Annotated in this window: 27 protein-coding genes; 18 read left to right on the top strand and 9 right to left on the bottom strand. The window is 71.5% G+C overall.

Going from position 1 to position 44,451, the window contains the following annotated elements:
• Nucleotides 1-122: 122 nt before the first annotated feature.
• The 4 genes from D7V80_RS17355 to D7V80_RS17340 form a co-directional block, all read right to left on the bottom strand.
• Nucleotides 123-572, bottom strand: a complete 450-nt coding sequence (locus tag D7V80_RS17355) for a DUF3293 domain-containing protein (RefSeq protein WP_120589220.1) — start codon at nucleotides 570-572, stop codon at nucleotides 123-125.
• On the bottom strand, nucleotides 565-2,109 hold the full coding sequence (locus D7V80_RS17350; protein ID WP_304987782.1) for an MBL fold metallo-hydrolase: 1,545 nt from the start codon (nucleotides 2,107-2,109) through the stop codon (nucleotides 565-567). The genes D7V80_RS17355 and D7V80_RS17350 overlap by 8 nt, the downstream gene beginning before the upstream one ends.
• 136 nt (nucleotides 2,110-2,245) lie before the next feature.
• Nucleotides 2,246-2,761, bottom strand: a complete 516-nt coding sequence (locus D7V80_RS17345; protein WP_120589219.1) for an ester cyclase — start codon at nucleotides 2,759-2,761, stop codon at nucleotides 2,246-2,248.
• Nucleotides 2,758-5,172: an acyl-CoA dehydrogenase gene (locus D7V80_RS17340; protein ID WP_120589218.1), complete on the bottom strand. Its 2,415-nt coding sequence runs from the start codon at nucleotides 5,170-5,172 to the stop codon at nucleotides 2,758-2,760. The genes D7V80_RS17345 and D7V80_RS17340 overlap by 4 nt, the downstream gene beginning before the upstream one ends.
• A 152-nt stretch (nucleotides 5,173-5,324) precedes the next feature.
• Here D7V80_RS17340 and D7V80_RS17335 point away from each other — a divergent pair, with 152 nt between their 5' ends.
• Nucleotides 5,325-6,593 carry a phosphatidylserine/phosphatidylglycerophosphate/cardiolipin synthase family protein gene (locus tag D7V80_RS17335; RefSeq protein ID WP_120589217.1) on the top strand — a complete coding sequence of 423 codons (1,269 nt, stop codon included), beginning with the start codon at nucleotides 5,325-5,327 and terminating at the stop codon, nucleotides 6,591-6,593.
• 3 nt (nucleotides 6,594-6,596) lie between these two features.
• Here D7V80_RS17335 and nth read toward each other — a convergent pair whose 3' ends face one another.
• Nucleotides 6,597-7,361: an endonuclease III gene (gene nth / locus D7V80_RS17330; protein WP_233585437.1), complete on the bottom strand. Its 765-nt coding sequence runs from the start codon at nucleotides 7,359-7,361 to the stop codon at nucleotides 6,597-6,599.
• A gap of 126 nt (nucleotides 7,362-7,487) precedes the next feature.
• Between nth and D7V80_RS42800 the strand changes: the two genes are divergently transcribed.
• On the top strand, nucleotides 7,488-7,925 hold the full coding sequence (locus D7V80_RS42800) for a hypothetical protein (RefSeq protein ID WP_233585435.1): 438 nt from the start codon (nucleotides 7,488-7,490) through the stop codon (nucleotides 7,923-7,925).
• A 3-nt stretch (nucleotides 7,926-7,928) separates the two neighbouring features.
• Here the strand turns inward: D7V80_RS42800 and D7V80_RS17320 are convergent, their stop codons facing one another.
• Nucleotides 7,929-8,429, bottom strand: coding sequence for a GNAT family N-acetyltransferase (locus tag D7V80_RS17320; protein ID WP_120589221.1), 501 nt, complete (start codon nucleotides 8,427-8,429; stop codon nucleotides 7,929-7,931).
• Between the two features lie 166 nt (nucleotides 8,430-8,595).
• Here D7V80_RS17320 and D7V80_RS17315 point away from each other — a divergent pair, with 166 nt between their 5' ends.
• The 3 genes from D7V80_RS17315 (at nucleotide 8,596) to D7V80_RS17305 (ending at nucleotide 15,678) form a co-directional block, all read left to right on the top strand.
• Nucleotides 8,596-14,253, top strand: coding sequence for a hypothetical protein (locus D7V80_RS17315; RefSeq protein WP_120589216.1), 5,658 nt, complete (start codon nucleotides 8,596-8,598; stop codon nucleotides 14,251-14,253).
• Nucleotides 14,254-14,286: 33 nt separating this feature from the next.
• Nucleotides 14,287-15,210: a CHAP domain-containing protein gene (locus D7V80_RS17310; protein WP_233585432.1), complete on the top strand. Its 924-nt coding sequence runs from the start codon at nucleotides 14,287-14,289 to the stop codon at nucleotides 15,208-15,210.
• A gap of 72 nt (nucleotides 15,211-15,282) precedes the next feature.
• Complete coding sequence (locus D7V80_RS17305; RefSeq protein WP_199738702.1) at nucleotides 15,283-15,678, top strand: hypothetical protein; 396 nt, start codon at nucleotides 15,283-15,285, stop codon at nucleotides 15,676-15,678.
• Nucleotides 15,679-15,692: 14 nt separating this feature from the next.
• Here the strand turns inward: D7V80_RS17305 and bla are convergent, their stop codons facing one another.
• Nucleotides 15,693-16,442 carry a subclass B1 metallo-beta-lactamase gene (gene bla, locus D7V80_RS17300; RefSeq protein ID WP_120589213.1) on the bottom strand — a complete coding sequence of 250 codons (750 nt, stop codon included), beginning with the start codon at nucleotides 16,440-16,442 and terminating at the stop codon, nucleotides 15,693-15,695.
• A 114-nt stretch (nucleotides 16,443-16,556) separates the two neighbouring features.
• On the bottom strand, nucleotides 16,557-18,989 hold the full coding sequence (locus tag D7V80_RS17295) for a protein kinase (RefSeq protein WP_370452507.1): 2,433 nt from the start codon (nucleotides 18,987-18,989) through the stop codon (nucleotides 16,557-16,559).
• Between the two features lie 186 nt (nucleotides 18,990-19,175).
• Between D7V80_RS17295 and D7V80_RS17290 the strand changes: the two genes are divergently transcribed.
• The 13 genes from D7V80_RS17290 (at nucleotide 19,176) to D7V80_RS17225 (ending at nucleotide 43,725) form a co-directional block, all read left to right on the top strand.
• Nucleotides 19,176-28,715: a flagellar hook-length control protein FliK gene (locus tag D7V80_RS17290; protein WP_120589211.1), complete on the top strand. Its 9,540-nt coding sequence runs from the start codon at nucleotides 19,176-19,178 to the stop codon at nucleotides 28,713-28,715.
• A gap of 13 nt (nucleotides 28,716-28,728) precedes the next feature.
• A complete protein-coding gene (locus tag D7V80_RS17285) occupies nucleotides 28,729-29,337 on the top strand; it encodes a hypothetical protein (RefSeq protein ID WP_120589210.1) in 609 nt (202 codons plus the stop codon).
• Between the two features lie 57 nt (nucleotides 29,338-29,394).
• Nucleotides 29,395-30,090, top strand: coding sequence for a 7-cyano-7-deazaguanine synthase QueC (queC, locus tag D7V80_RS17280; protein ID WP_120589209.1), 696 nt, complete (start codon nucleotides 29,395-29,397; stop codon nucleotides 30,088-30,090).
• Complete coding sequence (gene ddpX / locus D7V80_RS17275; protein WP_120589208.1) at nucleotides 30,090-30,695, top strand: D-alanyl-D-alanine dipeptidase; 606 nt, start codon at nucleotides 30,090-30,092, stop codon at nucleotides 30,693-30,695. Before queC ends, ddpX begins: the two co-directional genes overlap by 1 nt.
• 2,909 nt (nucleotides 30,696-33,604) lie before the next feature.
• Nucleotides 33,605-34,843: a serine/threonine-protein kinase gene (locus tag D7V80_RS17265; RefSeq protein WP_120589206.1), complete on the top strand. Its 1,239-nt coding sequence runs from the start codon at nucleotides 33,605-33,607 to the stop codon at nucleotides 34,841-34,843.
• Between the two features lie 44 nt (nucleotides 34,844-34,887).
• On the top strand, nucleotides 34,888-35,700 hold the full coding sequence (locus tag D7V80_RS17260) for an alpha/beta hydrolase (RefSeq protein WP_120589205.1): 813 nt from the start codon (nucleotides 34,888-34,890) through the stop codon (nucleotides 35,698-35,700).
• Nucleotides 35,701-35,833: 133 nt separating this feature from the next.
• On the top strand, nucleotides 35,834-36,463 hold the full coding sequence (locus D7V80_RS17255) for a methylthioribulose 1-phosphate dehydratase (RefSeq protein ID WP_120589204.1): 630 nt from the start codon (nucleotides 35,834-35,836) through the stop codon (nucleotides 36,461-36,463).
• Entirely contained in the window at nucleotides 36,460-37,005 is a 546-nt protein-coding gene (locus D7V80_RS17250) for an acireductone dioxygenase (RefSeq protein WP_120589203.1), read from the top strand. The genes D7V80_RS17255 and D7V80_RS17250 overlap by 4 nt, the downstream gene beginning before the upstream one ends.
• Nucleotides 37,002-37,703, top strand: coding sequence for an acireductone synthase (gene mtnC / locus D7V80_RS17245; RefSeq protein ID WP_120589202.1), 702 nt, complete (start codon nucleotides 37,002-37,004; stop codon nucleotides 37,701-37,703). Before D7V80_RS17250 ends, mtnC begins: the two co-directional genes overlap by 4 nt.
• Before the next feature lie 34 nt (nucleotides 37,704-37,737).
• Nucleotides 37,738-38,622: an S-methyl-5'-thioadenosine phosphorylase gene (locus D7V80_RS17240; RefSeq protein ID WP_120589201.1), complete on the top strand. Its 885-nt coding sequence runs from the start codon at nucleotides 37,738-37,740 to the stop codon at nucleotides 38,620-38,622.
• 25 nt (nucleotides 38,623-38,647) lie between these two features.
• Nucleotides 38,648-39,763, top strand: a complete 1,116-nt coding sequence (gene mtnA / locus D7V80_RS17235; RefSeq protein WP_120589200.1) for an S-methyl-5-thioribose-1-phosphate isomerase — start codon at nucleotides 38,648-38,650, stop codon at nucleotides 39,761-39,763.
• Nucleotides 39,760-40,404 (top strand): class II aldolase/adducin family protein, encoded by a 645-nt coding sequence (locus D7V80_RS17230; RefSeq protein WP_370452506.1) that lies wholly within the window; start codon nucleotides 39,760-39,762, stop codon nucleotides 40,402-40,404. Before mtnA ends, D7V80_RS17230 begins: the two co-directional genes overlap by 4 nt.
• 105 nt (nucleotides 40,405-40,509) lie before the next feature.
• Nucleotides 40,510-43,725, top strand: a complete 3,216-nt coding sequence (locus D7V80_RS17225) for a tetratricopeptide repeat protein (protein WP_120589198.1) — start codon at nucleotides 40,510-40,512, stop codon at nucleotides 43,723-43,725.
• On the opposite strand, the gene D7V80_RS41825 is transcribed toward D7V80_RS17225, so the two are convergent.
• Nucleotides 43,707-44,451 (bottom strand): hypothetical protein (locus D7V80_RS41825; RefSeq protein ID WP_199738697.1); only part of this gene is annotated, 745 nt, incomplete at its 5' end. The genes D7V80_RS17225 and D7V80_RS41825 overlap by 19 nt on opposite strands.

Genomic DNA, 44,451 nt, shown 5'->3' with positions numbered 1-44,451 from the left:
GCTCCTGGGGCGGGGTGGGTCCGGCGAGGCGGGGGACCCTGGCATCGTCTCGTGGCGCGGACGTGAGGGCCGGGTTCCGAATGCGTGTCGTCCCGGCGGATGTGACGTGGCCGACACCGGGCTCAGGAGCGCGCGGGCTCCCGGCACATCACCAGCTCCGCGGCCCCGCCCACGGCACCCCAGAGCACGGCCTCCTGGTCGAACAGGCGGCCCATGCGCAGGGCTTCGTCACGGGACAGGCCGGGGACGAAGAGGCTCTCCTCGAACCAGCGGCGGTCCTCCGCCACGCCCACGGCGGACACGCTCGGGTGGCCTTGGGCTTCCAGCAGCGTGAGCAGTCGTTGCTGGAGGCGCGCGTTGGTGCGGAGCGGGCGCGAGTGCGCGCGCGGGTTCCACGCGGTGAGGAAGGCCCACGTGGTGAAGCCGTGAGCAGCGAGCGCGGCGTCGAGCTCCGGATGCAAGGCGTCCGCGCGCAGCACGTGCTTGCGTCCGCCAACGAGCGGATGCGGGCGCACGACATAGCCCGTGGCCTTGAAGGCCCCGTGCAGCGCGGCCCGCCGTGCGTCACTCATGCGGAATCGCGACCGCGGCTCCCGTGCCCTGTGGACTGGGGACAGGAGTGACCACCGTCGCTGGGACGGCGGGCTTCGTCCCCGCGCCTTGCGGATCCGGCGACGGAGGCGTCGCGTTCGGCGGAGCGGCTGGCGGAGTCGCGGCGGTCGGGCCCGTGCCCTGCTGAGCCGCGGGCGGCGCGGGAGGATTCGCGCTCGGTGCCGTGGCTTGTGGCTTCGGGGTCACCGGCTTTGCTGTCTGCGGACTCACGGCCGCGGGCACAGGCAGCAGCGGCAGCGCCGGGTGCCCTTCCCGCAGCTTGGGCGGAATCTGGCTGGCCACGATGGGCGCTTCCTCCGCGGTCTTCCACGGACGGTCGGGCCACCAGCGCTCCACGGGCGGCGGCGTCAGCGCGAGGAAGTCCTGCCCGGGCCGGGGCGCGGTGATGCCCACGCCGTCATGCTTCGCGGCCACCAGCGAGCGCTCAATCGGCTCCGTCCACCCGTGGTACGCCAGCGTCACCAGCCCCCAGTGCACCGGCAGCATCAACCGGCCCTGCACCAGCCGGTGGGCCAGCACCGCCTGCTCCGGCCCCAGGTGCCAGTCCGGCCAGCCCGCGCCGTACTGACCCGTTTCAATCATCGTCAAATCGAACGGCCCCAGCTTCGTGCCAATCTCCTCCATCGCGGGGAACAGGCCCGTGTCGCCGGAGTAGTAGACGCGGTGCTTGGGCCCCACCAGCGCCCAGCCCGCCCACAGCGTCTTGTTCTGCTGGAGGAACCGGCCCGACGCGTGCCGCGCGGGCGTGCACACGATGTCCAGCCCCTTCACCTTCGTGCGCTCCCACCAGTCCAGCTCCACGATGCGGTTGGCCGGCACGCCCCAGTATTCCAGGTGCTCGCCCACGCCCAGCGGCACCACGAACGTGGTGTCCCAGTCCTTCATCGCGTCGATGGTGGCGAAGTCCAGGTGGTCGTAGTGGTCGTGCGAAATCACCACCGCGTCGATGGGCGGCAGCGCGTCCAGCGCGATGGGCGCGGGGAACCAGCGCTTCGGGCCAATCCACCCCAGCGGCGACGTGCGCTCGCCCCACACGGGGTCGGTGAGCACGCGGTGCCCGTCCACCTCCACCAGCGTGGACGAGTGCCCCATCCAGGTGACGCGCAGCCCGTCCTCGGGCGGCGTCGCGAAGCGCTTCGGGTCGATGCGGTCCACCACCACCGGCATCCGGGGCGTGCTCTCCTCGCTGGAGCTGAACAGGTCCGACAGCGTCCGCTCCCAGTTGTTGAGGATGGGCTGCGGGTTCTCGAACCCTCCGTCCAGCCACTGCGGCGAGCGCGTCATCCGCTCCAGCCGAGCCCCTTCCGGCACCTTGCCGAACGCACGCCAGCCGTCGATGACGACGACCAGCAGGAACGCACCCAGCAGGAGCAGGCCCCATCCGAACAGGCGCAACAACCTGCCGCCCCAGGACGGCCGCTGGCCGTAGGAGGGAAAGGCCGTGCGGAAGGCCTTCTGTCGGGCCTTGTCCGCGGCCCGCATGGGTCCCGCGTTCATCCTCATCCCCGGACCCTGATGGGTCCGGTGCATAGGTGTCAATGGGGAGACATCCCGCTACGCCCCGGTTTTTCCTGACTCCGGCGGCGTCGAGCCCGACCCGTGGCCGTTCAGCGTGCTCCCGGGTCAGGACCCTTCAGAACTCGGGCGGGACGACCTTGAATCCGCGCTGGAGCAGCGGATCCAGCCGGTCCGTGAGGTCCCACGACTCCACCAGCCGGCCGTCGCGCAGGCGGTACAGCGAGTCCCCATGGAACGTGAGCGGGCGGGACTTGCCGTCCGCGGTGGGCGGACCCTGGGTGTCCGTGCCCGTCGCGCGCCAGCGCACCATCACCCAGTCGTCCTCCGCCATCACATGGAGCAGCTCGAACTTCAGGTCCGGGAAGAGGGTGAACCCCGCCTCCGCCTGGGTGCGCACCACCTCCGGGCCGCGCAGGTCCTGCGGGGCGCCCTCGGAGCGGTCCACGTAGTCGGCCGCGATGTACTCCGGCAGGCGCTCCAGGCGCTTCTGGTTGTAGATCTCCTCGGTGAACAGGCGGGCGCGCTCCTTGTTGGATTCGCCCACCTGCCGGGCCCGTTCCGCGGGGGACACCGTCGCGCAACCGGTGAGCCCCACGAGCCCCAACATCACCCACGACACACAGGTCCTCATGACGCGCGGGAATCTGCCGGGCCCGCACGGGCGCTGTCAGCCGCCGTGTCGTCGAACCGTTCACCGCCGGGCGCCAGCCGCCCCAGGCCGATGGGCGCCGCAAGGCAGGTGTCGGGAATCCCGAATGCGTCCACCAGCCCCACGGCATCCGGCCGCAGCTCCTCGCACAGCTTCACGCGCTCCTTGCGGATGGCCTGGGCCTTGGGGGCCGTGAGCCAGCCGTGCTCCAGGAACCAGCCGCTGGCGGACTCCAGGCAGGACAGGCCGAAGAGGTCCGCCATGCGCCCCAGCACCGGCTTGAGCGCTTCGTCCTTCACCTCCGCCACGCCGCGCAGGAACTGCTCCAGCACGATGCGCTCCACGCTCGCGTGCGCCAGGGCCAGGAGGTGCGCCTGCACCTGGTTGAAGGCTTCAAAAGCCTCCACGCCCGCGGTGAGCCGCTTGCGGATGCGCTTGGACACGGACGCGAGCAGGGCCTCCTCGCGGAAGCGCAGGGCGCGCAGCTGGAAGTCGCTGTCGCGCAGGTGGTCCGTGTCCGTGCGCCGGCCGGCGATGGGGTTTCGGTCCGTGAACACCGTGGCGGCCTGGTCCACGATGAGGCGCAGCACCGCGAAGACGCGGTCGTCCTCGAAGCGCTGGCGGTAGCCCGTGAGCAGGCCCTTGGCGACCAGCTGCATGAGCACGGTGTTGTCGCCCTCGAACGTCGTGAACACGTCCGTGTCCGCCTTGAGCGACGCGAACCGGTTCGCGGTGAGATAGCCCTGGCCGCCGCACGCCTCGCGGCACTCCTGGATGGTGGCGGTGGCGTTCCACGACGCGTAGGCCTTGAGGCCCGCGGCGAGCGCCTCGATTTCGCGCGCGTCGTCCTCCGTGCGGTGGACGTAGCGGTCCACCAGGTACTCCAGCGCGAAGTCCACCGCGTACGCCTTGGCCACGAGCGGCAGGAGCCGCAGCTGGTGTACCTGGTGGTCCAGCAGGCGCACTTCCGGAGCGCCCTGGGGGCCGAACTGGCGGCGCAGGTCGCCGTAGCGCACGGCGATGGTCAGCGCGCTCTTGGCCGCGGACAGGGACGCGCAGGCCACGCTCACGCGGCCCGCCACCAGCGCGCCCAGCATGGTGAAGAAGCGCTTGGAGTCGCCGGTGATGGAGGAGGTGTACTCGCCTCCTTCCGTCACCTGGCCGTAGCGGTCGAGCAGGTTGTCGCGCGGGACGCGCACGTGGTCGAACCACAGCCGGCCATTGTCCACGCCGTTGAGGCCCATCTTCTCGCCGCAGTCCTCGATGCGGATGCCCGGCAGGACCTTGCCCTTCTCATCGCGCAGCGGGACGAGCAGCGCGTGCACGCCCAGGCGTTCCCCGTCCACCTCCAGTTGCGCGAACACGGTGGCGATGCGCGCGTGGCGGGCGGCGTTGCCAATCCATTCCTTGCGCGCGGTCTCCGACGGCGTGTGGAGGACGAACTCGCCCGTGGCCGCGTCGTAGCGGGCCACCGTCTCGCAGTCGCGCACGTTGGAGCCGTGGCCCAGCTCGCTCATCGCGAAGCAGCCGGGCAGCTCCAGCGAGGCGACCCGGGGCAGGTACTGCTGGTGGTGCCGCTTCGTGCCCAGGAACAGGATGCTGGAGCCGAACAGGCCGAAGTGCACACCCGCCTTGATGACGAGGCTCAGGTCGAAGAAGGCCATCGTCTCGAACGCGGCGATGAACGCGCCGAGGTCGCCGCCGCCCTCGCGGCCCTTGGGGAAGGCGAGCTGGCCCAGACCGTCATTGGCCAGGTGCTTGAGCCAGTCGAAGACCTGGTCGCGGTAGGCGGTGGTGGTGAGCCCTTCCTTGTAGCGGAAGTCCGCGTCCTCCAGCCAACCGCGCACCCGCTGGCGCACGTCCGAGTAGGTGCGCTCCAGCACGGCCGTCATCGCCACGGGGTCGAAGGACGCCGCGTGCGAGCGGGGCTCCGCCTTCGGGACGCGGGACGCCTTGGGCACCAGGGAGCGCACCGCCTCCTTGCCGTCCACGCCCAGGGTGGCCTCGATGGCGGCCAGGGCCTTGGCCAGCTCCGCGGGCGGGATGTTCAGGGGCGCTTCGCCCGCGAGCGCCTGGGCCAGCTGCACGCCCAGCTCCGCCAGGTTCTGCTGCTGGCTGGTGGCCAGCTTCTCCGCGGTGGCGCGGATGTGCTCGCGCACGAGGGCCAGCTCACGGGGCGGGGGCGGACGCAGCGGATCCACCCAGAGGGCCAGGATGGAGCTGGACTTGAGGTCCAGCCAGGGCTGGGAGCGGGCGGCGGCGCCCAGCGCGCGAAGCTCGTCGCCCGTCAGCTCGCCGTCCGTCCAGGCGACGTACAGCATGGGGACCAGCGGGGCGAGGCTGGACAGGGACAGCAGCTCCCGGGCGGAGGGGCGAGATGGGGCGTCGAGCATGCGGACTCTCCAGGCGAGGGAACTGAAAGAAGGCCAGTGTCGCCACGGTGAAAGGCTCCGGCAACGATGGAATGGGTTCCTGTTCACCGGCTGGAGCGGGAGGCGGGCGGTGACTCCCGGGGGAGGGCAGGCGTCCCTACGTTGCCGGGACCATGAGCGAGCTTACGGACGAGTTGCTGCCCCAGCCGGGGGCGCATGGGTTCGACGGCGGCGACGAGACGCGCAAGCACGAGATGCAGGGCCCGTTCGAGCTGCCACCGGGACCCGAGGGCTTCTCGTTCGCGCTCTATCAGGCCACGGGCGTGGGGCTGTCACCGGGGCACCGGATGCACCTGCTGGAGAACAGCCAGGTCTTCGACCGGATGTTGGAGGACATCCGCGCGGCGAAGCACAGCGTGCACATGCTCGTCTACATCTGGCGGCCGTGCGAGCTGTCGGACCGGTTCGTGGAGGCGCTGATTGAGCGCTCGCGCGCGGGCGTGCAGTGCCGCGTGGTGGTGGATCCGGTGGGCAGTGAGGAGACGACCGGGGACAAGGACTTCGATCAGCAGATTGAGAAGCGCCTGACGGACGCGGGCGTGGAGGTGCACTACTACCGGCTGCTGGCGGGCAAGGTGCTGGGGCGGCTGTTGAGCCGGTCGCACCAGAAGATCGTCGTGGTGGACGGGCGCGTCGCGTACACGGGCGGCTTCGGCATCTGGAAGGTGTGGGAGGGGGACGGCCTCAATCCGGACAACTGGCGCGACACGCACATCCGCGTGGAGGGACCGGAGGTGCGGCGCATCCAGGTGACGTTCTCCAAGCACTGGCTGGAGTCCGGCGGAGGGTTCCTGCCGCGCGAGTGCTTCCCGGAGCTGAAGGAGGAGGGGGGCGGTTGCGCGGCGTTCATCGACAGCGCCGGGCGGCTGGGCATCACCGAGGCGGAGCGGATGGTGCGGTTGGTGGTGGCCGCGGCGACGAAGCGGCTGTGGATCGCCAACGCGTACTTCACGCCGCCCAACGACATCCTGGATCAGCTGGAGGTGAAGGTCCGGCAGGGCGTGGACGTGCGGGTGATGGGCCCGGGGCCTCAGCATGATGTGCCGGTGGTGCGCGCGTCGCAGCGGTCGACGTATGAGCGGCTGTTGGCGGCGGGGGTGCGCATCTGGGAGTACCAGCCGGCGATGCTGCACTCGAAGACGATGCTGGTGGATGACTGGCTGTGCGTCGTGGGCTCCACGAACCTGGATTCGCTGTCGCTCAACAAGTTGAGCGAGGGCTCGCTGGTGTTCGAGGACCGGGAGATTGCTTTGAAGTTGGAGGAGTGCTGGGAGAAGGACGTGCGGCACTCGAAGGAGATTTCCCTGGAGAACGGCGGCCGGACGAACCCGTGGCGGAGGTTCGCGAGGCGGGCCACGCAGTGGGCGGGGCACGACCGGTAGGTGTCAGCGGTGGGAGGTGACGCCCTCCTGCCGGCAGTAGGGGAGCACGGGGCAGGTGGAGCACTTCGGGCGGGAGCCGGTGCACACGTGTTTGCCAAAGGGGACGAGGAGCCGGTTGAGCTCCACCCAGTAGGGACGGGGGAGCACGGCTTCGAGCGCGGCGAGGGTGCGCTCCGGAGTGGAGGCCTTCACGTAGCCCCAGCGATTGGTGACGCGGTGGACATGGATGTCCACGCTGATGACCTCATGGCCGCAGGCGATGCCGAGCGCCAGGTGCGCGCACTTGGGGCCCACGCCCTTGAACGACTGGAGCACGTCCGGATCCGCGGGGAGCTGGCCGTTGAATTCGTCACGCGTACGCACGGCGATGGCGTGGACCTGGTGGGCCTTGCCTTCGTGGAAGGTGACGGGGCGGATGAGGGCGTCAATCTCCGCGGGGGTGAGGCGCGCGAGGGCTTCGGGCGTGTGCGCGCGGCCGAGGAGCCGGAGGGACGCGGGGAGGCTGACTTCATCGAGCGTGCGGATGGAGAGGATGCACGCGATGAGCTGTTCGAAGAGGGAGCCGTGGCCTTTCGCGGCGAGCTCGAACATGGCGGCGTCCGCGAAGGAGCGGACCTCGTGGCGCACGCGGCGGAGGACCTCTTCGATGTCGAAGGGGAGCTTCTCCGTGTCTGACGGGGCTGCGTGCACGGCGCGGGCGCTCTGGGAGCGCGGCGCCCGCCGTGGACCTGTCATCAGCGTGGACCGGGACTGCTTCTTGACCGCCATGCGGGCCTCCTGACCTGGGAAGTTGGGTCCGGAGGATGTGACTGGCCGGGCATACTTGCCGGGCCGGTGGGCGGGCGGTCAGGCTGGCGGGGTGATGCGGCAACGTCCCTACCCACGAGGTGCCTCTTGCTGAAGCCTCATCACGTCCTGCTGCTGGTGTCGCTTGTGGCGGATGGTGGAAGCACGCCCTCTCGGCCTGACTCAGGGGTTCCTGCGAAGCCGGATGGGGGCGTCGAGGCCGGAGCTTCGGACGCAGGCATCCAGTGGCCCACGGATTTACGCCCGCTCGCGACGCTGGATGGGCCTGCGGTCCTGGCAGCCCATGCCGCGCTCCAACGCGTCCTCTCCAGCTTTCCCAAGCAGGACGCGGGGGCTTGTGAATCGTCCGCCCGGTCGCTGGACGTGGTGGTGGGCCTGGAGGGCGGCGTCTACTTCGTCCGGGTCGACCGGCGGCTCGACCGTTGCGGATGGCCCGCCGGAAGCCAGCTGGAGTTCGACTGGTTCGAGCTGTACGCGGTGTCGCCCGAGGGCAAGGTCCTGGGGCGACGCGCGGTCATGCCGTAGCGCTCACGTCCCCTGGGTCAGGTTCATCGCGTACCAGCGGTCGCAGCCGAAGTGGCCCGTGCGGCCCATGGGGGCGCAGAGCGGTTCGAAGCCGACCTTGCGGTAGAGCTTCTGGGCTTGATCCATGCCCGCCAGCGTCTCCAGGTAGCACTGCTTGAAGCCGGCGCTTCGCGCGAACTCCAGACAGTGTCTCAAGAGGCGCTCGCCCATGCCGTGGCCCCGGGCCGTGGGCAGGAAGTACATCTTTCGCAGCTCGCAGACGTCCGGCGCTCCTCCGTCCAGCGGCGCGATGCCCGCACCTCCCACCACCTGGCCCCCATGCTCCACCACGAAATACACATGCCGGGGACGGCTGTAGGCCGCGGTCATCGCATTCACCTCCGGGTCGTGGATCGCGAACCCCGGACCGTCGGCTCCGAACTCCGGCATCACCGCGCGGATGACCGCCGCCATCGCCGCGTCGTCCCGGGCCTCGATGGGCCTCAACGTCAGTTCCGTGCTCATGACCTCCACGGTCCCATGACTCACGGCCTCCGGCCAGCGGCGCCCGGTGTGCACGTGTGCAGCGCCCTGCACAACCGCCACTCGCCCGACGCACCCCAGTGGATTTCAATCCCGTGCCATTCCAGGGCATTCTCCGTGGCACGGTCGTTGTAGAGGGGGAAGTTCCATGTACTGTCCTGCCTGCCGACAAGAACGCCTGGGAAGCGCGTCCCAGTGCGTCGTCTGTGGCAATCGTCTCGCCGCCCGCGCCCGCTCCGCCATCGAGGCCGAGCTCGCGCATGTCCACTTCCTCCTGGACGAGGTGCGCCGCTGGGACGTCCACGACGTGCCGCCCAACGTCGCCCGCCGCCTCACCGAGCGCTACGAGCGCCAGGCCCGCGTCCTCCTCTCCGTCCTCACCGAGACGCCCATCGACGCGCTGCCGTCCGCGCCCGTTGAGCTTCGCAACGAGGCCGTGACGCCTCCGACGATGGGGGAGGGCGCCGTCGCCCTTGGCCCCGTGACGCTTCCCACCGTGGATGCGGCCGCCGATGTGGCTTCCGTCGAGCAGGTCGCCGCGAAGGTCATCGCGGATGCCCCCGCCTCCGCTGATCACGCGGCTGTCGTCGACTCCCCCGTCGCCCACGTTGCCGCTGCCGATACTGCTGACGCCACCACCGCTCCGGACGCTTCCGCCGCTGTCCCCGAGGCCCCCGCGACTCCTGGCTCCACGGGCGCTTCCTTCCACTTCAACTCGCTCGACCTCATCGCGTGCCTGGGCATCGCCTCGCTGTCGGATGGCTCCGCGGCTCGCCGGTTGAACGCGGGCCGTGTCTCCGCTGAGCCCCGTGCGCGGGCCGTCAACGAACAGCGGACTGCTCGCCAGCTGCCTCCGAACCCGGCCGAACCGTTCGTGGAGCCTCCCGCTCCCAACAGCCGCACCGCCCGCATCGTCGAGCAGACCTCGACGTGGAGCCGCGTGTGGCGGCCGTTCCTCTACGAGAGCATCGCGTGGTTCATCGGCGCGTTCCTCATCCTCTCCGGCACGCTCTACTTCGTCTTCGAGTCCTGGGACGGGATGACGTCCGTCACCCGCTCGCTCACCGTCTTCCTCATGACCGTGGGCTACTCCGTCGGCTTCTCCGTGTGGGGCGGCTACCTCGCCCGCCGCGAGTCCCTGCGCAAGCCGGGCCACATCCTCGGCCTCATCGGCTCCGCCGTGGCCCCGCTCGGCGGCGTCGCGCTGGGGCCCCTGGGCTTTGGTGAAGCGCTGCATCTCGACGGCGTGCGCCCCTTGCTGCTCGTGCCGCTCCTCTTCGTCTGGTCCGGCGTCGCCGCGTGGCTCGCCCGCAAGCCCGTGGATTCCTTCGACGCGCCCTCGCGCCCGTTCATCCAGCTGGGCCTCGTCGGCGTCACGCTCATCATGGGCCTGGCCCCCGTGGCCGCGCGCGTGGGCGTCCCGGCGGTGTGGCTCAACACCCTGCCGTGCATCCTCTTCTTCCTGCTGTCGAGCAAGGCCACCGAGACCCCTCGGAAGGGCGGTGCGCTCACCTTCGCGCTCGCCGCGCCCCTGTTCCTCACCGCGATGTTCGCCATCCGGTTGCACCTGGCCCTGGGCGCCGCCGGAACCTCCGTTCCTCCTGGCACCTACGCGCCCTTCGCGGCGTTCCTGCTCGCCACCTGCCTGCGCTTCCGCACGCTCGATGAGAAGCGCGCCGCGGATCCGCTCGCGGTCGCCACCATCGCGCTCCAGGTGGCCTGCCTCGCGGGCGCCATCGTCGGCACCAGGCCCGCCTTCTTCTTCACCGCCGCCATCTTCACCGGCACGCTCGTGTCGCTGTCGCGCGGCCCCCTGAACCGCCTGCCGTGGCTCTACCCGGCGTACGCGGGCGCCTACTTCAGCTATGCGTCCAGCGCGCAGTTGATCCCGCACGCCCTCACGCTCCTCCTCAATGCCATCAAGACGCGCATGGGCTACCCGCCCTCTGCGCCGTTGCCCCTCCAGTACGGCGCGCTGACGGCCGTCCCGTTCGTGCTCGCGGGCCTGGTGCTCGCGTTCTTCGCCCAGAAGCGCGGCGAGCGCACCGGTGACGCTCGCTCCCTGGGGCTCGCGGACGTGCTGCTGCGCTGCACCACCTGGGCCGCGCCCGCGTTCGTCATCTACTCCCACCTGGGGCCCGACTCGCGGCCCTCCTTCTTCGCCACGCTCGCCCTGGCCGCGATGTCCCTGGGCTCGGGCCTGCTGTTCAAGCGCTTCCCGCTGTCCGCCGTGGGCTCGGTGCTCTTCGGCCTGCTGCCCTTCAGCGCCTTCCGCGTCTACGGCGTGGAGCCCGCGGCCGTCGTGTCCGGCGTCACCGCCCTGGGCCTCGCGGGCCTCACGTGGCGGCTCACGGACGAGCGCACGCGGCGCTTCATCTCCGCCGTGGCCGGCGTCATCGCGACGTGCGGATTCGCCCTCGCGCTCGGCACGTCTTCCGTCGCCGCGCCTGTCGTGGGCATGACGCTGGGGGCCGCGGGTGTCCTGCTGGCCGCGTACCGGCTGCGCGACGAGAACTACCTGGCCTATGGCGCCCTCCTCGCGGGCGCCATCCTGCCGAAGCTCGCGGCGGCCCACTCCACGCAGGCGCTGGTCGCGGCGATGGTGGGCGGCTCGCTGGTGCTGGCGCTCCTGGGCGAGCGCGGCGGCCTGCTCAAGCGGTTCGGCGTGCCGGGCCTCCTGTACGCGGGGCTCGCGGTGCCGTGGGGGCTGGTCAGCATGACCTTCATGGGCCCCGTGCTCGTCACCGCCGCCGCGACGGTGGCGGTCGCCTCCCGCTCCTTCCCTGGTGTGCGGCCGTTCGCGGTCGTGCTCGTGGGCTTCGCGCTCCTGCCGGACGTGCCGCACGTCTACACGGTGTGGGGGCTGTCGCCGGGGCTGTCGCTGGTGCTGCTCGTCACCGGATCGCTCGTGGGCTCCATCGTCGCCGCGCGCAAGGGCAAGAGCGCGAGCACCACCACCGCGGGCATCCTCGCGCTCATCCTGCCGCTGTTGCCGGTGGCCCTGGCCCGCTCCAGCGACCAGACCCTGTTCCTGATGGGCGCGGCGCTGGCGGCGCTCTTCACCGCCCGCGCGCTGCCCGTGACGCTGGGCCTGATGCTGGGCTCCATCGAGGCCGTCTTCGCGCTGCACGCGTCCGGCCCGCTGGCCCTCTTGGGGCTCGCCACGTTCCTCAGCGTCCTGGCCCTGCTGGAGGACGTGCCCGCGGTGCGGCGCATCGCCGCGGGTGGCGAGTCCTTCCGCATCGTCGCCACGCTGGGCGCGATGGTGGTGCTGGCGGACGCCTCTCTGTCGTGGGACGGGCACGCGCTGTCGGAGATTCGCGGCGCCACGCAGCTCGCGCTCATCGGTCCGGCGCTGCTGCCGCTGTTGTGGACGCGCTCGCTGCACCGGCCCTTCGCCGCGGCGCTGATGGTGCCCTACGGCGTGGTGACCCTGATGGCCTGGTACCCTCCCTTCGGGTGGACCGCGCTGCTGCCGCTGTTCCCGCTGCTGGTGGTGCGCGTCGTGGAGCACGTGCCGGCCGCCGCCTCGCTGCTCCTGCGCTCGCGGGAGGAGGGCCCACGCCACGCGCTGTCGACGAGCATGCAGGTGGCGCTCGCGTGCCTGGGCGGACTGGCGCTGCTGGTCCCGGAGCAGGCGCTGAGCCAGCGCACGGCCCTCTTCTGCGCCATCGCGCTGGTGCCCATGACGGGCCCGCTGCCTTCCGTCCGAGTCATCGCCGCGTCCGGAATCCTGATGTTCATCCCGGCGGCGCGGCCCTGGGCCACCGGCCTGTTGCTGGCCCTGGCACTGGCGGATCACCATGCGCCGCAGGCCCTGGCCTCCTTCTTCCGCGGCCCGCGTGACACGGCGTTGCGCGCCTGCGCCACGGCTTCGGCCCTGGCGATCGCGGCGATGTCCACGCTGATGTCGCCGACTCCTGGCGCGCTGGCCGTGCTGGGCGCGGTGGTGCTGGTGTCCGCGTTCCTGCTGTCGCAGCGCTGGCTGCTCACTGCGGCGGTGGCGGTGTTCGCGCTGGCTCCGCTGGGCCAGACGGAAGCCTTCGCTGTGGGCATGTGGCGTCCGGAAGGCGCCGTGCTCGTCGCACTGGTGGGTCTGGCCTCCGCGCTGCTGTCCGCGCTGTGCCAGTCCGGCGCCGTGCAGCGGACGTTGACGGACCTCACCGCGCGCCTGACGCCCGGCATCGAGGGCACCTGGAGCGAGCCGCTGTGGGCCGGCGGCGCTGGCACCGTGGCGCTGCTCGTGGGGCTGCGGCTGTTGGACGCGGGCCCGGGCGAGCTGCCCCTGTCCGTGGCGCTGGTCGCGGGCGCCGCGTCGCTGACGCTGATGGTGACGCGCGAGCGCCTGATGATGAACGCCGCCACGGCGCTGCTGGGCCTGGTGCTGGTCGCCGCCGTGCCCCCGCTGTGGGCGCCCGCGGTGGTGGCGGGCACGGGCCTGCTGCTGGCCGCCGTCGGCTTCGCGCTGGACAAGCGCGGCGTGGAGGTGGGCGCGGCGCTGCACAACGGTGGCGCGGTGCTGGCGCTGCTGTCCCTGGCGGGCCTGCGCTCGCTGACGCACCCGGGCATGCCGCTGTGCGTGTTCTTCGGTTGGGCCACGGCGTGGGTGGTGGTGCTGCGCCGCCGCGACCGCGAGTGGGTGGGGTGGCTGGCGTCCCTCTTCGCCGTGCACGCCTTCCTCGTGCACTACGGCGCGACGCACTCCACGGGCCGGGGCGCGCAGTTCCTCCTCCCGTACTTCGGTGCCGCGACGGCGCTGCTCGCCACGCTGGTGCTGTCGGTGGCGGGCAAGGCGGTGCGCGGGCGCATGGGGCGGGCGTTCTCCATCATCGCGCTCACGGAGGTCCTGTTCGCGGTGCTGTCGGTGCGCATGCCGGGCGGCGCGGCCCGCGAGGCGTGGGTGGCGTGCGGCGGGCTGGTGTTCCTGCTGTTCGCCCTGGTTCGCCACGCGGCACGCGAGGAGGACGAAGGCGCGGCGTGGCTCGCGCAGGCGGCGGTGGCGATGGGCTACTTCTGCGTGCGCTTCATCGGCCTGAACGCGAGGCCCGACGCCGCGGACAGCCTGGTGTCCATCATGGGCGGCGCGGTCTTCATCGGCCTGTACCTCTTCGTGCGGCGCGAGGGCTCGGGCCTTGAGGCCTTCCGCCGTCCCGCCGTGGTGGGCGCGTGGCTCTTCCCTCTGGCGGGCCTGTTGACGGTGCCGTGGAGCCAGCCGTTCATCGCGGTGGCGCTGCTCGTGGGCTACGCGGCGCACTTCGCGGCGCTCGGGGCGTTCACGAAGCAGCGGGGCGCCGCGTCGACGATGTCCGTCGCCGCCTTCAACACGGCGCTGTACCTCGTGTGGCTGGGCACCGGCTCCGGCGAGCCGCAGTACTACGTCATCCCCGCGGGACTCTCCCTGCTCCTGCTCCTGCGCGTCTTCCGCAAGTCCCTGTCCCAGGACGCCTACGCGCAGCTGCGCGCCCTGGCGGTGACGGGCATCTACGTGGCGGGCGCGTGGAAGCCGCTGCTCTTCAACGACGGCGAGGCGATGCTCCTGTGCGTGTTCCTCTGCCTGGTGGGCGTGGGGGCGGGCATCGCGCTGCGGATCCGCTCCTATGTGTACCTGGGCTCGGCGTTCCTGGTGACGGCGGTGGCCGCCAACCTGGTGCGCTTCGGCATGCGCGACCACCGCATCGGCGCGCTGTTCCTGTCGATGCTGGGACTGCTCGTGGTGGGATTCATGGTGGTGCTCAGCGCCCACCGCGCAGCCCTGCTCCAGAAGTACGCGCGGGTGCGCGACCTGCTCGCGACCTGGGAGGGATGATCGCTGTTTGACGTAAAACGATTCCGGGGTTGAATGCGCCCGCGTTCACCCCCGGAGGACTTGTTGCTGCTGCGCCGTTCGTCGCTCGTCACCCTGATGTCGCTGGGCTGCCTGGTGGGTTGTGCGCACGTCCCGGACGCCGCGCCTCGCATGGCGGTGGAACTTCCGGTCGCGCCCGTCGCGCGGCCCTCCGTTGATGCCCCAAGCGTCGCGTCGGTGGGGGCAGCCGGTGCACTGGGCGTGAAGGCGGAAGCGCCTCCGCCGCTGGCCTTCGTGATGCCGGAGGGCAGCGCGGGACTGGCGGCGCTGCTGGAAGCGGATCCGCACCCGGTGCCGGAGGAGGCGGGCGTCATCGCGGCGGCGCTGGAGGCCGCGGCGCTCTTCACGGGGCCCACGCAGGGGCCGGGCGGCTTCTGGGACGAGCTGCTGCCGCCGCCGTCGAAGCTGGCGCGCGGCATCGTGGCGCGCGCGGCGCAGCTGGTGGGCGCGCGGCGGTTGGACCGCTCGGTGCCCAATGACTGTTCGGGGCTGGTGCGGCTGGCGTACCTGCAGGCCGGCATCGACCTGGTGGCGCACGGCTTCCTCGCGGGCGAGAACGCGGTGACGGGCATCTTCCGTCGCGCGCAGGCGGCGGGCGCGGTGCACCGGTTGAACCCGCGTCCGGGCGACCTGGCGTTCTTCAAGGAGACGTACGACCGCAACCGCGACGGCAAGCGCAACGACGGCATGACGCACATCGCGGTCGTGGAGTCCGTGGCGCCAGACGGCACCGTGACGTTCATCCACCGGGGCGGCAAGGGCGTGTCGCGCAGCCGCATGAACCTGGCGCGTCCCACGGTGCACAAGCTGAACTCGGGTGCGCTGCTCAACGATTTCATCCGACCGGCGAGCAAGGGGATGCGCGCGTACCTCGCGGGTGAGCTGTTCGTCGCGTTCGCTTCACCTGGAGGTTTGTAGTCTCACGGCAGTCGCAGGGGACGCACGGCGAGCGCGTTTGAATCCAAGCGCGGGTGTGGCGTCATCTCGCGCATGAGACTGCCCCTTCTGCTGGGAAGCCTGTTGCTGTCGTCCGGCTGCATCGTGGCGGAGACGCGCCCTTCGCGTCCGCACCCGAGGCCCCCGCCGTCGCGTCCCGTGGCGATGAGCTACGACGAAGCCGTGCGGCGCGGGTTCGACCAGTGCCGTGCGCGCGGCTACCGCTGCGACCTGCAGGAGGCGCACCTCACCGGCAAGGACGTGTGGAAGGTGAAGTTCCGTGTGAATGGCCGGGGCGAGAAGGGCCACCTGCACCTGGACTACGACGCGTACTCGCGCAACCTCATCAAGGTGAACGACAAGGTGAAGGGCAAGGGCCGCGACTGGGACGACGACTGGGACGGCCCGGGGCGTGGCAAGAAGAAGGGCCACGCGCACCGGGACGACTGAAGCACCGCGCATTTTCAGCGCGAGGTCTCCTTCAGCAGGGCCTCGGTGTGGTCGAGCAGCTCCGGCCCACCGGGCTGCTCGTGGCCGGGGATGATGACGCGAGCGTTGGGGAAGTGCTCGCGCTCGCGCTGGATGCTCGAGGGCCACGCGGCGACGTCCGCGTCCTCCAGATTGCCCAGGTGCTTCGCGCGGGCGTCCTTGATGAAGCAGCCGCCGTAGAGGATGCCTGACGCCGGATGCATGACGACCAGGTTGTCGGGCGAGTGCCCCGCGCCGGGGAAGAACACCGACAGCGGCCCGAAGTCCTGCGCATCCGCCAGCCGCTTCGAGGGAACAGGGTTGCCCTGCTTGCCCGCGCGCAGCGCCGTGTCCTCGCGAGCGTGGACGGGGATGCCCTGCGCGTCCAGCGTGGGGATGCCGCCGGTCCGGTCGAGGTGGAAGTGCGTCACCACGGCGGCGCGCACCGGATGGTGGAGCGTGTCGCGGGCCCAGGTGAGCAGCGCTTGGGCGTGCTCCGGCGTCCAGCCGGTGTCGACGAGGATGGACGCGTCACCGTCCTCCACGAGGAGCCCGTTCGCGGTCACACCCGCCCAGTCTCCGCCTGCTTCCGTGACATGCATCCACACGCCAGGCGCCATGCGCCGCACCCGCACGTCCTTCGCGAGCACGAACTCCTCCTGCTGAGACAGGGGAGGAGGCACGGAGGGCGCGGAGGCACAGGCCGTGAGGAGAAGCAGGAGGGGACCGCAGCGCAGTGGATTCATGGGGCTCCAGTGAGGGGACCGCGAGAGAGGCCCGCCGCGAGTGCAAGATGGATGCACAGCGGATCCGCATGGAGCGCGTGGTCTGCGTGACACACGCGCGTCCTTGGAGCCACGCTACGGCGCGGACTTCTTCTTCAGCTCTTCGATGGCCCGGTTGAACGTCTGCGGGTTGCAGGCCTTGCCGCCTGGCGGGTTCCCTGCCGCGCGCGTGAGGGCGGGCAGGGCGGCGGCGTTGCCCAGGTTCATCAGCCGCAACGCTGCTTTCGTGCGCACGCCGCAGTCGCTGGACTCCAACGAGGCGGAGTAGAGCCCCACCAGGTCCAGGCCCTCGCTGTCCCTCGAGTCCAGATAGCGCAGCGCGCCCCACTGCTTCGTCGAGGGTGCTCCCCGGGCCAGGGACTCGAGATGGGAGCGCACCGTCGTAGCGGGCAGCGCCTCCAGGGCCCGGCGCGCGGAGAGGTCCTTCTCGTTGTCTCCGAAGTCCGCGGCGAGCCCGTCCAGGAGCCGCGGCTCCGGCGCCTTCCTGCCTTCCTCGTCGAGGCCCAGGATGAGGCCGTGCTCCTCGTTGTGCCTGTTCAGCGCGTGCTTCGCCACCGCGCGCAGCAGCGTCGCTTCCGCGTCAGCCGGTGCGCCTGGCGCCTCCAGCCGCTGGAGCGCCTCCTTGGGCTTGTCTTCGTCCAGCAGCCCGCGCGCCTGCACCCGCGGATCATTCGCGTGCACCGTCCAGGCGATGCCCAACCCCAACAGCGCCAGCGCTCCCACGGCGCCGCCAGCCACCACGCGCGGACGCTGACGCAGGAGTGCCACGCCCTCGCGCGCCTTCGTGAGCAGGCCCGCCAGCGGTGACGGCTTCATCCCGGAGTCGGGGAGGCCCAGCGCCGCGCCGAACGGCGAACCCTCCGTCGCGCGCGTCACCCGGTACAACTGCACCTTCTCATCGCGCCCGGGCAGGGGAATGGTGCCGCAGGGCTCGGCGGCGGCCTCGGCGCGGTTGCGCACCATGTTCACGGCTTCGGTGAAGGTCACCTCGTCCGCGGCGGCCACGTGCTCCACCGCCTTCACGACCTCCATCGGCTCGCCGAGCACGGAGTCGTTCGTCACCAGCACCTCGCCCGCGTGCAGACACACGCGGACGTGGAGCTGGTGCTCTTCCGGCACCGTCTGGTTGTAGCGCCATAGCGCCTGCTGCATCGCCATGCCGCAGCGGATGGAGGCGCTGGGGGCCCGGAAGACCGCGACCAGTGCGTCTCCGCGCTTCTGCACCAGCTTCCCGTCGTGCTCGCGCACCAGCGGCATCAGCAGCCGGTCGTGCGTGTCCAGCATCCGCGCGTTCTCCTCGTGCGTCTGCCGGCTCATCCGGTCGGTGAAGCCCTGGATGTCGGTGAGCATCACCGTCACGTTCTGCGCCTTCGTCACCGCCGCGCCGCCCGTCACCGCTCCCAGTGCGCCCGACAGCAGGCCCGTGGTGCCGAACGCCGCCGTGCCCGTGCGCGGCTGGGCCTGTACCGGGGGCGCCGTCACCGAGGGCGCAGCCTGTGCCACGCCGAACGCCGACGTGCCGGAGCCCGGTCCCGCGGGCGCGGGATTCACGCCGAACGCCGCCGTGCCCGAACCGGAGCCGGCCGGTGCCGGGTTCATCCCGAAGCCGGCCGTGCCGGCCGGGGGCGTCGTGTTCGCGTGGACGATGGGCGTGCCCTGGCCAGGCGTGAACGCCATCAGCGCCGCGTGCGCCAGGCCCAGCGCGTCCGCCAGCTCGTTCGCCGTCTGGGGCCGCTTCGCCGGGTCCTTGTCCAACAGCCGCATCACCAGCGACAGCAGCCCCACGTAGCGCGACAGCTGCGGCGCCGCGCGATCCAGCGGCAGCGGCGCGTGCGAGGCGTGCTGCGACAGGAAGTGGCGCGGCGAAGGCCCGTCGAACGGCAGCCGCCCGGACAGCACGCGGTAGGCCAGCACTCCGAAAGAGTACAGGTCGCTGCGCGTGTCCACCTTCGCGCCCACGGCCTGCTCTGGCGACAGGTACTCCGGCGTGCCCAGCACCACGCCCACCTGGCTGAGCGCGCTGCCCGCCTCCGGCTCCACCAGCCGCGCGATGCCGAAGTCCAACAGCCGCGCCTGTTCCCCTCGCGCGGACGGGGAGATGAGGACGTTCTCCGGCTTCAGGTCGCGGTGGATGATGCCCTTGTCGTGGATGGCGGCCAGCCCTTCCGCCAGTTGCTGGAGCAGCGCCAGCGCGCGGGGCGCGAGCAGCGGGCCGCCCTGGAGCGCGTCGTAGAGGCTCTGCCCCTCCACGAACTCCATGACGAGGCACGCGGCGTCGCCGGACTGGCCGAAGTCCACGATGCGCACCACCGCCGGGTGCTCCACCGCGGAGAGGAGGCGCGCTTCGCGCTTGAAGCGCTCGGCCATGCCGGCCTGGGCGTGCAGATCGTGGTGGAGGACCTTGATGGCGACCTTGCGGCCCAGGGAGACCTGCTCACCCAGGTACACCTCACCCATGCCCCCAGAGCCCAGGGGCTTGAGAACCCGGAATCGACCGTCGAGAACCAGTGCGTCGGGGGCCAGCACGGCGCGGCATCTTGCACGGCTTCCGCCCAGGGCGCATGACGTTCCTCCAGGACGGAATCACCTGGGCAACGCCTGGGTACGCCGTGCCCCGCCGCCTGCCTCCCAGCCAAGGGTTTGCCTAAAAATTCCAGGGCTTAGGGGTCATGGTAGCCTCCCCAGCCTCCTCCGATGGCCACCGATAGCGAGTCCCCCAAGCCCGTTGCGCCTGCTTCCGGCGCCGCCCCCGAGCTTCGCCTGCTGGATCGGCGTGCGTTCGTGGGCTTTCCGGCATTGGAGGTCCAGCCCGGGCTGCGCATCGCCGACTTCGCGCTCCAGATTCCGGACGTCAGCTTCCCGTTCAACGTCAGCGCGGGCGCCACGCGCTACCAGCGCAAGAAGCTGCTCTTCGGCTTCCTGGAGCTGACGGTCGACGCGGACCTCGTCACGCGCAAGGTGGCGGAGCTGGCCGGGCGGCTCGCGGGCATCGAGGAGCTGCGGCTGCACTTCCGCCCCGGCTACCTGGAGGGTCAGGGCCGGCTGCCGGCGCCGGAGCGCACGCCGTTCACGTTCAAGATCGCCTTCGACGCGGACGGGGACCGGCTGGCCGTCTACGTCTACGACGTGCGGCTGTATGGCTTCTCCGCCACGCCGTCCGTGCAGCTGCCGGGCCTGCTGTCCGAGGCCGTGGGCGCGCTGGGCCTGCTGCCGGACGTGGAGGTGCGCGGCGCCACCGGCTTCTCCACCCGCGTGCTGCCCGCGCTGTGTGAACTGGCCGCGCTGAGCCGGGGCTACAAGGTGCCCACGCTGGACACCGCGCGCCTGTCCGCGGCGGAGGTCTCCAGCACCGGCCTGCGTCTGCGCTTCGCCGCCGGAGGGCTGCCGCCGCCCGCCGCGCCGGACGAGGAGCTGATGCTGGCGCTGGAGGGTGCTCGGGCCTTCGCGGACGCGGAAGGCCTGGTCGCGCAGGGACGGCTCGCGGAGGCGCGGCAGGCGTACCTCCAGGCCGGGGACGCGCAGGACGCGCACCCGTTCGCGGCGGAGCGGTTGCTGGCGCTGCTCGTCGCGGATCCGCAGGCGCATGACCTGGCCCTGGACGTGGCGGCCACGCTGTCTCGCCGGCGCGACCGCAGCCCCGCTGCGCTGTGGGGCGAGGCCGTGGTGCGCGAGCGCCGGGGCGAGGGTGCCCGCGCGGCGGAGCGCTACCTGGCGCTGTGCGCGCTGGCCCGCCGCACGTCGGAAGAGGCCGCCGCGTTCTTCGCCGCCGAGGCCGCCGCGCGCTCCTCGCGCGACACCGCGCCCCAGGTGGCGGTGAAGGCGCTGCATGAGCTGCTGGGCCTCAAGCCGGACCACCTGCCGTCATTGAAGGCGCTGGCTCGGGCGTCGGATCAGGCCCGCGACCGGGCGGGCGCGGTGCGGGCGTACCGGCGGCTCGCGGCCCTGGCTCGCGATCCGTTGGAGGCCGCGGACGCGCACGTGCATCTGGCGCGGCTGTGCGCGCAGACGGAGGACGACATCGCGGGGGCCCGGCTGCACTGCGAGGCCGCGCTGCGTCTGTCGCCGGACCAGCCGGACGCGCTGCTGCTGTTGGGCGAGCTGTGCCACCGCGGCGGTGAGCACCTGCGCGCGCTGAAGGCGCTGGACCGGCTGCGCGAAGTGTCCATGGCGCGCCATGAGCTGGACCGCGTGGGACAGGCGGACCTGCTCGCCGGCCGGGTGTGGGAAGAGGGCCTGAAGCAGCCGGAGAACGCGCTCTTGCGCTACCGCGAGGCGGTGTCGCTGCTGCCCGGTGAGCCTGAGCCGCTGTTCGCCTCCGCGCGCGTGGCCGAAGGCCTGGGCCGGTTGCAGGAGGCCCTGAGCGGCTATCAGCAGGCGCTGGAGCTGGCGGGGCCGGCGCCGCGCTCGGAGAGCGTCCGTCACGCCGCGCACGAGAGCCACCACGCGCTGGCGCGGCTGTCGCGCACGAAGCTGGGCGACCCCGCGCGGGCCCGTGAGCACCTGGAAGCGGCGCTCGCGTTGGATCCGCGCGACGCGGTGGCGCTGGATGAACTGATTCCGTACTTCCGCGTCACCGGCCGCTCGCAGGAGCTGGCCGAGGCGCTGGAGAAGGCCGCCGCCCTCAAGGAGGAGCCGAAGGCCCGCGCCGCGCTGTGGGCCGAAGCGGGCGAGCTGTACCGGGGCAAGCTCCAGCAGGCGGACAAGGCCGACAAGCTGCTCACGCTCGCGCTGGAGGCGGACGGCGACCACCGGCCCGCGCTGGAGTCGCTGCTCGCGCTGGCCGAGGCCCGCCGCGACGGCGCGCAGCTCACCCGCTGCCTCGCGGCGCTGGCGCGCCTGACGACGGAGCCGAAGGAGCGGGCGCAGAAGTACCGCCGCCTCGCGGTGGCCGCGCGCGACCTGGCCTTCGACCTGGACCTCGCCGTGCACGCGCTGCAGGAGGTGCTGCGCGCGGAGCCGGACGACCTGCCGGCGCTGGGCGAGCTGTGCGCGTTGCAGCGCAAGCGCTCCGACCTGGCGGGGCTCGCCACCGCGCTGGAGGACCGCGCGCGGGTGGCCGAAGCGCAGGGCGACAAGCGGCTGGCGGCGGCGGCGCTGCGCGAACTGGCGGGCGTGCTGGAGGCGCGGCTGGGGCGCGTGGGCGACGCGCTGGTGGCGCTGGAGAAGGCCGCGCGGCTCGCTCCGGACGCGGCGGTGCTGCTGGACCTGGCGGACCTGAGCCTGCGCTGCGAGCGGCCCGAGCACGCCCGGCGCGCGCTGGAGTCGCTGCTGGCCACGCTGCCGCGCACCGCGGCGCCGGAGAAGCTGGCGGACGTGCGCGCCCGGTTGGGCCGTGCGTGCGAGCTCTTGGGTGACCGCGAGGGCGCCATCGCCGCGTACGCGCAGGCGTTCCCGCTGCGGCGGCTGGACGACGTGCTCGCCACGCGGCTGGAGGCCCTCTACACGGAGGCCGGTGAGACGCAGGCGCTGGCCGAGCTGTGGGCCACGCGCGCGCAGGCGCTGGCGGGAGCGGACCGTTCGGAGGAGGCGGCGCCGCTGTTCCTCCAGAGCGCTCGCGCCCTGCTGGAGCGCGGAGAGAAGGCCGCCGCGCTGATGCGCCTTGCCTCCGCGCTGGAGGCGAGCCCCGAGGGACCGCTCGCCGCGGAAGTGCTGGAGGCCCTGGCCGAGCTGGAGCTGGAGCGCGGCGAGAAGCTGGAGGCGGCGCGGCTGTACGCGCGGCGGGCCACGTTGGTGCCGGATGAGCGGGCGGGTGCGAAGCTGCTCTTCCGCGCGTCGCTGCTGGCCGCGGGCACGAGCCGCGAAGAGGCCTTCCTCGCAGAGGCGCTGGAGCGCGACGCGACGTTCGCGCCCGCGCGCATCCGCCGGGGCGAGCTGCGGCTGGCCACGGATGCCCGCGCCGCGCTGGAGGACTTCGAGGCGGTGCTGGCCCTGCCGCCCGCGGACGTGGATGCCCCTCGCGAAGCGGAGCGCGTGGCCCTCACTCGCAAGGCCGCCACCGCCGCCGTGCGCGCGAACCGCACGGACGCGGCGCGGCGCCTGCTCGCGGAGTTCTCCGCGCGCACGCCGGAGGACCTGGACGCGCGGCTGGAGCTGGCCGCGCTGCACCGCAAGGCCGGCGCCCGCGAGGCCCTGGCGGACCTGCTGGTGGAGCTGTGGCCGCGCCTCTCCGGAGACGCCCGCCGTCAGGCCCGCCGCGAGCTGGCCGAGCTGTGCCTCTCCCTGGGCCGCGCGAGCGCCGCGGCGGATTCGCTGCGCAGCCTGCTGGCGGAGGAGCCGCAGGACGCGTGGGCGGCGCAGGCCCTGCTGGAGCTGCTGCCTCCGCCCGGCACGGGCACCCCGGAAGAAGAGTCCGAGCGGCTGGAGCTGCTGGGCACGCTGGTGGCCGCCGCGTCGGGTGAAGCCCGCGCCGAGCTGCTCGCGCGCCGGGCCATGCTGCACCGGAGCGCTGGCCGCATGGGTCCCGCGCGCGATGACTGCGCCCAGGCCGCGAAGCTGTCGCGCCGGCCCGCGCCGCTGCTGCTGATGCTGGCGGAGCTGGCGCGAGAGGCGTCGGACGCGCCCGCGGAGCTGGATGCGTGGCGCCGCGCCGTGGCCGCCGACGCCACCCTGGGCGCCCGTGCCCGGGAGCGGCTGCTGGCCCTGGCCACCGTGCTGCTGGAGAAGGACGAGCGCGCCTCCGCCGGAGACGCGCTGCGCGCCGCCATCGCGCTGGAGCCGCCCGCCGACGCACGGTGCGATGCCTTCTTCCAGCTGGCCGAGCTGGCCCGCCGTGAAGGCAAGCCCGCGGACGAAGCCGCCGCGCTGGCCGAGGCCGCGCGCCAGGGGCCCATCGCCCGCCGCGTGGAAGCGCTCCTGATGCGCGCCGCGCTGCTCGAAGGTCAGGGGGACCGCGAGGCCGCCGCACGCGACCTGGAATCCGCGCTCGGCCTGGCACCGCGCCACGAGGAAGCCACGCTCGCGTTGCAGCGCGTGCTGCGCGACCTGGAAGACTGGGCCCGGCTCGCGGAGCTGCTCGCCGCCGAGGCGCCCCACGCGCCGCCCTCCGCCGCCGCGTCGCTGTACTCGGAGCTCGCGAGCCTCTACCTCGACCGGTTGGGGCAGGGCGCGCCCGCCGAGGCCGCGCTGCGCCAGGCGCTGCGGCTGACCCCGGCGGACGCGGCGGTGCGCCGGCGGCTGGTGTCGCTGGTCGCGGGGCGCGGAGAGCTGCTGGAGGCCGCGGGCCTGCTGGAGGCCGCGGCGGAGGACGCCGACGCCGCCGAGGCCGCGGCGCTGCTGCGCGAGGGTGTCACCTACGCGCGGCAGGCCCAGGAGCTGGACCGGGCGCTGGCCCTGGCGCGTCGCGCGCATGAGCGGGTGCCCGCGAAGGGCGAGGACCTGGCCACGCTGGCGGACCTGCTCTACCTGCGCGGCGCGGTGCGCGAAGCCCTGCCGTTGCAGGAGGCCCTGGTCCAGGCCGCGGACTTCCGCGCGGCCCCGGAGGCGGCGGAGGCCACGAGCCTGCGCCTGGGCGACCTGGCCGAGCAGGCCGGCGACGTGAAGCGCGCGGTGGCCGCGTACCGGTACCTGCTCACGCAGCGTCCGCTGTGCGAGCGCGCCGTGGAGCGGCTGTCCGCATTGCTGGAGCGCGACGACCCGCGCGGCGCCTTCGAGGTGCGCGTCGCCCACGCGCGCGTGCTGGCGCCGTCCGAGGACACCGTCGCGCGGCTGGTGTCGCTGGCGGAGCGGGCGCGCGAGGCGCTGGCGGACGCGGGCATCGCCGCATCGCTGCTGTCCCACGCGGCGCAGATGGCGAAGGAGCCCCTGCCGCTGCGCCGCCGGCTCGTCGCCCTCTATCGCGAGACGGGCCGCACGTCGGAGCTGCTGGCGGAGCTCCAGCCGGTGGCCGCGCTCAGCCTCCAGGCCGGGGACGTGGACGCCGCGCTCGCGGCCTACGACGAGGAGGCCCGGCTCGCGGAGTCGATGGGCCGCACGGACGAAGCGCTGCGCTCGCTCGCCAACGCCCGTGACCTGCTCGCCGCCGGTGAACGCAACGCGGAGGCCGCCGCGTGCGAGCGCCGCCGCGCGGAGCTGCTGCGCGACGTGAAGCTGGACCTGAACGCGGCGGAGGCCTCGCTGGAGCGTGCCTTCGAATTGGCCGCGGAGCTGGACACCGCGCGCATGGGCGCGGCCCTGGCCGAGCGCCGCGACGACGCGGCCGCCGAGGCGCGCTGGTGGGAGCGCGGGCTGCCCCGGATGACGGGCACGCGTGAGGGCGCGGCGGTGCTGCTGCGTCTGGCCCGCCTGAACCTGGGCGAGCTCGCGGACACGCCGAAGGCGGAAGGCTTCCTGCGCCAGGCCCTGCGCCAGGACCGGTGGCTCACGGAAGCCGAAGGTCTGCTCGCGGAGCTGCTGGAGCGCGACGGCCGGCTCGCGGAGCTGGCCGCCTGGTACGAGGAGTGCGCGGAGTCGGAGATCGACGCCGACCGTCACGCGGCGCTGCTGTACCAGGCCGCGGTCCTCTACCGCGACCGCGCGAACAAGCCGGAGGCCGCCGCCGCCGCGCTCATCGCCGCGCGCGCCGCGAAGCCGGACGACCTGAACCTGACCGCGCAGGCCGCGGAGCTGTTGCACCAGGTGCGCCGCCCCGCGGACGCCGCGGAGTTCGACGCCATCCTGTTGGAGGCGGATCCATTCCGGGAGCCCGTCTTCACGCGCCACCGCGCCTACCTGGAAGAGAGCGGCGAGCGCCAGGCCCTGGCCGAGCTGATGCTCCGCCGCGCCGAGCGCCAGACGCCCGCCGAGGCCGCCGAGAGCTACCTCGCCGCCGCGAGCGCCTTCCGCGAAGAGGGGGCCCGTGAGCGCGCCATCCTCTGCGAGGACCGCGCCTTCGAGCTGGATCCCGCCAACGCGGAGGCCTTCCATCACGTGCGCGAGCGCGCCGCCGGAGACGTGCGCCGGCTGGCGGACCTGCTGGGCCAGCGCGCGGAGGCCGTGACCCCGGAAGAAGCGCTGCCCCTGTTGCGTGAGCGGGCCCAGCGCCTGCTGGATGCGGGCGAAGCGCTCAAGGCCGCGGAGGCCTTCGACGACTACCTGGGCCGCGCGGGCGGCGACGTGGACGCCCTCTGCGCGCGCGCCGAGCTGGCCGCCCAGGGCGGAGGCCCCGCCGCCGCGCAGCCGTATGACCGCCGGGTGCTGGCGCTGGGCGGGGACTCGCTGCCGGTGCCGGTGCGCGTGCGCACGTGGCTGCGCCTGGGCCATGCGTCGCTCGCGTCGGGCGCGTTCCACGACGCGGCGGATGCCTTTGAAGCCGTGGTGTCGCTGGAGCCGGAGGGCGCGCGCGGCGGTGAGGCGCTGTCGCTGCTCGCGGAGGTGCACTCGCGCACGGGCAATGGCCCCGGCCTGTACCGGGCGTCGTTGCAGCTGGCGCGCAGGGCCCAGGACGCGGCGACGGAAGAGGTGCTGCTGCGCCGCGCGGCCGACCTCTTCGACGATCCGCGCGAGGCCATCGACGCGCTGGTGCCCCTGGCCCGGCTGCGTCCGGCGGACGCGGGCGTCATCGACCGTGCGGTGGAGGGCCTGCGCGCCCTGGGCCGCCATGGCGACCTGCTGGGCATCTACGAAGCGGGCGCGGAGGCCGCGGGAGGCTCGCGCGCCGCGGAGCTGCTGCTCGCCGCCGCGTCCGTGGCGAACGAGTCGCTGTCGGACGCGGACACGGCCTGGGCCCTCACGCGCCGCGCGGCGGAGGCGGATCCGGAGAACCCGGCCGCCCTGCGCGCGCTGGTGGACGGCCTGCGTGCGCGCAAGGAGTCCACGGAGCTGCTCGCCGCGCTGGAGCGGCTGATTCCGCTCACGGACGACGCGGACGAGTCCGCGGTGCTCCGGCTGGAGTTCGCGGGGCTGGCGAAGGACGAGGCCCGCGAGGAAGCCGCTCGCGACGCGCTGGAGGCCGTGGTGGCGCGCGGCGCTTCCGGTGCCGGCTATGCCGACGCGCTGGAGGCCCTGGAGCCGCTGCTCGGTGATGCGCACGCGCGCCGCGCTGAAGTCCGCGTGGCCCGCGCGGAGCTCGCGTCGGGCGAACAGCGCGTGTCGCTGCTGGTGGCCGCCGCGCGCGCCTTCGAGAAGGCGGGCCTGCTGGAAGACGCGCTGAAGGCCGCGAAGGCCGCCGTCGCCACGGAGCCGGACCTGCGCGCCGCGCTGCTCGTCGCGCACCTGCACCGCGCCTCCGGAGACGCGCCCCGCGCGGCCCGCGCGCTGTTGCAGGCGGCCCGGCTCGCCGCGCCGGAAGAGCGTCCCCCGCTGCTGCTGGAGGCCGCCGGCCTCTGGGAGAAGGCGGGCGAGATGGGCGAGGCGCTGGAGGTCGTCGAGCGCATCGCCACCGACGCGCCGGACATGCTGTCCGCGTCGGAGCTGGCCGAGCGCTTCGCCCGGCTGGGCGCCTTCGCGCGCGCCCTGGACGTGGGCTTCGCGCCCGCCATGGCCGCGGGCGAGTACACCGACGCGCTGGCCATGGCCGCGCAGGCGGGCGACGCGGCCCGCACGCGCGTGGCCCTCTGGGCCCTGGTCGCGACGCCGGACGCGGACCCCGCCCACGCCACCGCGCTGGCGGACGGACTGCGCGAGGACGCGGAGTGGGAAGGCCTGCTGGAGCTGGCGGCCCTGTCCTACGAACGTGACGCCGCCTTCGCCGTGGCGCTGCGCGACGAGGTGCTGCGCGCCCGTCCGGCCCCGGTGCTCGCGCGCCTGCGCGCCCTGGAGGAGCTGGGCGGAGAGCCCGGCCTCGGCGCGCGCCTGATGCTCCTGCTGCCGGAGCTGGGCCTGGAGCCGGAAGCCCTGGCCGAAGCGGTGCTCGCCCGCGTGCGCGCGCTGCCGGAGCCCGCGAAGCTGGAGTCCCTGGCCTTCGCCGCGGACGGCTGGCCCGCGCGCCGCGAGGAGCTGCTGCGCGAGCGCTACACCCTGGAGCGCGAGCTGGGCCGCCTGGAGTCCGCGGAGCGCACGCTGGCGCTCATCGCCCAGGACACGAAGGACGCGAAGGCGCGCGCGCTGCTGCACCTGGAGCGCGGCGAGCTGCTGCAAGGCCCGCTGGCCCAGCCCGCCGAGGCGCGCGAGGCCTTCGAGGCCGCCCTCACCGACGACGCGGACAGCCTCGCCGCCGTGCAGTCGCTGCTCGCGCTGGTGGACGAGGCGCGCGAGTCCACGGTGTTCCTCACGCTGGCGGACACCCTCGCGAAGCTCGCGGGCGCCGACGCGTGGGCGCCGTACCGCGAGCGGCTGGCGGACGCCTACGAAGCGCAGCAGCGCTGGGCCGAAGCGGCCACGCAGCTGGAGCAGCTCCCGGACACGGACGAGCGGCTGGCCCGCCGCGTGAAGTTCGCCGAGGCGCGCGGCATGGTGGGCGAAGCGCTGCGGCTGCGCGAGCGCCTCACGCAGGACCCCGCGGAGCTGGAGGTCATCCTGCGCGGCTACCTGGACGCGCAGCTCGTGGGCCCGGCGGTGCGTCTGGCGGAGCGGCTCGCGGATGCGCGGCAGCTCACGCCCGCGCTGACGCGGTGGGTGACCGAGCGCTTCTCTCCGACCCCGGACGGCGCGGTGCTCGCGGTGCGCTTCTGGCCCGCGCTCCTGCGTGAGAAGTGGCCGGACGTGGACGGCTGGACGCTGTACGCGGAAGCGCTGCGCGCCCTGGGGCGTCCGGAGGCGGAGCGCACGGACGGCATCGGCGCCGCGCTCGTGGGCAGTGAGGCCCCCGCGCCGCGCGCGCCCGTGTCCCGGCTGGAGCGCCCCTCGCAGGACTTCCAGCACCCGGAGCCGGATGGCCTGGTGCCCGTGACGGAACAGAGCCTCGCGCGGCTGCACGTCGCGCTGAAGCCGGTGCTCGAATCGCTGGGCGCGCAAGCCGTGCGCGTGTCCGTCGACCCGCGCGGCGGCGTGGAGGCGTACCTCACGTCGCCGGACGCGCTGGTGCTGGGCGCGGGCGCGCTCGGCTGCTTCGGCGCGGTGGAGCTGGGCTGGCTGTGCGCGCTGGCGCTGGCGTTGGGCTCGGAGGGCGTGGAGTTCACCCGTCCCGGCGCGGTGCTGGCGTGGGAGGACGCGGTGGTGGCGGCCTGGCGCGCGATGCCCGCGTCGCTGGCGGCGGGGCGCGTGCTGGCGCGGCTGGACGCGGACGTGCGTGGCGGTGACCCGGCCAGCGTGGATGTGGGTGCGGTGCTGTCCCGCAGCGAGGCCTTCCGCCAATTGGCCCTGGCGTCGCTGGACGCCTAACCTGGAGCGCGTCATGCACCTGAAGCGACTGGCAGTGGCGCTCTTCCCCGCGGCGGCCCTGGCCGTGGCGGTGGGCTGTTTCTCCGACCCCGTCTACCCGGGCGACCAGGTGATGGGGACGTTCCGCTTCCAGGCGAAGCTGGATGCGGCGCGCACCACGTGTGACGCGGGCTCGCGCGACTTCGCGCAGCTGGACGACGCGGGCAGCTTCTACTTCGAGGGCACCTTCTCCCGCGACACGGACGCGGGCACGGGCTTCTTCACCGTGCAGGGCTTCTCACGCGACGCGGGCTACACCGACCAGAGCGTGTCCTCCACCCACCGCGCCATCGCGCGCCGCGACTCGTGCGGCACCGGCTGCGAGGACTCCGAAATCGAGGAGGCCATGAACGTGATGCTCCTGAGCGACAGCCAGGCGCGCAACGTGGCCCGCGACTGCAAGCGCCTGGACGGCGGCGTGCCGGAGGGCGACATCCCCGCGCCCACGGAGAACGGCTACGACGTGTCGCTCGCGTGCGGCACGCTCCAGGACATCTTCCTGCCGGGCAAGGGGGCGAGCTGCAAATGCAACCCGTCCACCTGCACCACCGTGTACACGTTGAGCGGCGACCGCATCGACTGAAGCACCCGGGGCCAGTCCCCGTCGTGTAACGTGCGCCGCCCCGAAGTGGAGGATGGAATGGCGAAGCGTGCGGTGGTGCTCCTGTCCGGAGGCCTGGACTCAACGACGTGCCTGGCGATGGCGAAGGCGGACGGCTTCGAGCCGGTGTGCCTGTCCATCGCCTACGGACAGCGCCACTCGGTGGAGCTGGAGCGGGCGAAGAAGGTCGCGGCCACCATGGGCGTGCGCGACGTGCGCGTGGTGACGGTGGACCTGCGGCAGGTGGGCGGCTCCGCCCTCACGGACGACATCCCCGTGCCCAAGGACCGCACGGAGGACGCCATGTCCCACGACGTCCCCGTCACCTACGTGCCCGCGCGCAACGCGCTGTTCCTCTCCATGGCGCTGGGCCTGGCGGAGGTGGTGGGCGCCACGGACCTCTACATCGGCGTCAACGCGGTGGACTACAGCGGCTACCCGGATTGCCGCCCGGAGTTCATCCGCTCCTTCGAGGCCATGGCCCAGCTGGCCACCAAGGCGGGCGTGGAGGGCGCGACCTTCAAGGTGCACGCGCCGCTCTCCGGCCTCACCAAGGCGCAGATCATCCAGGCCGGCGTGAAGCTGGGCGTGGACTACGGGATGACGCACTCCTGCTACGACCCGGACGCCCAGGGCCGCGCGTGTGGCCGCTGCGACAGCTGCCTCTTGCGCGCCAAGGGCTTCCAGGAAGCGGGCGTGCCGGACCCCACCGTGTACACGGACGGGGCGCGCTGATGCTCTCGGCGACAGGCCTCACGCTGACGCTGGCGCTGCTCGGAAGCGCACCGAAGACAGAGTTGGTGGACGCAACCACCGTCATCCCGGACCTGGTGCTGGACCTGCGCTACGCGACGAAGGACAACTTCCTCAAGCGGCAGGTGTACCCGGACGGCGCGCGGTGTCTGTTGTTGCCGGACTCGGTGAAGCGCCTGGCGAAGGCCGCGGACGCGCTGCGCGCCCAGGGCTACCGGCTGAAGGTGTACGACTGCTACCGGCCGCGCGCGGTGCAGTACGAGATGTGGAAGATATTGCCAAAGCCCGGCTACGTAGCGAATCCGCGCAAGGGCTCCAACCACAACCGGGGCGGGGCGGTGGACCTGACCCTGGTGACGAAGGACGGGGCGGAGGTGGAGATGCCCACCGCCTTCGACGACTTCACCCCCGCGGCGCACCACGGCTACACCGGCGGCACCGCAGCCTCGCGTGAACACCGCGAGGTGCTGCGCAAGGCCATGGAGGGCGCCGGCTTCCAGCGCAACCGGATGGAGTGGTGGCATTACGACCTGCCCGGCGCTACGAAATTGCCGGTGCTGGACGTGCCCTTCACCTCGGCCGAGTAGTTATTGGCTGACGGCAGTGGAGGGTCGGCCGCAGGCCCGGCGCATGGTTTGCCCCTCAATGGGCGCACCTGTCGAACCCTGTGGGTGGGGTATTTTCGCCTCTGTTCATTAATGGGCGGAAAATGCTAAATCCTGCCGCCTCTTTAACCGAGGCAATAACTCACCGGACCCCAATGAGTACACGGGCCGGCAGAGGGGGGCTATGCACTTACGAGTGTGGTTGGTGACGCTAGTGCTGTTTCTTAGCGCATGTGGAGCATCTGAAACAGACGACCCGGGCGAGACGCCGACACCGCGTCAGGATGCAGGCATCACGCCGGAGGATGCCGGTAGTCCTGACTCAGGATCGCAGGTAGTGGATGCAGGTGTCTCTGTTTGTGAGGGTATTCCGGATACAGGGCGGTGTGCCTCGGCGACACGCATTGAGGCATGCGTGACGCCAACCGGCGCCTCCTCGCCGCTCTTGATTGGCTACGACTGTGAGCGCGGAGAAAGTTGTGCCATTCGGCAGGGGAAGGCGGTGTGCGTACTTGCCGGAGCGTGTCGTGAGGGCGAATCCCAGTGTGGGAACACAGGTGCCCTGGAAACCTGCTCAAGCGGAAAGTGGGTGACCACGGCTTGCGCGGGTGGGTGCAATTCGAGTGTTCTGGGTAGCTTTTGCGCTCCGTCGATATCGAAGAAATCGTTGAGCGCCAAGGTGGCCTATGAGGCACGCGGCCCCAATGCTCAGCGGACAGACTGGGGGCCGCTCTGGAAAGCACCTGCCATTGGTGTGCTGGTCCTTTCTTATGCGGACGGGCAATTGTTGGACGTGGCGGTCGCGGGCAACGATGGAGACTTCACCATTGATGTTCCGACAACCCCCAAGGCATCGGACATGGTCGCCGTTGCTCTTGCGTCAAGTGACGGGGCCAATTCGCTTTCGTTTGCTGTTGTTGCTCCAGGGTATGCTGCGCCCGGGATGCAAGAGATTCTTGGGGATAAGCCAAATCCATCGCTCTGGTCCTATGCATTCAGGACTTCAAATATCACTGCCTCCTCTACGCTTACGATCACCGAGTCAATGGGGTCGGGCGCTGTCCGGGTCTATGATTATTTGCGATACGCATATGCGGTGGCGCGCCAGCGCTACGACGGACGCCCTGGATTGCCGCTTGTCGTTTGGCTGGGGTACGGAACGAGTTGGTCTTGTGGAGCATGCTTCGCACCAGTGCCTGCGCGTGTGTTCAATTTGCCATTCCTCGCGCAGATGTGGATTTCTGCGGATGTGAATCAACAGTATTGGGCGGACTCGGTTACCGGACATGAGTTGGGCCACTGGGCGATGGCGAGTTACGGAACCAGCCCTGAGGAGGGTGGACCTCACTCGATAGGAATTCCGACCTTTCCTGGCCAAGCATGGTCTGAGGGCTACGCGACTTGGTTCAGTTCCAACTTGCGGAGCGACAGTTACTACGTGGACAAACAGGGTGGATCCATGTTCTGGCTCAACCTTGATGCGCGTGCCTATTCTGCCGGGCAGCCTCCTTGGTCGCGTCCGTCCCCGAGCAAGGGCCTGATACAGTCCATGGATGAAAATGAGGTTTCAGCCATACTCTGGCGGCTTTCGATGTCGCGTCCATGGGGCCCCCAGGCGATAGATCGCGCCTTGAGTTCGCGGCAATTGAACGCGGCTCCCTTTTCGCGAGGCTATACGCGTCATACGTGGGACGTGGATAGGGGGACTGGTCAGTTAATCAACGTGAGAAACACGGGTGTTTCGCGTCCCATGTTGGCGGACTTCTTGGATGCGATGGTGTGTGAAGGCTTCCCGTCGAAAGCGGTGGATTCAGCAACCGAGCCGGCGGTTGCATACCCCTATCCAAGCAACGCTCCTATCTGCTTGGACTCAAGTTGCCGTAGTACTTGTTCTGGCTGTTGCCGGGCGGGCGTCTGCTTGGTGGGTACTGAGGCAGCCGCGTGTGGTGGGCCCGGTACCGCCTGTGAAGCATGTAGTGCCGGCCAGGTCTGTAGTTCCGGGGTGTGCACCGCTGGTTAGTGGATATGCCTGACAGGTTTGAGTGTTTTGCTCTCTATCGTCTGTAGGCGTTGCAAACGCCGAGGTTGCTATGGCTTGCCGTGTGTTTCGTGGATTGCTGGTGTCGACGATGATGTTGTTCCTAGGCGCTTGTCACCACCCTGACGTGGCCGCTCCAGGCTCTGGAGGAGGACAGCCGCGCATCTCGAAGGAGGTCCCTGCGAAAGAAGCGGCTCCTTCGGTTGAGGCAAGCCCACAGGCTCCTGCGGTGGTGCGCTGGACCCTTCTTGAGCAGAGCGCGAACCGGCTCCGGCTTCGCGCGGATATTCGCAAGCTGGCGGCTTTCGGTATCGACCTGACGGTGCAGGTACAGTCACCGAAAGGCGTCCGTGTGGTAGAGGGTCCTTCCTCCTGGGTGGTTCCGGCTGACGCTCAGCAAGGTACCTACAGCCGCGAACTCGCGTTCCAGATCGAGGGTCCGCCCAGCGAGCCCATTCGCCTCATGGCTGATGCCCAGGGCGAGGGGTTCGGGGTTCATGCGACGGACGCCTTCAATGTTCCCGGCGGAACGAAATCGCGTTCTGGCGAAGAGTCCCCTGCGGGTCCCCTGCCTCAACCGACGGGCCCTGCACTCCGCGTGGGAGACACGAACTTCGGGAACAGCGTTCCTGGCCAGTAGGTCGAAAAGCGCCGGCTGCCACCATGACCAGATGGCGTGGTGGCACCGGCATTACGACCTGCCCGGCGCTACGAAATTGCCGGTGCTGGACGTGCCTTTCACCCCCAAGGAGTGACGCCTGGCCGCTTGCCGCCCCAGTGGTTTCGGGCGGTTGCGTCATGGACTGCGCGTAAGTGGGCGCGCGCGGGGAGTGCCTGCTATTCCTGGCGTCCCATGAGTCAATCGCTCGCGGCCGGCCTGGAAAACACGCTCATTTCTCCGAACTCGGGAGCCGCCGCGCTGGCGCCCACGCTGGCGCCCGGTGGGTCCACGACCCAGCGGCGCAACACGGTGCTGCCGCGTGTGGAGTGGAAGGGCCAGCAACCCAGCGTGATTCCGCTACAGCGCGAGCGCTTCGAGGAAGTGCGCCCGCTGGGGCAGGGCGGGATGGGCGAGGTGGTGCTCATCCGCGACCACGACATCGAGCGGGAGGTCGCGCTCAAGCGGCTGCCCCCGGGCGCGGACCTGGACCGCGTACTGCGCTTCGTGGAGGAGATCCGCACGGTGGGCATGCTGGACCACCCGAACATCGCGCCCGTGCACGACGTGGGCGTGGATGAGCAGGGCCGGTACTACTTCCTGATGAAGCACCTGAAGGGCGAGACGCTGGAGTCCATCATCGCCCGGCTGCGCCGCTCGGAGCTGGACGCGCTGGTGCGCTATCCGTTCCAGGTGCGGGTGCAGATCTTCATGGGCGTGCTGCACGCGGTGGCGTACGCGCACGGCAAGGGCTTCATCCACCGCGACCTGAAGCCCGCGAACATCATGGTGGGCCCCTTCGGCGAGGTGACGGTGCTGGACTGGGGCCTCGCGCGCCGCGTGGGTGCTTCCGCCGCCAGGGCCCTCCCGGCGGGCGCGCCCACGGACCTGCACTCGGCCCGGCCGCTGCACACGGAGCTGGGCTCCGTGGTGGGCACGCCGCTCTACATGTCCCCGGAGCAGGCGCGCGGCGAGCACGACACGATGGACGCGCGCAGCGACGTCTACAGCCTGTCCGTCCTCTTCCACGAACTCCTGTCGCTGTCGCACTACCTGGAGGGACTCCAGGCGGTGCCGGACATCATGACGGCGGTGCAGACGCGCGAGCTGAGCATGGGGTCCATGCACAAGAACAGCGCGCAGGGCCCGGTGCCCGCGGAGTTGATGTGGTTCGTGAAGAAGGGGATGAGCAAGGACCCCAAGGACCGCTTCGAGTCCGTGGACGACATGGTGGCGCAGCTGCAGGCCGCGCTGGAGGGCCGCATCCACGTGCACTGCCAGCGCACGATGCTGAAGAAGACCCTGCACAAGGGCCTGCGCGCCGCGGACCGCAACCCCATGGCGCTCATGGCGGCGGGCCTGGTGGGCGCGGGCCTGGTCATCGCGTCGGCGGTGAACCTGGGCATGTCGCTCTTCGGTGCGCTGCTGCACTGAGCCTTCTGTCGCCCGGGCGGCGCGCGGTGTGATGGAGTGCCAGCGTGCAACGCCTCCGCCGCCTCCTCATGGCCTTCGTCCTCGTCACCGGCATGCTGTACCTCGCGCTGTGCGCACTCGCCTTCGCCGCGCAGCGCTCCCTCATCTATCCCGCGCCCCACACGGAGCCCGCGAAGCTGCGCGACCAGCCCGGCTTCGGCGTGGTGCCGCTGGCCACCGGCCTCAACGTGGACCGCTTCTATCTGCCCGCGCCTCCGGGAGCCCCCACCGTGGTGCACTTCCACGGCAACGGCGAGCAGCTCCTGTGGCAGCAGGGCCTGGGGCAGGCGCTGGGAGACGCGGGGCTGGGCTTCCTCGCGGTGGAGTACCCGGGCTACGGCGCGTCGCCGGGCAGCCCGTCGGAGGCGGGCCTGTACGCGTCCGCGGAGGCCGCGCTCCAGTTCCTCCGCGAGCAGGGCGTGAAGCCGGAGGACGTCGTGCTCAGCGGGCGCAGCCTGGGCACCGGCGTCGCGGTGGAGATGGCCCGGCGCGGATACGGTGCGCGCATGGTGCTGGTGTCCCCGTACACGTCCATGGTCGCCATGGGCCAGCGCACCGTGCCCTTCCTGCCCGCGTCGCTGCTGATGCGCGACCGCTACCAGTCGCTCGACAAGGCCAGGGACATCCCCATCCCCGTCCTCATCATCCATGGCGAGCAGGACGAAGTGGTCCCCGTGGACATGGGCCGCACGCTGGGCCAGCGCTTCCCGCAGGCCCGCGTGGTGACCGTGCCGGGCGCGGGCCACAACGACGTGCTGGAGCGGGACGGTCAGCGGGAGTTCGCGCGGCTGGCCACGTTCGCGCTCGACGGGACCTGAGCGGCCCGGCGGGAGTGACAGGACGCATGACGTCCTGCGTCGCGTTCCCTTGCGCCTACCGGTGAGCGCCGGATTATGCTCCGTGTCATCAACGCGATGTTTCATCGCGTCCTCACGCTCCCCCGAGGGATGGATGAGCATCGACCCGGCCCCTGCCGCGACCCTGTCCGAAGCGGCCCGTGAAATCGTCGAAGTGGGCCGCTTCTTGAGCGTGCGCAACTTCGTGCCCGCCACCAGCGGCAACTTCTCCCGCAGGCTGGATGCCCGCACCGCCGCCGTCACCCGCTCCGGCGTGGACAAGGGCGAGCTCGTGGAGGCGGACATCCTGGTCGCGGACATCCACGCGCCGCCGCCCAGGGGCTCGTCCGCGGAGACGCCCCTTCACCTGCAGCTCTACAGAGACCGGCCGGAGGCTCGGGCCGTGCTGCACACGCACTCCGTGGTGGCCGCGCTCCTGTCGAACCTGCGGCTTGCGGAAGGCGAGCTGGTGCTCCAGGACTTCGAATTGCTCAAGGCCCTGGGCGACACGCGCACGCACGAGGCGGCGGTGTCCATCCCCATCTTCCCCAACGACCAGGACATCCCCCGGCTCGCGGACAAGGTGACCGCGATGCTCGCGAAACGCACGGACCTGGTCGCGTATCTCATTGCCGGCCACGGGCTCTACACCTGGGGCCGGAGCATGGCCGAGGCCCGCCGCCACGTGGTGGCGCTGGAACACCTGCTGACGTACGAACTCGAGAAGATGAAGGTGCGGCGATGAGCAAGCTGATCGTCTACAACGACCACCAGCCGGAGGCGCCGCTGGGCGTCTTCACCGAACCCGAGGACATCCGTCGCGAGCTGAAGCCCGTGGGCGTGCGCTTCGAGCGGGTGAACGCATCCGTGGACCTGCCGGACGACGCGGGCCAGGAAGAGGTCCTCGCGGCCTACAAGCACATCGTGGACGCGGAGATGAAGGCCCACGGCTACAACACCGTGGACGTGGCGCGCATCAAGCCGGACGCTCCCAACGTGGAGGCCGCCCGCGCGAAGTTCCTCTCCGAGCACGCCCACACGGAGGACGAGTCGCGCATCATGGTGGAGGGCAGCGGCTGCTTCTACCTGCACGCGGGCGACAAGGTCTTCCAGGTGGAGTGCACGCGCGGGGACCTCATCAGCGTGCCGGAAGGCATGAAGCACTGGTTCGACATGGGCGCCGCGCCCCGGTTCGCCGCCATCCGCTTCTTCATCCGCCCGGACGGCTGGGTGGGCCACTTCACCGGCGAGACCATCGCCGAGCGCTTCCCCAAGTACGCGCCGTGAGTGCCCCCAAGGCGGTCGTCACGGACATCGAAGGCACCACCAGCTCCATTGCCTTCGTGAAGGACGTGCTCTTCCCCTTCGCCCGGAAGCACCTGGCGGAGTACGTCGCCACGCACGGGCAGCAGGCCGCCGTGCGCCAGTGCCTGTCGGACGCCCGCACGCTCGCGGGTGAGCCGGCACTGGGCGACGTGGGCACCGTCGCGCTGCTCCAGCGCTGGCTGGACGAGGACCGCAAGGCCACGCCGCTCAAGACGCTCCAGGGGCTCATCTGGGCGGACGGCTACGCGCGCGGCGAAATCAAGGGCCACGTCCACGCGGACGCGGCCCGCGCCCTGCGGGAATGGCACGCGAAGGGCTTGCGCCTGTATGTCTATTCCTCCGGCAGCATCGCCGCGCAGAAGCTCATCTTCGGCTACAGCGTGGAGGGCGACCTGACGCCGGTGTTCTCCGGCTACTTCGACACCACCACCGGACCCAAGGTGGAGGCGCCGTCGTACACGAAGATTGCCCAGGCGCTGGAGCTTGTGCCCGGCGACATCCTGTTCCTCTCCGACAACGTGGCGGAGCTGGACGCGGCGAAGCAGGCGGGCTTGCGCACCGCGGCCCTGGACCGGGGCGAGGTGGCCCTGCCGCCGGGTCACGGGCACCCGGTGTTCCACGACTTCACGTCGCTCGACCCGTTCGCGCACGTGTCTTGAATTGAGTCCTCTTCCAGGAGCAGAGTCCCTCCCCATGTCGAGTTCCAACAAGCCCGTGCTGGGCATCATCGGCGGCAGCGGCCTGTATCAGATTGACGGCCTGACGGATGTCTCGTGGCGCCGGGTGTCGTCGCCGTTCGGTGAGACGTCGGACGAGTTCTGCTTCGGGCGCATCGGCGACCAGCCGGTGGTGTTCCTGCCGCGTCACGGGCGCGGGCACAAGATTCCGCCGTCGGAGCTGAACTTCCGCGCGAACATCGACGCGCTCAAGCGCAGCGGCGTGACGGACATCCTCTCCGTCTCCGCGGTGGGCAGCCTGCGGGAGGACCTGCCGCCGGGCACCTTCGTGGTGGTGGACCAGTTCGTGGACCGCACCTTCGCGCGCGTGAAGAGCTTCTTCTCGCAGGGGCTGGTGGCGCACGTGTCCATGGCGAAGCCCACGTGCTCGCGCCTGGGTGACGCGGTGATGGCCGCGTGCGAAGGCCTGGACATCAAGATCGTACGCGGCGGCACGTACCTGGTGATGGAGGGCCCGCAGTTCTCCACGCTGGCGGAGAGCAAGCTGTACCGGCAGTGGGGCTGCGATGTGATTGGCATGACCAACATGCCGGAGGCCAAGCTCGCCCGTGAGGCGGAGATTTGCTACGCGAGCGTGTCGATGGTCACGGATTACGACTGCTGGCATCCGGACCACGACGCGGTGACGGTGGACCAGGTGGTCGCGGTGCTGCTGGGCAACGCGGGCAAGGCGCGCGGGCTGGTGAAGAACATCGCGCCGCTCGTGGGCCAGCGCTCCGCCCCGTGCCACGCCGGCTGCCAGACGGCGCTGGAGCACGCCATCATGACGTCGCCCGACGCGCGCGACCCGGCCATGGTGGAGAAGCTCTCCGCGGTGGCGGGCCGCGTCCTCAAGCGCTGAACGCGGGAACAAGGAAGACACGGCGATGAAAGTCCAAGGCGTTCCGATGCGCTCCATCTGGGTCGAGTCCGACGGCTGGAGCGTCGGCGTCATCGACCAGACGCGCCTGCCGCACGCGTTCGTGAAGGTGACGCTGTCCACGGCGGACGAAGCGGGCCATGCCATCCGCAGCATGCTGGTGCGCGGCGCGCCGCTCATCGGCGCCACGGCGGCGTACGGCGTGTGTCTGGCCATGCGCCAGGACGCGTCCGACGGCGCGCTGGAGCAGGCGCTGACCATGCTCCGGGCCACGCGGCCCACGGCGGTGAACCTGCACTGGGCGCTGGATGGGATGCGCCAGGTGCTCGCGCCGCTGAAGCCGTCGGAGCGCGTGGCGGCGGCGTACCGGCACGCGGCGGCGCTGTGCGACGAGGACGTGGCCATCAACCGCGCCATCGGCGAGCACGCGCTGAAGCTGTTCCAGGAGGCGTGGGACAAGAAGGGCCGCAAGGGGCGGCTCAACGTGCTCACGCACTGCAACGCCGGCTGGCTGGCCACGGTGGACTGGGGCACGGCGCTGGCGCCCATGTACTTGGCGCACGACGCGGGCCTGCCCCTGCACGTCTGGGTGGATGAGACGCGTCCTCGCAACCAGGGCGCGGTGCTGACGGCGTGGGAACTGGGACAGCACGGCGTCCCGCACACGGTCATCGCGGACAACGTCGGCGGCCATCTGATGCAGCACGGGGAGGTTGACCTGTGCATCGTCGGGACGGACCGCACGACGGCGCGCGGGGACGTGGCGAACAAGATTGGCACGTACCTGAAGGCGCTGGCCGCGAAGGACAACGGCGTGCCGTTCTACGTGGCACTGCCGTCGCCCACCATCGACTGGACCCTCCAGAACGGCGTTAAGGAGATCCCCATCGAGCAGCGCGACGGCACGGAGCTCAGCGACGTGACGGGCCGGCTGCCTTCGGGGGACATCGCCACGGTGCGGATCACCCCGCCGGGGAGCCCCGCCGCGAACTACGCGTTCGACGTGACGCCCGCGCGGCTGGTGACGGCGCTCATCACGGAGCGCGGCGTGTGTCCGGCGACGGAGGAGGGGATGCTGTCCCTCTTCCCGGAGCGGCGCGCTCCGCGGAGCGCGGCGAAGTGAGCGGGATGGGGGGGCACCAGGACTTGCGCGAGGCGATGGTGGCCACCTCGCGGCGGATGAACACGTCCGGGCTGAACCAGGGCACGTCCGGCAACCTGAGCCAGCGGGTGGAGGGCGGCTTCCTCCTCACTCCGTCCGGGATGAACTACGAGACGATGACGCCGGAGGACCTGGTCCTCATGCGCTTCGACGGCTCCCACGAGGGCCACCGCAAGCCGTCCACCGAGTGGCAGCTGCACCGGGACATCCTCCAGGCGCGGCCGGAGGTGGGCGCGGTGCTGCACACGCACAGCATGTTCAGCACCACGCTGGCGTGCCTGCGCCGGGGCATCCCCGCCTTCCACTACATGGTGTCCGCGGCGGGCGGCACGGACATCCGGTGCGCGGAGTACGCGACGTTTGGAACGCCGGAGCTGGCGCGGCACATGATGGTGGCCCTGGAGGGCCGCAAGGCGTGCCTGCTGGCCAACCACGGCATGGTCGCCATGGGCGGGGACCTGGCAGCGGCCTGGAAGCTGGCGGTGGAGGTGGAGACGCTGGCGGCCATGTATTGGCGCGCGCTCCAGCTTGGCGAGCCCGTGGTGCTGGACGACGCCGAAATGGAGCGCGTGTTCCAGCAATTCCGGGGGTATGGGCAGTAGGAAGTGCTCCGCGCACACGTTCCTGCATGATTCCTGGGGTCCCTGCCTCTATGTCGGGAAGGGGGGCCCGGATGGGGGTCATCCCGGTTCCCAGGAGGAGTCGGCATGCGGTGGGTTCTCGGGTGCATGGTGATGATGGCACTGGGATGTGCCTCGCTCATGCCGGCGGTGCGGGAGCCCTCGGACCCGCGGCTGGCGGAGGCGCTCCAGGCCTATGACCGGTCCGCGACGCTCTACGAGGAGGGCCGGTACGCGGAGGCCGTGGCGCCCGGTGAGCGCGCCCTGGCGCTGCGGGAGGCCGTGCTCGGGGGCTCGCATCCGGACGTGGCCTACTGCCTGAACCTGCTGGGAGAGGTGTACCGCCTCCAGGGCGACTTCACCCGGGCGGGCGTCGTCCACGAGCGCGCGCTGGCCATCCGGGAAGCGGTGGTGAACGACGACGCGGCGAAGTCCGTCACGGTGGCCAGGCTGCTTGGCTTCGCTGCCTCCCCCAACATGGAGACGGACCGTCAGGCCGGGGGCTTCTACGACCATGGGCACGCGATGTCCCGGCGGACGAACAACCTGTTCAGCATGGACAAGCGCCGCCGCATGGGCGCGTTCGCCAGCCAGGAGGTGACCCTCAGCGAGAACCAGTCCGCCTTCGCCGAGTCCCTCAACAACCTGGCCAATCTCTACCAGCAGCAGGGGCTCTACAGCCGCGCGGAGCCGCTCTACTCGCGCGCGTTGGATTTGCGGGAGACGGTGCTCGGCAAGCACCACCTCACCGTCGCGGACTCGCTCAACAACCTGGCGCTGCTCTACCGGGAGCAGGGGCTGTATGGCCGGGCGGAGCCGCTCTACGTGCGGGCGCTCGCCCTGCGTGAGTCGGCGCTGGGCAAGGAGGATCCGCTGGTCGCGGACTCGCTCGACACGCTGGCCACGCTCTACCAGGACCAGGGGCAGTACGGCCGGGCGGAGCCGCTGGGCCTGCGCGCGCTCTCCATCCGGGAGGAGGCGCTGGGCAAGAAGCATCCGCTGGTCGCGGACTCGCTCAACAACCTGGCCAATCTCTATCAGGACCAGGGACTGTACGACCGCGCGGAGCCGCTCTACGCGCGGGCGCTGGCCATCCGTGAGGCAGCGACGGACGGCAGCCCTTCGGACCTGGCCGCCGCGCTCAACAACCTGGCCACGCTCTATCAGGCGCAGGGGAAGTACGACCGGGCGGAGCCGCTCTACGCGCGGGCGTTCCGGCTCTGGGAGAAGGCGTTCGGCACGCACCATCCGCACGTGGCGGCTTCGCTCAACAACCTGGCCACGCTGTACCGGAAGCAGGGGAAGTACCGCCAGGCGGAGCCGCTCTATGAGCGCGCGCTGGCCATCTGGGAGGAGGTGCTCGGCAAGCGGCATCCGGACGTCGCCGGCTCGCTCAACAACCTGGCCACGCTCTACCGGGACCAGGGGAAGTACAGCCAGGCGGAGCCGCTCTACGAGCGCGCGCTGGCCATTCGTGAAGCCGTGCTGGGCCGGAATCATCCGGACCTCGCGGCGTCGCTCAACAACCTGGCGCTCCTGCGGCTGGCGCAGCACCGCCTGGATGACGCGGTGCCCTTGTTCACGCGCGCCTTCGGGGTCTCCGAGCAGCGCCTGCGCCGCGAAGCGCTCGAGTTCTCCGAGGCGCGGCTGGCCAGCTTCCTCCAGCACCTGCGCACGGACGAGGAGCAGCTCTACGCGCTCGTGCGCACGCACCCGGACTCCGTCAACGTCCGGCGTCTGGCCTTGAGCGCCGCGTTGCTGCTCAAGGGCCGCTCCGTGGAGGAGACCGCGGACATCTCCCGGGCGGTCTACCGGAGCCTGGGCGAGGAGGAGCGCGGCACCTTCGAGCGGCTGCGCAAGCTGCGCACCCAGCTGGCCAGTCTCTCGCTGCACGGGCTCGGCGCGCTCACGCCGTCCGCCTATCAGCGGCAGCTCACGGCGCTGACCGAGCAGGGCGATGCGTTGGAGGCGACGCTCGCCAGCCGTTCCGCGCCGCTGCGCGCGTTGGCCGCGCTGCCCGCGCCCGGTGACATCGTCGACCGTGTCGCTGGCGCCCTGCCGGATGATGGCGCGCTCGTGGAGTTCATCACCTACGAGGACCGCCCCCTCGTGCTGGGAACGGGCACGGCGCACCTCCGCTGTCTGGCGTTGGTGCTCCTGCCCGACGGGGACATCCGCGCGTTGGACCTGGGGCCCGCGGAGCCCATAGAAGCCGCGGCCTCCAGCCTGCGGGACGCGCTGGCCCGCCGGGACGCCGCCTTCGAGGACTCCGCCCACGCGCTCTACCAGCTCGCGTTCCAGCCGCTGCTCCCGCTGCTGGGGAAGGCCCGCCGCCTCTTCCTCTCACCGGATGGTCAGCTGGCGCTGGTGCCCTTCGCGGCGCTGCACGACGGGCGGCAGTACCTGGTGGACAGCTACGACTTCACCTACGTGACGTCCGGCAAGGACCTGTTGCCCCGGCCGCAGCAGCCGCGGCCCGCGTCCTCGGTGGTGGTGCTGGCGGATCCGGCCTTCAACACGACGCTGCAAGCCTCCGTGGGAGGCGCGCCCGTGGTGGCGGAGCGTTCGCCTTCGCTGCGGCGCGAGGACCTGGTGGCGCGCGACTGGGCGCCGGTGCCGCTGCCGGGCTCGCGTGAGGAGGCGGAGGCCATCCAGCGCCTGTTTCCGCAGGCGCAGCTGTTCCTGGGGCCGAAGGCGACCAAGGAGCGGCTGCTGCACCTGAGCACGCCGGGCATCCTCCACCTGGCGACCCACGGCTTCTTCCTGGAAGACGCCGTCGCGCCCGAGAACGCGCGAGCCGTCGCGACCTTCGGAGCGCTGGGCGAGGATCCGCAGGCCGCGCGCCCGCCGGATCCGCTGCTGCGCTCCGGCCTGCTGCTCGCGGGAGAGACGGAGCAGAAGAGCACGTCCGACAGCGCGCTGGTGACGGCGCTGGAGCTGGCGGGGCTGGACCTGTGGGGCACGCAGCTGGTGGTGCTGTCCGCGTGCGACACGGGCCGGGGCGCCGTCCGGCGAGGCCAGGGCGTCTACGGTCTGCGCCGGGCCTTCCTGGTGGCGGGCGCGGAGACGGTGGTGATGAGCCTCTGGAAGGTGGACGACGCGACGACGCGCACGTTGATGGAGACCTACTATCGCCACCTGCTCGGTGGTGAGGGCCTGGCCACGGCGCTGCGTGAGGCGATGCGGGAGCTGCGAATCGCGCAGCCCCATCCGCACTACTGGGCGCCCTTCATCGCCATGGGGCGGGACACGCCGCTGCGATGGCTCGACACGGGCGCGAGGGCTCAGGCCGGCGGCGGGTAGATGTCCTCGAGGATCTCCGAGCGCTCGGGATACGTCCGCTCGAATTCGGCCAGGGCCTCGGGGCCGCCGTCGAGCGCGCGCATGTACTCGGACCAGGCCTCCGCGAAGTCCTCCGTGTAGACGCCGGAGTCGTTGAAGCTGTCCTCCGTGTAGTCGTTGAGGTGGTTGCCGTCCGCGGCGGCGGCTTCCGCCCAGCCGTCGGGGATGGGGGGCGGCTCGCCCCGGAGCTTCTCGAAGATGCCGGACAGGATGCCGTCGTTGGCATTCTCCACCTGCCGGCCGATGAGGTGGCCGATCTCGTGATGGAAGATGTCGTCCGTCACGTAGGACCCGCCGTTATAGAAGGTGATGGTGCCGTCTCCGGCCCGCGCGGCGGCTCCGTCCGGATCCGCGTCCTTCGCGATGACGACGCGCTCGAGCGAGCCCCGGAGGTCCTCCGGCGTCTCGCTGTACGAATCGATGACCTGGGCGAGGACGGCCTCCGCGTCCACGTCGGCGCCCGCCTCGACCCTCACGGTGAACCGGTCGTCCCCCACGGTGACGACGTAGACGTCGTCACCGCCACCAGCGAAGCCAGGGGGGAGCTGCGTGACGGAGACCTGCTCCGTCTTCCCGTCCGTGTTGGTGAAGGGCACCGCGTTGCCCGTCTCCAGGGCCTCCTCCACGGCGGCGCGGCGAGGGTTGAGGAGCTTCCCGAGGTCGAGGGGCGGAGGCGGGGGCAGGAGG

This window comes from Corallococcus sp. CA054B (assembly GCF_003611625.1).
Lineage (GTDB): Bacteria > Myxococcota > Myxococcia > Myxococcales > Myxococcaceae > Corallococcus > Corallococcus coralloides.
Note: the sequence above shows the minus strand (reverse complement) of the source record. Positions and strands in the feature narration are given on the sequence as shown.

What these genes read in the sequence shown, in the direction of transcription:
- D7V80_RS17315 (WP_120589216.1), top strand. Translation starts at nt 8,596, where the DNA reads ATGTACTGTCCTGCCTGCCGACAAGAACGCCTGGGAAGCGCGTCCCAG.
- D7V80_RS17285 (WP_120589210.1), top strand. Translation starts at nt 28,729, where the DNA reads ATGCACCTGAAGCGACTGGCAGTGGCGCTCTTCCCCGCGGCGGCCCTG.
- D7V80_RS17340 (WP_120589218.1), bottom strand. Translation starts at nt 5,172, where the DNA reads ATGCTCGACGCCCCATCTCGCCCCTCCGCCCGGGAGCTGCTGTCCCTG.
- D7V80_RS17225 (WP_120589198.1), top strand. Translation starts at nt 40,510, where the DNA reads ATGCGGTGGGTTCTCGGGTGCATGGTGATGATGGCACTGGGATGTGCC.
- D7V80_RS17305 (WP_199738702.1), top strand. Translation starts at nt 15,283, where the DNA reads ATGAGACTGCCCCTTCTGCTGGGAAGCCTGTTGCTGTCGTCCGGCTGC.
- D7V80_RS17320 (WP_120589221.1), bottom strand. Translation starts at nt 8,429, where the DNA reads ATGAGCACGGAACTGACGTTGAGGCCCATCGAGGCCCGGGACGACGCG.
- D7V80_RS17345 (WP_120589219.1), bottom strand. Translation starts at nt 2,761, where the DNA reads ATGAGGACCTGTGTGTCGTGGGTGATGTTGGGGCTCGTGGGGCTCACC.
- nth (WP_233585437.1), bottom strand. Translation starts at nt 7,361, where the DNA reads ATGGCGGTCAAGAAGCAGTCCCGGTCCACGCTGATGACAGGTCCACGG.
- D7V80_RS17255 (WP_120589204.1), top strand. Translation starts at nt 35,834, where the DNA reads ATGAGCATCGACCCGGCCCCTGCCGCGACCCTGTCCGAAGCGGCCCGT.
- queC (WP_120589209.1), top strand. Translation starts at nt 29,395, where the DNA reads ATGGCGAAGCGTGCGGTGGTGCTCCTGTCCGGAGGCCTGGACTCAACG.
- D7V80_RS17335 (WP_120589217.1), top strand. Translation starts at nt 5,325, where the DNA reads ATGAGCGAGCTTACGGACGAGTTGCTGCCCCAGCCGGGGGCGCATGGG.
- ddpX (WP_120589208.1), top strand. Translation starts at nt 30,090, where the DNA reads ATGCTCTCGGCGACAGGCCTCACGCTGACGCTGGCGCTGCTCGGAAGC.
- D7V80_RS17355 (WP_120589220.1), bottom strand. Translation starts at nt 572, where the DNA reads ATGAGTGACGCACGGCGGGCCGCGCTGCACGGGGCCTTCAAGGCCACG.
- D7V80_RS17350 (WP_304987782.1), bottom strand. Translation starts at nt 2,109, where the DNA reads ATGAACGCGGGACCCATGCGGGCCGCGGACAAGGCCCGACAGAAGGCC.
- D7V80_RS17310 (WP_233585432.1), top strand. Translation starts at nt 14,287, where the DNA reads ATGCGCCCGCGTTCACCCCCGGAGGACTTGTTGCTGCTGCGCCGTTCG.
- D7V80_RS17240 (WP_120589201.1), top strand. Translation starts at nt 37,738, where the DNA reads ATGTCGAGTTCCAACAAGCCCGTGCTGGGCATCATCGGCGGCAGCGGC.
- bla (WP_120589213.1), bottom strand. Translation starts at nt 16,442, where the DNA reads ATGAATCCACTGCGCTGCGGTCCCCTCCTGCTTCTCCTCACGGCCTGT.
- D7V80_RS17265 (WP_120589206.1), top strand. Translation starts at nt 33,605, where the DNA reads ATGAGTCAATCGCTCGCGGCCGGCCTGGAAAACACGCTCATTTCTCCG.
- D7V80_RS17250 (WP_120589203.1), top strand. Translation starts at nt 36,460, where the DNA reads ATGAGCAAGCTGATCGTCTACAACGACCACCAGCCGGAGGCGCCGCTG.
- D7V80_RS17290 (WP_120589211.1), top strand. Translation starts at nt 19,176, where the DNA reads ATGGCCACCGATAGCGAGTCCCCCAAGCCCGTTGCGCCTGCTTCCGGC.
- mtnA (WP_120589200.1), top strand. Translation starts at nt 38,648, where the DNA reads ATGAAAGTCCAAGGCGTTCCGATGCGCTCCATCTGGGTCGAGTCCGAC.